At 52.3% G+C, this 57,671-nt stretch carries 45 protein-coding genes and 1 rRNA gene; 22 read left to right on the forward strand and 24 right to left on the reverse strand.

Translation table 11 applies throughout. The annotated features are described in order from the left end of the window. Positions 1–14: 14 nt before the first annotated feature. Positions 15–125, forward strand: a 5S ribosomal RNA gene (gene rrf / locus CLV58_RS13985). A 302-nt stretch (positions 126–427) separates the two neighbouring features. Here rrf and CLV58_RS28755 read toward each other — a convergent pair. Then, positions 428–862, reverse strand: coding sequence for a cytochrome B (locus CLV58_RS28755; protein WP_106138610.1), 435 nt, complete (start codon positions 860–862; stop codon positions 428–430). Between the two features lie 72 nt (positions 863–934). On the opposite strand from CLV58_RS28755, the gene CLV58_RS29155 reads away from it, so the two are divergent. From CLV58_RS29155 to CLV58_RS14010, 4 genes are all read left to right on the forward strand, one after another. Beyond that, complete coding sequence (locus CLV58_RS29155; protein ID WP_106138453.1) at positions 935–1,237, forward strand: DUF4286 family protein; 303 nt, start codon at positions 935–937, stop codon at positions 1,235–1,237. 279 nt (positions 1,238–1,516) lie between these two features. Beyond that, entirely contained in the window at positions 1,517–3,361 is a 1,845-nt protein-coding gene (locus tag CLV58_RS14000) for a sialate O-acetylesterase (protein ID WP_170108707.1), read from the forward strand. A 220-nt stretch (positions 3,362–3,581) separates the two neighbouring features. After that, a complete protein-coding gene (locus CLV58_RS14005) occupies positions 3,582–5,903 on the forward strand; it encodes a glycosyltransferase family 4 protein (RefSeq protein ID WP_106138455.1) in 2,322 nt (773 codons plus the stop codon). Positions 5,904–6,036: 133 nt separating this feature from the next. Further along, the gene (locus CLV58_RS14010; RefSeq protein ID WP_106138456.1) at positions 6,037–7,518 is read left to right on the forward strand and encodes a glycoside hydrolase family 130 protein; all 1,482 of its coding nucleotides are present in this window, start codon (positions 6,037–6,039) and stop codon (positions 7,516–7,518) included. 68 nt (positions 7,519–7,586) lie between these two features. Here CLV58_RS14010 and CLV58_RS14015 read toward each other — a convergent pair whose 3' ends face one another. From CLV58_RS14015 to CLV58_RS14025, 3 genes are all read right to left on the reverse strand, one after another. Further along, the gene (locus tag CLV58_RS14015; protein WP_106138457.1) at positions 7,587–8,450 is read right to left on the reverse strand and encodes a BT_3987 domain-containing protein; all 864 of its coding nucleotides are present in this window, start codon (positions 8,448–8,450) and stop codon (positions 7,587–7,589) included. A gap of 63 nt (positions 8,451–8,513) precedes the next feature. Continuing rightward, on the reverse strand, positions 8,514–10,013 hold the full coding sequence (locus CLV58_RS14020; protein WP_106138458.1) for a SusD/RagB family nutrient-binding outer membrane lipoprotein: 1,500 nt from the start codon (positions 10,011–10,013) through the stop codon (positions 8,514–8,516). 24 nt (positions 10,014–10,037) lie between these two features. After that, positions 10,038–13,289, reverse strand: coding sequence for a SusC/RagA family TonB-linked outer membrane protein (locus CLV58_RS14025; protein ID WP_106138459.1), 3,252 nt, complete (start codon positions 13,287–13,289; stop codon positions 10,038–10,040). A 546-nt stretch (positions 13,290–13,835) separates the two neighbouring features. On the opposite strand from CLV58_RS14025, the gene CLV58_RS14030 reads away from it, so the two are divergent. The 4 genes from CLV58_RS14030 (at position 13,836) to CLV58_RS14045 (ending at position 20,968) form a co-directional block, all read left to right on the forward strand. Continuing rightward, on the forward strand, positions 13,836–15,479 hold the full coding sequence (locus CLV58_RS14030; RefSeq protein WP_106138460.1) for a tetratricopeptide repeat protein: 1,644 nt from the start codon (positions 13,836–13,838) through the stop codon (positions 15,477–15,479). A 226-nt stretch (positions 15,480–15,705) separates the two neighbouring features. Further along, the gene (locus CLV58_RS14035) at positions 15,706–18,474 is read left to right on the forward strand and encodes a TonB-dependent receptor (RefSeq protein WP_106138461.1); all 2,769 of its coding nucleotides are present in this window, start codon (positions 15,706–15,708) and stop codon (positions 18,472–18,474) included. Positions 18,475–18,507: 33 nt separating this feature from the next. Beyond that, entirely contained in the window at positions 18,508–19,776 is a 1,269-nt protein-coding gene (locus tag CLV58_RS14040) for a glycoside hydrolase family protein (protein WP_106138462.1), read from the forward strand. A gap of 82 nt (positions 19,777–19,858) precedes the next feature. Continuing rightward, positions 19,859–20,968 carry a phytase gene (locus CLV58_RS14045; RefSeq protein ID WP_245882325.1) on the forward strand — a complete coding sequence of 370 codons (1,110 nt, stop codon included), beginning with the start codon at positions 19,859–19,861 and terminating at the stop codon, positions 20,966–20,968. Positions 20,969–21,033: 65 nt separating this feature from the next. Here the strand turns inward: CLV58_RS14045 and CLV58_RS14050 are convergent, their stop codons facing one another. Together CLV58_RS14050 and CLV58_RS14055 are read right to left on the reverse strand one after the other, a co-directional pair. Beyond that, positions 21,034–22,482 carry a SusD/RagB family nutrient-binding outer membrane lipoprotein gene (locus tag CLV58_RS14050; RefSeq protein WP_106138464.1) on the reverse strand — a complete coding sequence of 483 codons (1,449 nt, stop codon included), beginning with the start codon at positions 22,480–22,482 and terminating at the stop codon, positions 21,034–21,036. A 40-nt stretch (positions 22,483–22,522) separates the two neighbouring features. Next, the gene (locus tag CLV58_RS14055) at positions 22,523–25,762 is read right to left on the reverse strand and encodes a SusC/RagA family TonB-linked outer membrane protein (protein WP_106138465.1); all 3,240 of its coding nucleotides are present in this window, start codon (positions 25,760–25,762) and stop codon (positions 22,523–22,525) included. A gap of 782 nt (positions 25,763–26,544) precedes the next feature. Between CLV58_RS14055 and CLV58_RS14060 the strand changes: the two genes are divergently transcribed. Next, positions 26,545–27,078 carry a hypothetical protein gene (locus CLV58_RS14060; RefSeq protein ID WP_106138466.1) on the forward strand — a complete coding sequence of 178 codons (534 nt, stop codon included), beginning with the start codon at positions 26,545–26,547 and terminating at the stop codon, positions 27,076–27,078. Positions 27,079–27,118: 40 nt separating this feature from the next. Next, positions 27,119–27,469, forward strand: a complete 351-nt coding sequence (locus tag CLV58_RS14065) for a hypothetical protein (protein WP_106138467.1) — start codon at positions 27,119–27,121, stop codon at positions 27,467–27,469. Between the two features lie 111 nt (positions 27,470–27,580). Here the strand turns inward: CLV58_RS14065 and CLV58_RS14070 are convergent, their stop codons facing one another. The 6 genes from CLV58_RS14070 to CLV58_RS14095 all read right to left on the reverse strand — a co-directional run bounded on the left by CLV58_RS14070 (position 27,581) and on the right by CLV58_RS14095 (position 33,532). Beyond that, the gene (locus tag CLV58_RS14070; RefSeq protein ID WP_106138468.1) at positions 27,581–29,083 is read right to left on the reverse strand and encodes a PQQ-dependent sugar dehydrogenase; all 1,503 of its coding nucleotides are present in this window, start codon (positions 29,081–29,083) and stop codon (positions 27,581–27,583) included. A gap of 3 nt (positions 29,084–29,086) precedes the next feature. Next, entirely contained in the window at positions 29,087–30,160 is a 1,074-nt protein-coding gene (locus CLV58_RS14075) for a plastocyanin/azurin family copper-binding protein (protein WP_106138469.1), read from the reverse strand. Between the two features lie 63 nt (positions 30,161–30,223). Next, on the reverse strand, positions 30,224–31,198 hold the full coding sequence (gene meaB / locus CLV58_RS14080; protein WP_106138470.1) for a methylmalonyl Co-A mutase-associated GTPase MeaB: 975 nt from the start codon (positions 31,196–31,198) through the stop codon (positions 30,224–30,226). Between the two features lie 11 nt (positions 31,199–31,209). After that, a complete protein-coding gene (locus tag CLV58_RS14085) occupies positions 31,210–31,857 on the reverse strand; it encodes a 2-C-methyl-D-erythritol 4-phosphate cytidylyltransferase (protein WP_106138471.1) in 648 nt (215 codons plus the stop codon). A gap of 153 nt (positions 31,858–32,010) precedes the next feature. Then, a complete protein-coding gene (gene queA / locus CLV58_RS14090; protein ID WP_106138472.1) occupies positions 32,011–33,054 on the reverse strand; it encodes a tRNA preQ1(34) S-adenosylmethionine ribosyltransferase-isomerase QueA in 1,044 nt (347 codons plus the stop codon). Between the two features lie 121 nt (positions 33,055–33,175). Continuing rightward, positions 33,176–33,532, reverse strand: coding sequence for a hypothetical protein (locus CLV58_RS14095; RefSeq protein ID WP_106138611.1), 357 nt, complete (start codon positions 33,530–33,532; stop codon positions 33,176–33,178). A gap of 209 nt (positions 33,533–33,741) precedes the next feature. Between CLV58_RS14095 and CLV58_RS14100 the strand changes: the two genes are divergently transcribed. After that, a complete protein-coding gene (locus tag CLV58_RS14100; RefSeq protein ID WP_245882326.1) occupies positions 33,742–34,755 on the forward strand; it encodes a gluconolaconase in 1,014 nt (337 codons plus the stop codon). A 57-nt stretch (positions 34,756–34,812) separates the two neighbouring features. Here the strand turns inward: CLV58_RS14100 and lepA are convergent, their stop codons facing one another. Further along, positions 34,813–36,600 (reverse strand): translation elongation factor 4, encoded by a 1,788-nt coding sequence (gene lepA / locus CLV58_RS14105; protein WP_106138613.1) that lies wholly within the window; start codon positions 36,598–36,600, stop codon positions 34,813–34,815. Positions 36,601–37,101: 501 nt separating this feature from the next. Here lepA and CLV58_RS14110 point away from each other — a divergent pair. The 4 genes from CLV58_RS14110 (at position 37,102) to CLV58_RS14125 (ending at position 40,169) form a co-directional block, all read left to right on the forward strand. Then, the gene (locus CLV58_RS14110; RefSeq protein WP_106138473.1) at positions 37,102–37,578 is read left to right on the forward strand and encodes an Lrp/AsnC ligand binding domain-containing protein; all 477 of its coding nucleotides are present in this window, start codon (positions 37,102–37,104) and stop codon (positions 37,576–37,578) included. 57 nt (positions 37,579–37,635) lie between these two features. Then, complete coding sequence (gene hslV / locus CLV58_RS14115) at positions 37,636–38,175, forward strand: ATP-dependent protease subunit HslV (protein WP_106138474.1); 540 nt, start codon at positions 37,636–37,638, stop codon at positions 38,173–38,175. Between the two features lie 85 nt (positions 38,176–38,260). Continuing rightward, a complete protein-coding gene (locus tag CLV58_RS14120) occupies positions 38,261–39,757 on the forward strand; it encodes a sensor histidine kinase (RefSeq protein ID WP_245882327.1) in 1,497 nt (498 codons plus the stop codon). Further along, a complete protein-coding gene (locus tag CLV58_RS14125; protein WP_106138475.1) occupies positions 39,711–40,169 on the forward strand; it encodes a response regulator in 459 nt (152 codons plus the stop codon). Before CLV58_RS14120 ends, CLV58_RS14125 begins: the two co-directional genes overlap by 47 nt. Before the next feature lie 7 nt (positions 40,170–40,176). Here the strand turns inward: CLV58_RS14125 and dacB are convergent, their stop codons facing one another. Continuing rightward, positions 40,177–41,712, reverse strand: a complete 1,536-nt coding sequence (dacB, locus tag CLV58_RS14130) for a D-alanyl-D-alanine carboxypeptidase/D-alanyl-D-alanine endopeptidase (protein WP_106138476.1) — start codon at positions 41,710–41,712, stop codon at positions 40,177–40,179. 315 nt (positions 41,713–42,027) lie between these two features. Between dacB and CLV58_RS14135 the strand changes: the two genes are divergently transcribed. Together CLV58_RS14135 and CLV58_RS14140 are read left to right on the forward strand one after the other, a co-directional pair. Further along, positions 42,028–43,458, forward strand: a complete 1,431-nt coding sequence (locus CLV58_RS14135) for an MBL fold metallo-hydrolase RNA specificity domain-containing protein (protein ID WP_106138477.1) — start codon at positions 42,028–42,030, stop codon at positions 43,456–43,458. Then, positions 43,455–44,408 carry an acetyl-CoA carboxylase carboxyltransferase subunit alpha gene (locus CLV58_RS14140; protein WP_106138478.1) on the forward strand — a complete coding sequence of 318 codons (954 nt, stop codon included), beginning with the start codon at positions 43,455–43,457 and terminating at the stop codon, positions 44,406–44,408. The genes CLV58_RS14135 and CLV58_RS14140 overlap by 4 nt, the downstream gene beginning before the upstream one ends. A gap of 564 nt (positions 44,409–44,972) precedes the next feature. Here CLV58_RS14140 and CLV58_RS14150 read toward each other — a convergent pair. After that, on the reverse strand, positions 44,973–46,166 hold the full coding sequence (locus tag CLV58_RS14150) for an AAA family ATPase (protein ID WP_106138480.1): 1,194 nt from the start codon (positions 46,164–46,166) through the stop codon (positions 44,973–44,975). A gap of 78 nt (positions 46,167–46,244) precedes the next feature. Between CLV58_RS14150 and CLV58_RS14155 the strand changes: the two genes are divergently transcribed. Continuing rightward, complete coding sequence (locus tag CLV58_RS14155) at positions 46,245–46,889, forward strand: HAD family hydrolase (protein ID WP_106138481.1); 645 nt, start codon at positions 46,245–46,247, stop codon at positions 46,887–46,889. After that, positions 46,886–48,037, forward strand: a complete 1,152-nt coding sequence (locus CLV58_RS14160) for a site-2 protease family protein (protein ID WP_106138482.1) — start codon at positions 46,886–46,888, stop codon at positions 48,035–48,037. The genes CLV58_RS14155 and CLV58_RS14160 overlap by 4 nt, the downstream gene beginning before the upstream one ends. On the opposite strand, the gene CLV58_RS14165 is transcribed toward CLV58_RS14160, so the two are convergent. The 5 genes from CLV58_RS14165 to CLV58_RS14180 all read right to left on the reverse strand — a co-directional run bounded on the left by CLV58_RS14165 (position 48,034) and on the right by CLV58_RS14180 (position 50,539). Next, complete coding sequence (locus CLV58_RS14165) at positions 48,034–48,873, reverse strand: aquaporin (protein ID WP_106138483.1); 840 nt, start codon at positions 48,871–48,873, stop codon at positions 48,034–48,036. The two genes, CLV58_RS14160 and CLV58_RS14165, sit on opposite strands and share 4 nt — an antisense overlap. Beyond that, the gene (locus CLV58_RS28985; RefSeq protein WP_281257912.1) at positions 48,866–48,991 is read right to left on the reverse strand and encodes a hypothetical protein; all 126 of its coding nucleotides are present in this window, start codon (positions 48,989–48,991) and stop codon (positions 48,866–48,868) included. Before CLV58_RS28985 ends, CLV58_RS14165 begins: the two co-directional genes overlap by 8 nt. Then, positions 48,975–49,670, reverse strand: a complete 696-nt coding sequence (gene radC / locus CLV58_RS14170) for a RadC family protein (RefSeq protein WP_106138484.1) — start codon at positions 49,668–49,670, stop codon at positions 48,975–48,977. The genes CLV58_RS28985 and radC overlap by 17 nt, the downstream gene beginning before the upstream one ends. 100 nt (positions 49,671–49,770) lie before the next feature. Further along, positions 49,771–50,037 (reverse strand): 30S ribosomal protein S20, encoded by a 267-nt coding sequence (gene rpsT / locus CLV58_RS14175; RefSeq protein ID WP_106138485.1) that lies wholly within the window; start codon positions 50,035–50,037, stop codon positions 49,771–49,773. A 103-nt stretch (positions 50,038–50,140) separates the two neighbouring features. Continuing rightward, positions 50,141–50,539: a Dabb family protein gene (locus tag CLV58_RS14180; protein ID WP_106138486.1), complete on the reverse strand. Its 399-nt coding sequence runs from the start codon at positions 50,537–50,539 to the stop codon at positions 50,141–50,143. Between the two features lie 91 nt (positions 50,540–50,630). On the opposite strand from CLV58_RS14180, the gene CLV58_RS14185 reads away from it, so the two are divergent. Next, the gene (locus tag CLV58_RS14185; protein WP_106138487.1) at positions 50,631–51,668 is read left to right on the forward strand and encodes a zinc dependent phospholipase C family protein; all 1,038 of its coding nucleotides are present in this window, start codon (positions 50,631–50,633) and stop codon (positions 51,666–51,668) included. Between the two features lie 87 nt (positions 51,669–51,755). On the opposite strand, the gene CLV58_RS14190 is transcribed toward CLV58_RS14185, so the two are convergent. From CLV58_RS14190 to CLV58_RS14205, 4 genes are all read right to left on the reverse strand, one after another. Next, the gene (locus tag CLV58_RS14190; RefSeq protein WP_106138488.1) at positions 51,756–52,964 is read right to left on the reverse strand and encodes a glycosyltransferase family 4 protein; all 1,209 of its coding nucleotides are present in this window, start codon (positions 52,962–52,964) and stop codon (positions 51,756–51,758) included. A gap of 199 nt (positions 52,965–53,163) precedes the next feature. After that, the gene (locus CLV58_RS14195; protein ID WP_106138489.1) at positions 53,164–53,937 is read right to left on the reverse strand and encodes a glycosyltransferase family 2 protein; all 774 of its coding nucleotides are present in this window, start codon (positions 53,935–53,937) and stop codon (positions 53,164–53,166) included. Positions 53,938–54,034: 97 nt separating this feature from the next. After that, positions 54,035–54,625 carry a WcaF family extracellular polysaccharide biosynthesis acetyltransferase gene (locus tag CLV58_RS14200; protein WP_106138490.1) on the reverse strand — a complete coding sequence of 197 codons (591 nt, stop codon included), beginning with the start codon at positions 54,623–54,625 and terminating at the stop codon, positions 54,035–54,037. Continuing rightward, positions 54,591–55,514 carry a glycosyltransferase family 2 protein gene (locus CLV58_RS14205; RefSeq protein WP_106138491.1) on the reverse strand — a complete coding sequence of 308 codons (924 nt, stop codon included), beginning with the start codon at positions 55,512–55,514 and terminating at the stop codon, positions 54,591–54,593. The genes CLV58_RS14200 and CLV58_RS14205 overlap by 35 nt, the downstream gene beginning before the upstream one ends. 308 nt (positions 55,515–55,822) lie before the next feature. Here CLV58_RS14205 and CLV58_RS14210 point away from each other — a divergent pair, with 308 nt between their 5' ends. Further along, entirely contained in the window at positions 55,823–57,634 is a 1,812-nt protein-coding gene (locus CLV58_RS14210) for a sialate O-acetylesterase (RefSeq protein ID WP_245882328.1), read from the forward strand. Positions 57,635–57,671 lie beyond the last annotated feature (37 nt).

Below are 57,671 nucleotides of genomic sequence, written 5' to 3' on the forward strand. Positions count from 1 at the left end.
AAAAGGGTCAACAGGTTGGTGCTGTTAAGGCGGGTGAACACCTCTTCCATTTCGCACAGAGTCGTTAAGCCCCGTACTGCCGATGGTACTGCTGTTACAAGCGGGAGAGTAGGTAGGTGCCACCTGAAGAAACGAAAGTCGAGCCGGTCAGCGTAAGTTGATCGGCTCGCTGCGTTTACAAGCAGATTGGATTTTCACCAATTGTATCCACATTACTTTCTTGCTGAGTTCCCGAGGAGTATCAGGTAGGTCAAAAGTAGTTTCATAACTACTTGCCGATGATTATTCAGGGTAAATCAATCGCTCTGTTTACAGGTTGTATTAGTGCATAAACAAGCAAAGCCCGTCAATTCGACGGGCTTTGCTTGTTTGACGTTATATCTATTCGTGCTATCAATTTTGCCGTCTACAGAATTGAGTTGTTATGCTAGAACAAACCGGCACCTAGATTACGAAAAGGCCATGGAATGAACGCGAGAATAAGTAAGAGACCCAGGCCATAAAAAATGCCGACTAATCGTTGCTTCGTTACGTTGTCTGTTGCCCGTTTTGAACGAGAGTAACCGATCGTAATCAGAACGATGGCGATCAACATACCCGTGATGTGTTCGACAGAGTAGAATCTATATAGCTTCTCGCTCATTAGGCTAAGATCAACTTTTGGGCTGATGAAATACAGGAGAAGGCCAATGACTAACTGTAGGTGAACGCTAATCAAAGTGAACAAGTACAGTTTACGGTTGCGATCCGTGTACCCACTGCGACCCTGCCATTTCGAAATGGCTACTCCAACTGAAGCAAGTAATAAAAGAAGCGCAAGCCAACGAAGTCCTGAATGCGCGTGGACCAATCCAGTGTACATAAAAAAAGGTTTTTTCGTGTAAAGAAACAACAAAACAGCCAACTTCAGCCGTTCGGCGCTGGTTAGAAGAGTATGATTATTTATAACACGACCTATACGCTGGATACTGCCATTCAGCACGAGTGGCTATACTGGGTGCGTACTGACTACGTACCTGCCATACTGGAAACTGGGTTAGTTACCGCAAGCAGAGTATTACGGTTGATTAGTGACGTAGGTCAACAGGGGGTGGTATGTACGGTACAACTGGAATTTAGCGATCTGAGTACATACGAGACATTCAACGCCAACTTTGCCGACCTGTTTTATAGGCGAATGACCTTCCGGTTTAATACTAAACTTGCCTCTTTTTCGACGGTACTAGAAGAAGTATGAGGTACCTGCCGTCGAGTAAATAGCTGTCTAATAACTTGACTAAAAACTGCTAGACACGGACTTTCGCATGACATCCGTACCTAGCATCTTATGAACATTAGTAAGTTATCAGTTCTTGGTAAACTTCTTTTTACCGGCCATATACTCTTCGCTTTAATCTTGCCCACATACGCGCAAATCAACGTTTCATTCCCGACCCAATCCATCGTATTTCAACGAAACAACCAAAATCAAACCCAATTCTCAGTAGCTGGAACGTGCCAGGCAGGCGTCGATCGTTTGGAAACTAGGCTTGTTCCAATTGCGGGAGGACAGGGAAATGATTGGACGAATCTGACCAGTCAGGTTTCGCAAGGCTATTTTTCGGGTAAGGTAACTGCGTCGGGTGGATGGTACCGTCTGGAGTTGCGCGCCTGGCAGGGAAATGCGGTTGTCGCAACCACTCAGGTCGAACCGGTTGGGGTAGGTGAGGTATTCGCCATCGCTGGTCAATCGAATGGGCAGGGTATCGAGAACCGGGATGCCGTTGGTGCCAGTGATCAACGGGTTGTCTGCATTCCTCACCTTAATAAGACGGATACGATCCGGATGCCGCTGCCGATGTATAGTCAGCGCGTAACGGCGACCGGGGTGATCGGACCGCGTGGTCTGACGGGTTGGTGCTGGAGCCGAATGGGCGATCGGTTGGCTGCCCGGCTGAACGTACCCGTTGCCTTCATGAATTCTGCCTGGTCGGGAACGGCAGTGCGGAACTGGCGGGAAAGCATTACCGTCGATAGTACAGCGACCTCATACAACGAGTATTTCCGACCAGGTATGCCGTACGGTAACCTGAAGCGAATCGTACAGGACTATATGCCACTTACTGGTCTACGGGCTGTGCTTTGGCACCAGGGCGAAGCTGAGTTTTACGATACCGATCCATCAGCTGCCAATTACTTCAACGATCTACAGACCGTAATCCGCCAGAGTCGGCAGGATGCCGGCTACAATATGGCGTGGGTGGTGGCCAGAGCCTCCATGGATAATAATTTGTACGCTAACTATGGGTTGACGCACTACGAGCCCGTTGTGTCGGCACAAAATAGGGTAGTGCAGCAGGTACCTAACGTTTTCTACGGACCAGATACGGATATAATTCAGATGCCGCGCACAGACGGCGTTCATTTTTCAGGAAATGGACTCATTCAGCTTGGAGACGCCTGGAATGACTTTTTAAGCGACGACTTTTTTCGAAATGCTACACCATACCCACCGCAGACGGCCGATGTCGCTGATCTGACTATGTCGTTGATCGTCGACCGACCCGCTCTGGAAACAAATCAGCCGGTCACTGTGACGATCAATGTTACGAACGAAAGCCCCCAGACGGCCATGAACGTACGTGTACGGTGCGGACTACCAGCCGGACTAACGTTCCTGTCTGGTAGCGGTCTTTCACATCAGCGCGGGGTGGTATTTGGTGTGATACCGACACTAGCTCCTTCGTCGGCTGGTCAGCTGACGTTCATGGTACAGCCGACGCAGACCGGAACGTATATACTGGTAGGTGAGATTGTCAAAGCCAGTCAGCTTGATACGGATTCCAGACCAAACACGAGTACGGGTGACGGGCAGGACGATATGGCAACGGTTCAGTTTCGCTATGGTAGTGGCCCCGTTTTCGGCGTACCTGTTTCCGTAAATGCTGATCCGCTTCCGGCCGTCGCCAGTAACCAACCAGCACCGGACCCTAATCGCGCGGACCTTAGTCTTGCTATGATGGTCGATAAAGTGGCTCTGCCGGTGGGTACACCGATTTCAGTGAGTTTGATTGTCAACAACGCAGGTGGGTTGCCAGTGGATCGGACAACGGTTGGGTGTCAATTACCCGACGGACTTACGTTCCTGGACAGCCAAACGATGCAACTGGCTGGTAACGTCGTACGGGGAACCACCGGTACCGTTGCGGCCGGTAGTTTCAGTATACTCACTTTCCGGGCGGTGCCAACAAAAGTTGCTACGCTGACGATGCCGGCACAGATTGAATCGTCGTGGGGCGTTGCCGACCCGGATTCGACACCCAACAACGGCTTTGAGAACGGCGAGGATGATTGCGCCAAGTTACAGGTGCGGGCGAACTAGATGGTCTTGAATTGGACCGGTTTTGTTATTGTCCGGGGGCGGAAAAGTACAAAAGGAAAGTAAGATAACGAGGTATTGGCCTGCTTGCTCACGGTAGATTGCAAAAATATGTCAGTCTACCAAACAAAATGATTACTTAAGTACTTTCTATAGAGGAAGAGCCTGACGGTGGCGCTTGAGAATAGGCCACCGGTTTGTTTCGAACTCATGCCTGATTACTATGAATACCTCCGCCAACAACCCGGCTGTCTGGAACCACAATCCTAAAAACGTAGCGTTTATCGGTGACTATCTACCTCGTCAGTGTGGTATTGCCACATTTACGTCTGATTTGTACGCTTCTTACGATTCCTTTATCCGAGACTCGAACGCTATTGTCGTTTCGGTAAACGACACGAAGGAAGGGTACGACTACCCGTCAGAGGTTCGCTACGATTTTTACCAGCACGATCAGGACGCGTACCGGAAAGCCGCTGAGTTTTTAAATTCAAAGGATACGGATGTCGTTTGTCTTCAACATGAGTATGGCATTTATGGTGGCCCGGCAGGGAGTTATATTCTGACTCTGTTGCGTAACCTGACCATGCCGGTCGTTACGACGTTCCACACAATTCTCAAGTCGCCCAATGAGGAGCAGTTGCTGGTACTGAAAAGTATTGCTGATCTGTCATCCCGCGTGATCTGCATGTCGGAGAAAGGACGCGACTTTCTGATTAACATATACGAGGTGCCGGCGGAAAAAATCGATTTGATTCCTCACGGCATCCCTGACATGTCTTTCGTAGATCCACATTTCTACAAGGATAAGTTTGGCATGGAAGGCAAGCAGACCTTGCTGACGTTTGGGCTGCTGTCGCCGAATAAAGGTATTGAAAACGTTATTCGGGCTCTGCCTAAAATCGTTGAGAAATGCCCTAATGCCGTGTACATGGTACTTGGCGCGACGCACCCGCATCTGATCCGGCATGAAGGCGAAGCATACCGCGACAGTCTGAAAAAGTTGGCGGCTGACTGCGGTGTGCGTGATAACGTCCGGTTCTACAATCAGTTCGTTGAGTTGGAGGACCTGATGGAATACTTAGGTGCGGCTGACATCTATATTACCCCTTACCTAAATCCGGCACAAATCACCTCGGGTACGCTTTCCTATGCATTTGGTTGCGGTAAAGCCGTTGTGTCGACGCCGTACTGGCATGCCGAGGAGTTGCTGGCTGATGGGCGTGGTGTGCTGGTACCGTTTGGTGATGAGCAGGCGATTGCCGATGAGGTTGTCAACCTGCTGGTCGATGAACCCGCGCGTCATGCTATGCGTAAGAAAGCCTACATGATGGGCCGCAGCATGATCTGGGAGCAGACGATTCAGGAGTATGCTAGCTCATTTGCCAAAGCACGTCGGGAACGCATGGGTAAAATTAATAGTCAAACGCCGTACACGATGGGTGGCAATGGAAGTGCCGCCTTCAAGCTACCGGTGCTTCGGCTGGATCATTTGTATCGACTAACGGACTCGACGGGTATTGTGCAGCATGCTCGGCACCATTTGCCGTTCTATGAAGAGGGGTACTGCACCGACGATAATGCGCGCGCACTGATCCTGACAATCATGCTGAAGGAAGACGGCATTGTCGAACGGAAGTTGGCACAGGCGTCGGATAACTACTGCGCTTTTATCAACCACGCTTATTCGGAAGAACACCGCCGGTTCCGCAACTTTATGAGCTACAACCGGCAGTGGCTTGAGGAAGTAGGCTCCGATGACAGCACAGGCCGGACGATCTGGGCGCTGGGCGTATGTATCGGGCGGGCCACTGATCTCAACTCGATAACCTGGGCGATGGGCTTGTTTGAGAGCGTACTGCCAAGTATCAGTCAGATGTCGTCGCCGAGAGCTTGGGCTTTTTCATTGCTCGGCATTTATGAATACCAGAAGAAATTCAACGACGACCGACTGGCGAAAAATTTGCAACGGCAGTTGTTGGATAAACTGATGTTCCGCTATACCGAAACGGCAACTGAAGACTGGCCTTGGTTCGAAAATAGCCTGACGTATGATAACGCCGTGCTGGCTCACGCGCTAATCAAATCGGGCGACGAACATTTGTCGGCAATTGGCTTGAGATCGCTGAAATGGCTGATCGATGTTCAAACCGCCGAACGGGGGCACTTCCAGCCGATTGGCTCAAATGGCTTCTACGAGAAAGGTAAGTCGCGTGCTTACTTCGATCAGCAGCCGCTGGAAGCGCAGTCAGCGGTATCCGCCTGCTTGAGTGCCGCGCAGGCGACAGGCGACGAGGAGTGGCACCGCACCGCTATCCGCATCTTCAAATGGTTCACCGGGTTGAACGATCTGGGCTTGCCCTTGTACGATCAGCAAACGGGCGGTTGCCGCGATGGCTTGCACATCGACCGGGTTAATAAGAATCAGGGTGCTGAGTCGACATTGTCGTATTTACTGGCCCTGGCCGACCTGTACGCAGCCCAGAAACAGCGAGCCGCTACAAAGCCTGTCAGCGTAAGTCTACCTGCGTTGTACAACGCATAGCGGGCTGAATCAATTTTTGTCAAATCAGAGGACGCCAAAGCGAGTGGCACAGAATTAGCACCTGTGTACCTTGTTTCAGGCGTCTTCTTCGTTCTACCTACTGTTTACTTTACAAAGACCTGCCAGTTTACCAATGAGCGTTAAAGCCACTCGTACCGGAATCGTGCTGAGTCCTGACCCTACTCGCGTCTTGTTCCGACCTTTCGACTTGGGAAGTACAACCCGAACGTTAAAGATCATTGCGCGGGTCAATGCAATGAGCGATCAGGAAGTCGACCAGAAACTCAATGAAGTGATTCGCGAATTCGGCGGTCGTCACCACAAGCTGGAGCGTTTTTTAACGCAACGGTTCGGGCAGATCAAAGCCCACCTGCTTACCGATGAGCCGCTGTCGACCGAGCGTCAGCTATTACTGGGCGCTTACTTTACGATGGAATATTCGCTGGAGTCGGCGGCTCTGTTCAATCCGTCGATGATCTGGCACCCCGATCAGACGAATGTGCCGCCGGGCTTCAAGCGGTTTATTCTCAGTTTGCGGGCAACCGGTGAAGGCCACGTTTCGTCGATTTCGTTTCGCATGGGTTATATCGATGCCGAGGGCAAGATCGTCCTACGCAAGCCGTCGCGCTACGTTACGTCGCCGGAAACGGTACCGAACCATCGGTTCAACCGCATGCAGTTTGAACGGAAGCTGTACGAATTACGACTTGAAAACAGCATTCAGGAGAAAATGATGATTGGCCTGGGGGATGAATTCAGCCTGGCCGAACTGGAAGCCCAGATCAAGCGCGTGTCGTCGCAATACCGGTACAATGCCGAATACGAAACCATTGCAAGTGGCTTGATCGGGCTGGCCAAGTCGAACTACGAGATTCACTTCGACGAAGATCAGAGCCTGGACGAACGGTGTATTTTTCCCTCGTCACCCAACGAAACAAACGGTATTGAAGATGCCCGTTTCGTACAGTTTACGGATGATGACGGTGAGGTAACGTACTATGCGACGTACACGGCCTATAACGGTCGGGTTACGTTTCCGCAGTTATTGGAGACGAAAGACTTCACCCATTTCAGCGTCAGTACGCTCAACGGGGCCGAAGTGTCGAACAAGGGGATGGCGCTGTTTCCGCGTAAGATCAACGGCAAATACGCCATGATCTCACGACAGGATGGCGAAAACATTTACCTGATGTATTCCGACGATCTGTATTTCTGGCAGACGAAAGAACTGATTCTGAAACCAACGTATCACTGGGAGTACGTACAGCTCGGCAACTGTGGTTCACCGATCGAAACGGAAGAAGGCTGGCTGGTGCTGAGCCACGGCGTCGGCCCGATGCGGAAGTATGCCATTGGTGCATTCCTGCTCGACCTGAACGATCCAAGCAAAGTCATTGGTCGGACAAAGGAGCCGATTCTGAGCCCCGACGAGAACGAACGCGAAGGTTATGTGCCGAACGTGGTGTACAGCTGCGGTGGGCTCATCAACGAGGGTGAACTGATTATTCCCTACGCGATGGCCGACTACGCCAGCAGCTTCGCCACCGTCAATGTAGATGAATTACTGGTTGAACTGACGGGTAAGAAGAAATCCGAACTGGTTGCTGAACAGTAATGAGAATGCCTAAAACAGAAGAGGCCGGAGCAATGTTGCTCCGGCCTCTTCTGTTTTGTACCCGACTACTACTCGCGCGTCAGTGTTTCCGAGATAACCCGGTCTCCGCCTGATCCTGCATACTTGTAATTAAGTGTGTAGGTGTGCGTCGATGGGTCGTACGTGTTCGTGCCAAACTGTACGGTAGCTGTGCTGGCGCTACCTTTTGGCGTCAACGTCACCGTATTGTCGGAATTAACCCGTAGCTGCATCAACCAGCCACTGCCACCGAGGTCGGCGAATTCTGTCTGGACGGTCGTCAGGTTGATGGTCGAAAGCGTTTTCTCTCTATTGATCGATCGTGCACCATTGACCGGGTGCGTAAAGGTACCTTTGGCCAGGTACGTACCATCGTACTGGTTCCGGATCTTCGGGAAAATAATCTTCGATCCATAGTTGCTGCTCACGGCTACGTTATTGGTCGCACTCGTAATCTTCAGTGGCAGCGCATAGGCCGCATCATTGTAAGCGCCTGGATCGGGAACCTTGTCGCTGCCCGAATACAGGGCTACCGTTACCGGGGCCAGTCGGCTACCTGCCTTCACCGTAGGGGTGAGCGAAGAAATCTGATACAGCGATGAAGGCAGCAGCTGATAACTCGTACCATTGGCGGAATTATAGGCGTCCAGCGTCGCCTGATCGACGGCCATCGTTATCGTTACATCCTGCGTGGGCGGAGTAGGCGAGGCAACGTTGACATCGAAGGTATATGATGTTGGCGTGGTGCTGATCGACAGGCCCTGATTGTCTTCGATACCGTAGAAGGCCGACGACGGAATCTCGGCAACGGCTCCGACGTTTTTAAAATCGGTGTAGTGCTCGTCGTCGTTCAAACAGCCTGTCAGACTGGTGGCCAGTCCGGCTAGCAGAACGCTATAGAGAAATGATTTCATAATTGTCAGTAGGATATAACCAGTGAAACAGACGCTTCAGTCCGTTTCACTGGCTGTGATTACTTATTTTACCCAGAAAATTTTCGACGTAAACTGGTTGATATTCCCCTGCGCGGCTACTACGGTACTGTTGTAGTTGTATTCGCTTTGTGGGTAGAACAACCGAATGGGGATCTGCTTCACCGACGTACTGGGGTCCTGCGAGATGGGGACGGCCGGTAAGCCCAGGCGACGGTAATCAGACCAAGCTTCGTACGGAGACCAGCCATTGAGCGATGCCCATTTCTGCGTAATAATGGCTTGAATCTTATTCGACGAAGCATCCCAGCCTACGTTATTCAGCGCCTGCGCGTAATACGTCGATGCGTCGGCTGCCGTCAGTCCCAGGTTGAGGAACGATTCCGTAATGGCCTGCTGATACAGCGTTTGGGCGGTTCCCGAAATCCAGCCCCGCTGAGCCGCTTCAGCCTGTAGGAAGAACGCTTCGTGGGAGGTCAGGATGTACGAAGACTGACTGGCGCTTTGTAACAAGCCTGGCCCAATACCCGACACCAGACTGTTAGCCTGCGGATTAATCGTGCCGAAATACGTAGCGTTATAGGTCGATGACGAACCCGCTACTGGTGCGTAGAAGCGGCTCAGGCGCGGATCGTTTTCTGCCTTGTAAAAATCAACAGCATATTTGTTCGCCCGGTTGATATTGTAGTTTTCAACTGGTTGTCCATTAACACCGTTACCGTACGACCCGTAGAATGGACTTTGCTGACCGCTTGAATTGGCATAGCCCGGATTAACGGCTGCATTCTCTCCACTCTGGGTGAAACCATAGCCCGACGCCTTGATTGTAGCCAGTTGCGTCTGAATGAACGACTGCCGGTCTGACTTCTCTGACTGCCGAAGCAACATGCGAAGTTTCAGCGTGTTGGCAAACCGACGCCATTTGTTGATGTTTCCCTGGAACATGATGTCGTTCGAGCCGGGATTTACTACGGTTCCGCCTTGTGCCGCTACTTTGTCCGCATCGTTGAATAGCGAAAGGGCAGCGTCGATCTGCTTGAACAGGTCTTCGTATACAGCCGTCGCGTCATCGTAAGAAGGCTGTGCGTTCGAAATACCTTTCAGCGCGTTGGTATACGGTATGTTACCATACGTATCGACCAGAATCTGAAAGTGCAGCGCTTTCATAATTTTCGCCATGGCCTGAATCTGTGGCTGGCTAAGCGAAGCGGCCTGCGTGTCGATGTAATCGTAGTTCTTCAGGATGATGTAAGCACTGTCCCAGATACCCGTGTTATAGCCCGTCGTAAACTGGTAGTTCTTATCGGAGGTAGCAATCGAGTAGTTACCGCTCCAGTTCCAGTAGCCCATCCACAGGTTTAGGAACGTGAAGTTGGTCGAGAAGTAAGCGCCCGAAGAGGATAGTGCCGCCGGCAATACCAGCACCGGCGTAGCGGCCGTTACCTGGTTCGGGTTGTTATTTATATCGAGGTATCCTTTCTGGCAACCCGACAGAACCGTCATCGTTGCCACAAGTACCCCTATAGTGATACGTTTGAAATTCATTGTTGTGCTTGATAAAAGTCTGACTTAGAAACCAACGGCGAGCCGGAAACCGTACTGACGGGTAGGGGGCGTTTGGTACTCATCAGTTGTACCTTGTGCGTTACTGTTGTCGAGTGAGAATTCGGGGTCGGTAAAGACGTTTGTCTTCGGCCGTAGCATCAGCAGGTTGCGACCGGTTACACCGATGCTGACCGAACGGATAAACTTCACACCGCTGAGCAGGTTGGCTGGCAGGGTGTAGTTCAGGGCTAGTTCGCGTAGTTTCCAGAAGTCTGCGCTGGTTACGTAACTCGATACCGCGTTGTGATAGCCCGAGTTCGTCCAGAATTCCAGATTACCATCACGGGTTGAAACGCCCGTATTCTGCGCGTACGAGGTCGAACCGTCGCTATTCGTCACAGCAACGACCGAGTTTGGATAGATGAAGTTCTGCCGACCATTATAGGTCGAGCGAATCCCGGCACCGGTAAATTCCAGTGCATTGCCGAGGGCGTTATAGATCACGTTACCTCCCCGGTATTCAACCAGTGCGTTCAACGTGAAGTCGCCGAAGGTGAACGTGTTGTTCAAACCAAAGCGGTACTTCGGCTGCGTGTTGCCGAGGTAACGAATGGTGGGGTCCAGGATGGGGTAGCCTGTAGCCGGGTTGACAACGGGTTGACCAACGTGCGCACTGCTTGCTTCGTAATAAGCCGCATTCGGATCGGTGTTCTGCACCCGCGCAATGTCGGTACCGAATAGCGACGGATAGGTGTAGCCAACAGCGGCATAAACGCTGGTACCGACACCATTAGACAGGGGAAGGTTGATCCGATCCAGCCCAGGATATACCGACGTAACCGTGTTGTTCAGATAGGTGAAGTTGGTATTGATATTCCAGGCAAATGCACCGCTTCTGACAATTGGCTTGATTGTTCTCAGTTCGATTTCGAGACCATTGTTTTTCATCGTACCCGTGTTGATCAGGGCGCTGGAATATCCTGTTGCCCGCGATACCTGAATCGGTACGGTCTGATTGGTCGTTTCGGTCGTGTAGTAAACGACTTCGGCATTCACCCGATCGAACAGACCAAACTCGACGCCTACCTCCCGGTTCGTGGTGAACTCTGGTTTTAAATTAGGATCATTCTGCTGCGTACTCTGCAGGAAACCGGGCTGACTACCAAACGGGAAACCGCCACCCGGATTGAATACGTTCTGTAACTGGTAAGGACCTACGCTGATGTTACCTGCCTTGGCGATACCACCCCGCAGTTTCAGATACGAAATGACCTTGCTGTCCTTGAGTGCCGGCAAAGCGTCGGTCAGTACAATCGATGCGTTAACGCCGGGGTAGAAATACTGCCGATTACCGGCGGCTAGCAATGACGTATTATCATAACGTCCTGTTGTGTTGATGAAAGCCCAGTTGCGGAAGCCCAGCGTAAAGTCGTAGAAGTAGCCCAGCAGGCGGCTCTGCGACGAATATTCACTGGCAACTGCGTTGCCCAACCGGTTGGCAATGTTATACGTGCCCGGCACAACCAGCGACGAAGCAGACGTGTTGATGATACGCCGGTTGTCGACACGGGACTGCTGACCCAGAATCAGTTTAGGGGTAAAATCACCGAACGTCGGTGCCATGGTAATCAGCAGATCACCCGTAATTCGGGTTTTGGTATCACTATAGTCACTGACATTGCCATTCACCTGTTTGAGAGATGATGCAATATTACCAGCCCCCCATGGATCGCTCAGAGCATACGAACTAAACGATACGGCTGCCAAGTGCGACTTAAACTGCTCGTTGGTTATCTGGCCGCTAACCCGGTATAACACGTTCAGCCATTTGGTAAACTGATAGGAGACGTCAGCGTAACCCTGCGCCGAGTACCGGTTGGTAATAGCCCGCGAGTTGTCGCCGGATACCTGCCACCAGGGGTTCGGGTAGTAGGCGTTGTAGAAGCCGTTCACATCACCATAGGGCGAGGTAAGATCGGTGATACGCGGATCATTGAGCGGTGCGTGCGCGGGCTGATTGAGTATGTTCCAGTATACGGGGCGAGCCTGATAATAGCCACCGTTCTCTTTGTTCGTATTCTCATACGTGAACTGCATCTTGGCGTTCGACGAAAACTTGTCGATGGTCCGTCCACCATTCAGCGTAACGTTGGTTCGGTTGTACTTATCGTTCGGAACAATACCTTTCTGATCGACACGCTGTATACTCAATCCGAAATAGTTCTGCCCGTCGCCAATGCGGTAGGCCAGGTCATGCTGCTGCGTAACCCCCGTGCGGAAGAACGCCCGGCGCGGATCGACACCCGTTGACGAATAGGGTACTTTCAATGTGTCAAGCCGGATCGAACCGTCTGGGTTGGTGATCTGTACGCCAAAGCCAATAGGCTTGAGCGAACCGTCGTAGGCAGGGCCAAACTGCTGGTTCTCGAACGGAACATACAGACGCTGTCCATTTGCGTCGAGGTAAGGTGAACCCTCACCACCGTTGGAGCCGTAGATGCGCTGTAGGTCGGGCATGTACGAAACGCGCTCAAACTGCGTGTTATTGGTATACGAAATCTGTGGCTTGTTATTGGTCGTTCCTTTCTTGGTTGTCACGACCAGTACGCCGTTTGAGGCATCCGAGCCGTACAGGGCCGCTGCACTGGGGCCTTTCAGGACGGAGGTGCTTTCGATATCGTTGGGGTTGATCGAGGAGAGGTAGCTGATGTCGGTGATTGCGCCGTCGACAACGAGCAGTGCCTGGTTGTTACCCAGGAACGAGCGGTTGCCCCGGAGCGTCAGGCGGGGGCTGGCCCCAACGCCGTTGTTGGTCAGGTTTACCTGTAAACCCGCCACCTTACCGGTCAGCCCGTTAGCGATGTTGACGGGCGCTGCCTGCGTAATCAGTGCGTTGTTGACTTTCGTAACCGACGTACCAATTTCCCGTTCGTTACGCTTGATGCCAAAACCGGTCACGACAATTTCGTTCAGGGTTGACGCGTCGGCGGCTAACACAACATTGACCGCACTGCGATTCCCCACCGTCACGTCCTGCGGCTTAAAGCCAACAAATGAGAAGGTGAGCGTTGCCGTTGAACCTGCTGCGATACGGTAAGTGCCGTTAGCGTCGGTTGTGGTACCGCGTGATGTTCCTTTTACTACGACACTTACACCGGGTAAGGCCGAGCCGTCGTCTGATGAAGTCACTCGACCCGTCACGGTAGCGTCCTGTGCCAACAAGGGCAGGCAGAACAGCAGCGACAAGAGCCAGCTTCCAAATAAAACTTTTTTCATAAAAGTTAGCTGAAAAAATAAAGAGTATGACGATGAAGAAAACTCGTTAAAGCGCTTTAATATTTTGTAAATACACATTAAAAGCGGATTAAAGAAAATTTCATCTAACGCAAACTACGAAAAAGCAGAATAATAATTGGGTAGAAACTTTTCGGATAAGGCTTATTTTAATTGCACTTTTAGGTGTTATTTGCTTAGTTTACTGGGATAAATACTTAAAACACATAGCGTTAAATCAGTTGAACCTGCTGCGATACGATAGTGATGGGTTACAATATTTTGCTTAGTCCTTGTTAGGCAAAAGAATGATTCGAATGACGTATGCTTTATGCGTAGTCGGTTGCTTGTACTATGGAAATAAGGTCGACCTGAAAAAAAAGATGATTGTATACTGACCATTGCCCGCCTGCCCATCGATTGGTTACTGAGAGGCCGTGCCAGGTACCGGTGTACTACCGGCCTGTATGTCGATACGGTTCACAAATTCTTAACGGGTATGAACCCCGCCGAACTGCTATCTTCGACTGAATAGCCTAGGTCGAATGTATGCGTTGCCGGGAGTTTTTCTATCTACAGTGGAGTTGTACGATTAGGCTCGTCTGCCTGATTGGTGTGTTCGTTAGTGTGTACGCACTGCCGGTAAATGCGCAGTCACGAGATAAAGAATTGAATGCGGAATATCCTGATAAACAGTATGTAAACCTACTGAAACAGGCCAGCCAATCCAGCCTGCGTGGGGATCGCCTAGCGCAGGCCGATCAACAGCAGCGGATCGGTTTATTGCTGTATCATGAGGGTAACTATGCGGCTGGTATCCGCTACCTGCTACTGGCGCAAAGCCTGTTGCGTCAGGCAAAGCAAACCGACCGACTGGCGGCTAATCTGAATGAACTGGGAACGGTTTATTACTACAATCGGCAGGCGGGGCTGGCCCGGCGTCAGTTTAATGAGGCTTTGACGATCTACCGGCGGACGGGGAGTCGGCAGGGCCTGGCGCAGACGTATGGGAACATCGGCCATCTCTACGAGAAGGAAGGTGATTTGCCCACAGCGCTGCATTACCAGCGGCTTGCACTAACACAGTATCGGGGTATCAATCAACCGGCTGGTTTGGCTGCGATCTATGAGAACCTGGGTAGTATCTACGAAGATCAGAATCGCTATGACTCCGCCCGTGCGTATTACAGGGCGGCTTTGGCTGTCGTTCCGAAAGCAGACTGGAACAGCCAGATCGGGCTGATCAACAACCTTGGGGATATTCATCGAAAAACAGGGCATTACCAGCAGGCGCTGGCGTATTACCGGCAGTGCGCCCGGCAGTCGCGACACGTAGCCGACAAGTACCAGCTCAACGGTGCCTATCGCGATCTGGGTAAGACATTCCAGTTGTTGCAGCAGCACGATAGCGCCTACCACTACTTCGAAGCCAGCCACGATCTGACGGATACGATCTACGCGGCCGAGACGAACCGACAGATTGCGCTGATGCAGACCTTGTACGATGTCGAGCGGAAGAACAATCAGATTACGGAATTAAACGCCCGTCAACAACTGAACACGTTGATTACCGGCGGAACCGTCGCCGGTCTGCTGCTGGTTGGCGGACTGGCGGTAGTTATTATCAGCCGGCAGCGGCTGAAAATCCGGGCCGAAGCGGCCCGCTCGCAGCAGGCAGCGCAGATTTATCAGACTCAACGGGAACTGATGCAGGCCGAACTGACAAACAAGCAGCTGTCAGAAGAAAATCTGCGCTACCAATTACAGCTAAACGGGCAACAATTAACCTCGCATACGCTACACCTCATCCAGAAGAATCAGGTACTCGACGAGTTGCGCGCAGACCTGACAACCCTGTTGAACGACGACAAACGCGATCAGCGTCGTCAATTGAAACAGGTCGTTCAGAAGATTGGGCAGAGCTTCAGCCACGACAAAAACTGGGACGATTTTCGCGCGACTTTTGATCAGGTACACCCGCAATTTCTGGCGGATCTGACCAGCCAATACCCAACCCTTACCTCGGCTGAACGTCGGCTGGCGGCTTTGCTGCGCATGAACATGACATCGGGCGATACGGCGACACTGCTCGGTATCTCGGCCGACAGCCTGCGCGTGTCGCGCTACCGCCTGCGCAAGAAGCTGGGCCTTGCCGAGGGCGAGTCGCTAACGGCGTTTATGCAACGTCTGTGACGACGGGACTGATAAGCGAGCATCCTTAACATAATGATAATTGGCAGATTGTAACAAAAATAGGTGCTGACTGTCAGCTGGTTACTAGTCCGTTGTTCACGCTGTTGCCCTTTTGTTTACGCCCCACCCGACGGTTCGTAACGGGTTGGATTTGACCAGACCCACCGGAACCGCCAACCTTTGTACCGGCAGACGATAGCCAATCACCGGGCGTCTGTCGAACCGAATGCAGAAGAATTACTGGCTTGTTATCCTCTTTCTTTTCTCCGCGCAGATCGCGTTGTCGGCGACCCTCCGGGGGCGGGTCACCGATGCGGTGACGGGCGACAATATTATCGGCGCTACCGTGCGGCTGGAAGCTGCGAAGCTATACGCCGTAACGGGTCTCGACGGAACATACGTCATCCGGAACGTGCCGAAAGGCGCGCATACCCTTCAGATCAGCTACGTCAGTTATCAGACGGCTGCGCAGCAAGTCACCGTAGCGCAGGCCGAGCATGTGGTCGATTTCGCGTTGCAGGCCGATGAGAAAGTACTGGGTGAAGTCGTTGTGTCGGGTAAGCGGGACGGGGGGAGCGATCATACCGCCCGTGATCTCGAACGCAATGCGCATCAGATCACGAATATCGTGTCGGGACGGACCATCGAACTCTCACCCGATTTGACGGTCGCCAATGTCGTGCAGCGGGTATCAGGTATCAGTATCGAGCGCAACTCCAACGGCGACGGGCAGTATGCGATTCTGCGCGGGATGGACAAACGCTACAACTACACGCTTGTCAACGGAGTGAAAATCCCCAGTCCTGACAATCGCTATCGCTATGTGCCGCTCGACATTTTTCCGTCGGAATTACTCGACCGGCTGGAGGTGTACAAAGCGTTGATTCCCAGTCAGGAGGGGGATGCCGTAGGCGGGGCTATCAACATGGTAATGCGCGACGCACCTGATCGGCTGACCGTATTAGCCAACATTGCAACCGGTTATAGCGAGCTGTTCGCCAGCCGTCCGTTCGTGCGGTTCGATAACAGGCACGTCAATCCACAGTCGCCTTACGAGCAGTCTGGCAGCACCTATCCGGCCAAATCGGCGGACTTTAACAAATCGTCATCCACTTATACATCGGCGGCTCCGCCACCGAATCTGCTGGGAAGTTTCGCCATCGGGAATCGCTTCCTGAACCGGCAATTGGGCGTGATGCTGGCGGGGAGTCTGCAAAATACGTTTCGGGGCAGTAACAGCCTGTTTTTCACGGGTGACGTGGTCGATACGCTACGGGGCGTTACGCTCGACAAACAGAGCGAACGGCAGTATTCCGAGCAACAGACCCGATACGGCGTTCACGCAAAGATCGATTATCGCTTCGGTTCGGCCGGGAGCCTGAGTCGGCATAAGCTCCAGTGGTTCAACGCGTTCATCGGCCTGAACAACGCGCAGATTCGCGACACGAAAACGACGCAACTGGGCATTGGCGGTTATGACCCGGTGCTGGGCAACGCAACGCTGGGGTACGAGACCCGCTCGCGGCTGACAAAGCAACGCATCTACAACAGTACATTGCAGGGAACCCATCAGCTGACGGATGCGCTGATGCTCAACTGGTCTGCGGTGTATTCCCTGGCGACCAACGCTGTGCCCGATCAGACGTCCGTGCCGCTGCTCGGGATTCGGAAAAACTTCGTAGAAACCCGCACGACAGTGCAGGACGGACAGCGTCGGTGGGAGCATAATACCGATAACGACATGGCTGGCTACCTGAACCTAACGCTGAAAACCAACCTGTTGAATACCGATGTCGAATGGATGGCGGGTGGGCTATACCGCGATAAGCAGCGCACCAATTTTTACAACAACTACACGCTGCGACCCAGTAACCCGTTTGCGCAATACGGGGTCGACTTCACGGACTACAACCAGATTGCCTGGACCATTCAAAACCCGCTGGGCTCCGTTGCGTCGGCCCTGAACTACAACGCGTCGGAGCAAACGGCATCGGGATACCTGCAATTCCGTACCGTTGGGAAGCCACTGGAAGTAATCGGCGGACTGCGCGCAGAACATACCAATCAGGGCTATGCGATGAAATTCCCGATTGGCGAAGACAACCCGACCGGGAGCCAGATCTACACAGACCTGCTGCCAAGCCTGAACGTCCGCTACCGCGCTAATCCGCTGACGAACTGGCGGCTGTCGTATTTCCGCTCCCTGAATCGGCCCGGTTTCTTCGAGATCGTCCCGTACCGTATCGTCAATGAGGAATATCAGGAGCGGGGCAACCCCAACCTGAAACGAGCCCTTGCCGACAACGTGGATCTGCGCTACGAATTTTTCCCCCGTCCGCTGGAGCAGTTCATGGTTGGTCTATTCTACAAGCACATTCAGAACCCAATCGAATACACCTTGCAGAAAGACGCGATTCGCGGGCAGGACCTCTATTACGGACCGGGCAACTTCGGCAACGCAACCAACTTTGGTCTGGAACTCGATGCGATCAAATACGTCCGGCAATGGGGCATCAAAGCTAACTACACCTATACGCATTCGAGTATTACCACGCCGAAGTCGAAGCGCATTCGCAACGAGCAGGGTGATCTGCAAACGATCACGGTCAATCAGACCCGGTCGCTGTACGGTCAGTCGGCGCATATCGCGAATCTGTCGCTGCTCTACCGTGATGCCAATCACGGTTGGGACGGACAACTGGCAGCCAGCTATACCGGTCCGCGCATCAGCACGGTATCGCAATTCGTCGATAACGACCTGTATCAGAAGGGTTTTGTTCAGATGGATGCATCGCTGGAGAAGCGCATCGGACAGACAGGACTTCTGCTCTTTGCCAAAGCAAACAATCTGCTCAATACCCCCGCCGAGATTTTTATCAGGAACGTCAACAAAAACAACAGCGATGCGCCCAGTCAGGATCTACCAGGGCAAACGCTCATCCGGCGCGACGTCTATCAGCGGTCGTATGTGCTGGGTATCCGCTACAAACTGTAATCAGCCAAATAAATGACTAACCAACTGAGTACCATGAAACAACTGCTTATGCTGGCTATTGGCTCGACGCTGCTGCTCACCAGCTGTTCGAAGTCCAGCGACGAATCGACTAATGTATCACCCGTCCCAACGGTTAACAACGCTGTCTCGGGCGACGTGTCGGGTACCTGGACGAAAGGCAACACCTACAATATTACGGGACACATCCAGGTGCCGGCCAGCCAGTCGCTGGTCATTCAGGAGGGCGTAAACATCGTCTTCAGCGACTCAACCGTCAAGCCGGAGTTCATCGTCAGAGGCAATCTGTACGTCGTCGGCACATCGGCGAATCCGGTGAAGTTTACGGTGCCTGATGCCTGGAAAACAAGCACTAACCAGTTTGGGAACCTGTGGGGCGGTATCATTGCGGCACAAACCTGTACCGAATTGCTACTCGATAACGCGATCCTCGAATACGGTGGTGCTGTTACGACGGAAAATTCTCCCTCGGTAAAAGCTGGTCTTTACAAAGCCATGGCTGGTAACCACGTTCCGGCGGTCAACTATGCGAACATCAACGGTAAACTGGTTATCGTCAACAGCCGATTGAACAACCAGAATGAGGACGGTTTTTACATCGAAGGCGGTAAGGTAATCATTGCCAATAACAGAATTTACACCACGGGTGTGTCGGGTGGCGACGCGATCAATATCAAATCGGGTGTGCAGGCTGATGTTGCCAATAACCTTATTTACAGTCCGAATACCAACGCGCTGAAACTGTCGAACAATGGCGATCGTACCCCACAGGCGTATGTCATCGGGTACAACAATACGATCGTGAATGCCGGCTGGCGTCGGCCAACGATTAAAGGTGGGTCGATCTGGGTAGAGATGGCCGTACGGGCCGAACTCTATAACAACCTGCTCGCCAATGATCGCTTCGGTATCAAGCGCGATCCGAAAAATCCGGAAGACAGTCGCTCGAAAGTGAGCAACAACCTGTACTACGGCTATACGCAGGACGGCATTACGGGCTTCACGCCAAGCACGGAAATTCTGGCCGGTACGAGCGATGTGATGAGCAAAACGGTCGGCGATAACGACCCGAAATTCGTGAACTATCCGCTCAATACGGAGTCAAAAAACGCGGCCTTCAATACGGCCTGGGATTTCCGCCTACAGAGTGGATCGCCCGCGATTGGTAAAGGCACGACGAGCTTCACGCCGATGTACGCAACGACCGGTCTGACCTTCGCTAACGGGTCGACGTATAAATCGCCTGCTCCGTCGACAACCATCGGCGCTTACGGAACGAATTAAGGTTTTCAGTTTTCGGGATACAGTTTTCAGGCGCGGTTACGACGCAGTGATACAGTGGCAGAACCGAAAACTTTCCATCGCTATGAGAAAAGTATGCATGAGTCTGCTTTGGCTGGGCGCTGTTGCCTGCCATACGCAGCAAAATACGGTGCGGACAACCCCGGCAGCCGATACTACGGTGGCCAACGCGACAGTCGCGGGCGTTATTCAGCCGGTTGTCGTTACGGATTCGGTGCTGCACGATACCGACGACCCGGCCGTTTGGATCAACCCGGCTGACCCTGCCAAAAGCCTGATCGTTGGGACCGACAAAGACAAGGACGGCGGCCTGTACGTATTCGATCTCAATGGCAAACTACAGGCCGACAAGACCGTTCGTGGGTTGCAACGGCCTAACAATGTCGACATCGAATACGGTCTGCTGCTGAACGGTAAACCAACCGATATCGCCGTGGCTACCGAGCGACTGACGCACAAACTACGCATCTACTCGCTGCCCGATATGAAACCAGTCGATAAGGGCGGGGTCGAGGTATTTGTAGGAGAAACCGGTACCGACTACCGCGACCTGATGGGCATTTCGCTGTACCGAAACAAGGCGGGTGTCATCTACGCGATTGTCGGTCGGAAAACCGGCCCGACAGATGGGAGTTACCTATGGCAATACCGGCTCGATGACGACGGAACCGGTAACGTGAAAGCGACATTTGTCCGGAAGTTCGGTCAGTACAGTGGGCTGAAAGAGATCGAGTCCATCGCTGTCGACGATCAACTGGGCTACGTGTACTATTCCGACGAGGGGAGGGGCGTGCACCAGTACTACGCCGACCCGGAGAAAGGTAACCAGGAACTGGCGTTGTTTGCCACAAAAGGATTTACGGAGGACCACGAAGGTATTTCGATCTACAATCTGACGGATAGTACCGGCTACATTCTGGTATCCGATCAGGGAGCCAACAAGTTTCACATCTTCACCCGGGAGGGAACGGCGCAGAACCCGTTCGATCACCGGCTGGTGAAGGTCGTGACGGTCAAAGCGGTACAAAGCGATGGTTCTGAAACGATTTCAGTGCCGCTAAACCGTCAGTTTCAACATGGTCTGTTCATTACCATGAGCGATGACCGGACGTTTCACCTGTACCGCTGGGAAGACATCATGCCCGTGAAACGCCAGGTCATTACAAACCGGTAATACGGCCTGTGCCAACAAAAAAGGTCCTCCGAGCGGAGGACCTTTTTTGTGCTTCATCGGTAAGCCTACTGCTTATCCCACCAAACGCGGGTGTACTGATCGTCTTTGCCTTGCCGGGCAACGACAGCCGCGTAGTTGGTAGCGTTCAGCGTCGTTTCCGTAACCGGGTACGCCAACCGGCGGGGGATGCCCGTACCGCCGTTCAATGTATTCGTGGCAGGAGTTAGCGTAGGATAGCCCGTCCGGCGCCAGGAGTTCCACGACTCGGTACCCTGGTTGAACTGCGCGATCCAGCGCTGCGTGCCGATCCGCTCAAGCGCGTTCGCCGAGGTGAACGCTACATCCGACTGAGCAATGTATGTCGTGTAGGCAGCGTCGGTATAGTTTGACCCCAGCCATTGCTGCATCGATGCCTTAATGGCGGCTTCGTACAACGACTTGGCGTTACCCGACGTCCAGCCAAGCTGAGCGGCTTCGGCCTGGGCAAACAACACCTGCGCGTAGGTCATGAGGTAGGCCGGAGATGTTTGTGAGCTGATTGCCGAACCCGCCAGTGACCAATCCTGCGCTTTACCCGGAGCCGGGAACACAGCGTAAGGGGCACCGACATATTCGCCTTTCAGGTTAGGAGCTGCGAATACGGGCAGACGGGGATCACTGACCTTTTTGAGGTAGTTGACGAACGTATTGCTCAACGCGAAGTCTTTCCGGTTCGAGCGGGTATAGTTCGTATACAGCGGGTTCTCGTTGTTAGCATCAGCCAGGAACGTGTACGAAACGTTATCGCTGTTCGACGCCAGAACACCGTCCGCCAGGGCTGCGTTGAACTCGGTTTTACCCGTTGTCGGATCAACTTTCGACAGGCGCAGGGCTGCCAGCAAACGCAATGAAGCGGCAAACTTCTTCCAGCGGGTAGCGTTGCTGCCCAGGATAATGTCGCCCGATGCGGCCTTGCCACCGTCGAACTGCGCGGCTGCGGCTTTCCACTCTTTGAACAGATCGGTGTAGATGCTCTGCTGCGTGTCGAAAGCGGGTGAGAAGTTGGCACTTCCCTTCAGTGCCTGACTGTAGGGCACATCGCCCCAGCGGTCGGTAATGAACTGGAAGATGTATGCTTTCAGAATCCGGGCAATGGCAGCCTGATTGCCGTTAGAGCCGTAAGCTGCTGCCAGACCCCGCGATGATTCGTTGGTATTCTGATCGATGATCTGCTGGAGGTTTACCAGTGGACCGGCATACAAACCATTGTAGCTGAAATTGATGGTCTTGTAGCGCGAATCCTCGATGTACGTTACGTCCGAAAACTGCTGGACGTAAAGGGCCGGTGTCATGTTGAAGCTACTGGGGCCAACCTGTGAGTTGATGGCTCCCACGGTGCGTTCAGCACCGGTCAGCAAGCTGGCCGTGTTAGGGCTCAGCGCGCTGTTGGGGTTTACGTTCATGTCCCCGAAGTCGTTACAGGCTGCCGTTCCAAGAAGCAGACCTGCAAACAGACTGATTGTATATCCTTTCATTCGTTAGAATCGTTTAGTGTTGAGGTGTTTACCAGTTGGCTTAGAATCCAAAGCGTACGTTAACACCGAATGAGCGTACAGGCGGCAACTGACCACCTTCATACCACAGCGTTTCCGACTCGGAAATATCGATACCACCACCGATCGCACTGTAAATCAACAGGGGGTTACGGGCGATCAGCGAAACGTTGGCCGACTTCACCTTATTGCCAAGCAGGCGGGTTGGAATGTTGTAGCCAAACGATACCTCACGCAGTTTGATGTATGTTTTGTCGTAGATCCAGCGCTCGTTCAAGGCGAAGAGCCAGTTTTCGTACAGGTTCTGCGCGTCGACTCGGGTTGTGTTGGGACGGCCATCTTCGGTAACGCCGGACAGCAATACACCACCACCGGTTGCCGGGTCGTTCCGCAATGGGTTACCCAGTTCGTTCAGACCAGCGGTTTCGGCACCCAGACCTGAGTAGGCGTTAAACATCTTCGTTGTCGAGAAGAACTTGCCACCGACGACGAAGTCTGTGTTGACGCGCAGCGACAGATTCTTGTACGTAAACGTGTTCAACCAGCCACCTTTAAATTTCGGCAGCACTGAACCCAGATAGACGTTGTCCTGCTTAATGTACAGACCGGCTGTCCCTGCTTTTATATTAGCGTCGGTTGCCGCATAAACCATGTTGTTACCATTTGCATCTTTCATGATGCCCTGACCGTAGAGCGCACCCCAGTCCTGACCGGCGCGCGCGTTTAGCGTCAGTGTACGCCACTGTGGTCCGTCGATCTGGTAATTGTCTAGACCGTTAGCCAGCGTTACGACCTTCGATTGGTTCCGGTCGGCGTTGATGTCGAATTCCCAGGTGAAGCCGTTCGGATTCTTGATCGGGTTGGCGTAGATGTGCAGTTCCAGACCGCTCGTCTGAATCAGACCCGCGTTGACAACGGCATTGCTATAACCGCTTGTCGAGGCTACTGGCAGGGGGATAATCTGGTTTTTGTTGTCGTTGCGGTAAGCCGTAAATTCTACACCAATCCGGTTGCGGAGGAAGCGCAGATCGATACCACCTTCGTACGACGATGACAGGCCCGGCAGCAGGTTGGCGTTAGGCAGTGTGCCCGGCAGAAACGCCGTTGCACTGTTGCCGTATGGAGTGCCGGCTGTGTAAGCCAGTGCCGTCTGATACGGCCCTACGTCTGTACCAGCCTGCGCGTAGCCCGCCCGAACTTTACCGTACGAAAGAATATTGTTCTTGGGCAGCAGGTCGGTGAAGACCAGGCCAGCCGAGACAGATGGGTACAGGTACGAGTTGTTGCCCTTGGGCAGCGTGCTCGACCAGTCGTTACGAATCGACGCTTCAACGAAGATGAAGTCGCGGTAGCCAACGCTTACGTTACCGAATACGCTATTGACCTGCCGCTCGAACAGGAAGTTATTAACGGTTGGCCGGTTGATCGACGCGGCAATGTTATAGAAATTGGGAGCCGACAGACCACCTACCGTCGATTGAAACAAGACGTCTGTACGGTTGTAGCGGATGTTCCCCCCGGCGTTGGCAACGATCGACAGATCTTTGATATTCTGGTTATAGTTAACCAGTAATTCGTAGTTGTTTTCGCGGCTGTTGGTATTCAGCGCCGAGAAACCACCCAGCTTACCTTCGTTCAGCGTACCGATTGCAATACGACCCTGCTGATAGAACGCGTTCTGATCCCGGCGAACCGTTGCGGTTGCGCGCAGACTTGGCAGGATCTGGTAGGTAAGGCCGATGTCGCCGAAAAGCCTGTCAGACCGGTTCGTATTCGTGTTTTCGTACGCCTGTGTGAACGGGCTGTCCCAGTACTTCGGTGATGGATCGAGTGGCCCGCCGATATTCCAGCTCCGGAACGTACCATCCGGGTTTTTGTAATTGCGCAGATCTTCGATGCGAAGCTGCCGCTGGAACCACTGGTTGAACGAACCGATAGTCTGGTTGGTACCATTCAGAATCGTACTGCCGATCGTTACTGGTGCGTTCGTACCGGTCAGACCACTGTTCGACGGAGACGTCCCCCCCGACGAGCCGTACCGGTCAGCAGGCTGGTTTTTCGTATTTGTCGACGTGTAGTTGAAATTCAGGTTTGCCGTCAGGTTCTTGGCAAACGTGATCGAGTTTTTCGCACTCACATAGTCGCGGGATTGCGACGAATTTGGGATAATCCCGTTGTTGATGATGTGCGTGTACGAGATGCGGCTCTGGAAGTTATCCGACCCTTTGGCAAAAGCGATGTTCGTGTTATTGCTAATCGGCTTATTAAAGAAATCACGAACGTTGTTTGGCTGTGGCGAGAAGGGAGTCAGCTGACCAAATTCCGGTCCCTGCTGCCACGAGAAAGCCGAGCGGTGCAACGAACCATCCATGCGGGGACCCCAGCTTTCATCGGCCGAGTAATCCAGAATCTTCTGACCGTTAAACGAAGACCAGGAAGCCGGGTGAATGCTTGGGTCGTACTGGAAAGTCTCCCAGTCCTGCGAATAACCACCACCATATTCGTTCTGGTATTTCGGCAGCAACGCGACCATGTCGAGCGTGGTGCTGTGGTTGATGTCCAGGCGCGTTTCGCCCGCTTTGGCGCGTTTCGTCGTGATAACGATAACACCGGCCGAAGCCCGGTTACCATAGAGCGCCGTTGCCGATGGTCCTTTCAGTACCGTCAGGTTGTCAACGTCATCCATGTTTACCTGGCTGATGTCGGTCGGCGTACCATCGACAACGTACAGCGGATCACTGCCTGTCAGCGAGTTGATACCCCGTATACGAATGCTGGGGTTACCGAACTTGGCACCCGACTGACCCAGTACCTGTACACCCGCCACTTTACCGGCCAGCGCGTTACCTACGTTCTGATCACGGGCGAAGTTCAGTTTGTCGGCTTTCACTTCCTGGGCCGCGTAGTTCAGTGCTTTTTTGTCACGAGCGATACCAAGTGCCGTTACGACGACTTCGTTCAGCTGAGACGCATCAGCTACCAGACGCACGTCGAGCGATGTACGGTTACCGATAGCGATTTCCTGGGTAACAAATCCGATAAAGCTGAAAACAAGCGTTGAGCCTGCGGCTGCGTTGAGCCGATACGTACCGTTGGCATCGGTCGTCGCACCGCGCGACGTGCCTTTTACGGTGATGTTAACACCGGGTAAAGTTGATCCGTCTTCTGATGAAGTGACTTTACCGCTAACAATCCGCTCCTGCGCCAGCAGCGGAATAGCGAATAAACACAGTAAGAACTGTGTGAGTAGAAATTTACGCATAGTTCGTAGTTTACGTTAAGACCTATAGCCTATAGCTACTAGCAGGGGTAAAATTATTAAAAAAACATTAAGCAAATAACATTCGCATAATATAGAATTACGTATCGGTAATGAACTGCCGGCTATCAGCTGCTATAAATAATATTCTGTTGTATCGCGATAAAACGTCTGCGAATAGTGTATTCACAACACTATTCGGTGATTATATGAACGGCGTATTTCTACGGTTTTGTGTACGATTTGCCTAGTCGCGACTCGGTCGTACGCGAGCGAAAAAGCGGACATAACTAAAAACAAAAAAGCGGCCCGACAACGTCAGCCCGCTTTTCACATTACGCTTTATCCAACTATTAAAACTGCTATATAAAAGGCTGTCTCGTGTATATAGACAGCCAGATACTATCGATGACCTGAGGGAACTCTACAGGTGAGTTCCAGATGCTATGTTGCAAAATAACTGGTTCATAATCAGAATCCGACATACCGTCTAATAAATAATAGATGGGTAAATTATCAAGGTAAATTAACAAAAATTATCGAATGGTAGCTTGAAAAATATAAATATGATAAAGAGGTAATGAGTATATATACCGAAAATGCACGGTCAGTTAATTGTAAGCCATCACATATGATAAATAATTCATAAAAAGCTATGTGTTTTTAATCTATTTATAATGTGAAGGTCACCAGCCACTGCAACCTGTGGTATACTAATGCTTTCAAAGATACAACCAAACCTTTGACAATACGCGTAGTTAATGTAAGAGCAAACGAACGGAACGATGAACAACGAACAGGACGACTTCTCCGAACACGGAGCTCAAATAGATGGTAAGCACGAACAGCCACTGGGTACTGATGGTAGCGATCAGGACCGGGCAAACATTGATAACAAGCACCGCGCAAGTGAAGAGAACTCTGCGAACGGACTCGACAGCGAAACTGTACGGGGCGGTCAGGACGGACGTAACGTTCGCGGCATCGGTAGCACCGATATGGATAGCGAGAACGGGTTGCTTCGCTTCAACGATCAGGATAACAGTAAAATGCAGGTGACGGAGGCTGGCGAAGAAAGCGCAACGAGTGGGGCCAGTCGGACCAACACAAGCACGGTTGACGTCACAACGAGCGGTCCTGATGACTATGCGTCAGCTGACGAAGTGGGTACACCAGACGCCCAGAAGGAAGCGAAAGAGCGTGCCGACGCCGATGGACAGGGCGACTCAGATAACAAGCAGCCAACTGGTAACGACGAAGCCGACGAGGAGCAGATCAGTCAAATCGGCACCGACCTCGGTAACCAGCCAACGTACTAAGACAATACAGTAACCAACATAGCCAAAACCGAACAAGACCATGAGCGTTAGCAGCAACAGCCGGAAAGAAAGCACTGAGTCGTATGCGGCTCAACAGATGCACAGCACAATGGGCATCGCGCCAGAATTGGCCCAGTTAAACGACAAGAATCTCGATAACGAATTGCCATCACGTGTGGCAGACAGCCGCGACGTAGACGTACCGGGCGACTACGAGCAGGCCGTAGCGTTGGCCGCTGAAGGCGACGATGCACAGGCGAATGGCGAAGACGTAAGCGTAGTTGATTCGAGCGATTCGATGGGGCATAAAATCAACCAGGTCGATACGGAAAAAGGGGCTATCCCGGCGCAGCAGGCTGACCAGCCCGACCGGACGCTTGGTAATTCGTAGAGGTATCGAGTATACCAACAGAAACGGCAAGCCATCGGCTTGCCGTTTCTGTTGGTAGTCGCTTTAGTTGCGTAAGCCGTATCGTCTGGACAAGTCAAACGGAGGCAGCACTTAGTTCGTCGCCCGGCCTACAGCCTGCGTGCGTAACCGGTTGAGCGTGTAACAGATCACCTGATTCATCAGCTTCTTCTGTCCATTGTTACCCGTCAGCTTACCCAGATGCAGTTCGTAGATACGCCTGGGTTGTAACCGGGCCAACGTTAGGGAGACAGTACGGTGGTCGGGTGACAGCTGAACCGCCGACACAGGTACTACCTGTACATCTTTCTGGGGCGACCCATAAGCACGGTGGTATTCGTAATAATACGAGCGAACCTGGTAATTGGCCAGTTGCTGGGCGGTCGATTCGTCGACGGGTTGGGTAAAGGTCAGATCGAAGCCTGTTGGTGTCAGGGTCATGGCCAGAATGTCGAGTGGGGTGCCGCCGGTGTAACGAATCCGCTGAATACCCCGGTCGCCCAGCCAGCCGTGATCGGTTTGACCCAGCCATAAGCTACCGTCGGGGGCAAAGGCCAGCCGGTTGTTACCGATGCGTAGTGGCGTGCCATTTGAGCCGCCTTTCGCGAAGAACGGGACGCACGAACCCTGCATCTGCCCGTCGACTACGTCTGGCAAAATCCGTAGCAGATGCGGGAAGTCCATTTCGCCAACGAACGTTTGCCCCGCGAACGGACCAAATTTCCCCTTGCTGTTATCGACCACCATCTGCGTTGGCGAGTGCGCCATAACTTCGTGCGGAAACGCAATGCTCTCTATAGTTCGCATGCTGTCGAGTGTCTGTGGGGACAGCGTCAGCGGATCGATCTCGGGAAAGCCGGGTCGCCAGACCAGACTCGTCGGATGCCCGTAAAACTTACCTTCTTCTACCTGGTATAATTTGCTCGTTCCCAGCCAGTCGCCCTGATTATCGGTGACCAGCAAACGCCCCTGTGCGTCGAAGCCAAGGCCATTGGGCGAGCGAAAACCGCTGGCGTACGGCTTTACCTTGCCATCGGGTGTAATCTGCATGACCCAGCCCCGGTACGGCACACAGGCATACATGCGGCCGGGTCGCCCCAGCGAATCATATCGCCCGCGTAATTCATCGCGAATACCCGCGCCGTTGGATGCCGTGTTCAGGCTGATGTACAGATTACCCTTGCTATCCCGAACGGGACCAAACGCAAACTCATGGTAGTTGCCCGACATACCGAACTGATCGGCGACCGTCTCATACGTATCGGCTACACCATCGCCGTTGGTATCAGTCAGCCGGGTTAGCTCGGGCCGTTGCATGACCAGTAGCTCACGGTTGCTGATCGCCATGATGCCCAGCGGATCATGCAGCCCTTCGGCAAAGAGTTTCCAGATCTTCGTTTTCGGGTTATACAGCATAACCTCCCCCCGGTGGAAGCAAACGGCCAATCGACCATCCGGCAGGAAAGTAAGTGCCCCCGTCTCCGCCGTCAGACCGGGGGGCGTGTGGATGGTCTCGATGGTGTAATAATCGGAAATGGTATCGGCAGGGGCGGGACTGGCCCACAACCACAGCGATGTCAACAGTGAGAGTAGCATGCGTTATAGCGTTGAGAGCGTGAGGGAGAACTGACGCGTACCGGCCGGTAGCCGAATCTGATTGTTTTGTAGCCGCCCGGCTGAGGTCTTGTACTGAATGCCGGGTTGTGCTGTTGCCCTGAACGTCAACGGTTGTTTGGTCGGGGCGATGGTAAAGGTGCGTACCAGCCCGCGACCACCCACGCGCGGACGGATCAACTCACGCACTTCGACCCCGTTGACCAGGTAGCGAAACTCCGGATAACGGTCGATCAAGCGGTAACCTTTAAACTGTACAACTGGCGTCTGATTGCCTACCCGCCACGGAAAATCGTCGGTATCGCGGTAGTAGATGTCGCCCACTACCTTGGTGAAGCGTTGCCCTTTACCGTCCCACTGTTCGCTGTTATCGACAAAGCCCCCTGACCAGGCATACCGTAACCGGCACGAACCAGCGTCGAACACGTACGACTGACCACCATCGCTGCCGGGTAAGCCCACGGCAATCGCTGCCGGGCCACAGTCGGGCATAAAGGTGCGGTAGAGGGCAGGTAATGTCAGCGGATAGGGGTGGCCCGATGCGTTGGCATGGTGATGTTGCATGCCCGCTTCGGCTACCCGGTCCGGATTCGGTAGGTTTCGGTCTTCGCTGGGTGGGGGAAGCTTCTCCGGTTCGTTGGTAGCGTACACGACACCGTACATGACGGCCCCATGCCCCGGATACGTGCAGACAAAGGGGTAAGCGCCGTCCGCCACCTTGACGGTCAGCGAATCGGTATTGCCGGGCTCGACGCTGACCGTGTGTGCCAGTACATCACTCATGACGGGTACATGGTGCAGCGCGGGTCCTTTGTCGCCCAGCGCCAGCGCAAACTCAACGACGCGAAGCCGGGCATTCGGCCGCGTCACGACGAGGTTATGGGCCATGTCGTCTTTGTTCTGAAAAATCAGGTGAAGCCGCGTGTTAGGCCGAACGACCAGCCGTTTCTGGTCGAACTGTAACCCGCCCGATGTTGTGATCGTAATGGTTGTGTCGCGCTGTGCCCACGCCGATACGTGAAGCAAGACTGCACTCAGCAACAACAGTAATTTACCCATAGTGGCAAAAGCAAAATCAACCGGTATTTTAACGTGGCTCCAGGTCCAAGCTACATACTCATCTTATTCATCCAACAATACCTGAACGGCGGCAGCGGGAAGAAGCGTTCCCGCGCGAATCTGCACTTCCAGCGCGGCAAGGCGTTCGCTCATACCCGGCTGACTATAAAACCGGGCGTCGAGTCGCTGGCGAAGTAGAGCCCTGAACCAGGTTAGTTGCTGAGCCTGCCGCCGTTGCTGAAACTCGCCATTTTGATGCATTTGCTGCTGATGAGCCAGAATCATCGTCCAGAGGTCAGCAATACCGTCGCCGGTAAGCGCAGAGCAGGTCCGCACCGGGGGAGGCCAGCCCGTACCCGTGGGAGGGAACAGGTGGAGCGCATTGGTATAGTCGAGTTGCGCCCGCCGGGCCGAAGCGGTCGTGTCGCCGTCCGCTTTGGTGATGGCCAGCGCATCGGCCAGTTCCATAATACCCCGTTTCATGCCCTGCAACTCGTCGCCCGCGCCCGCCAGCATCAGCAGCAGAAAAAAATCGACCAGCCCATGCACGACTGTTTCCGACTGTCCCACACCGACTGTCTCGATCAGGATTACGTCGAACCCGGCCGCTTCGCAAAGCAGCATCGTCTCGCGCGTGTGCTGGGCAACGCCACCCAGCGAATCGCCCGCCGGGGAAGGGCGTATGTAAGCCGCCGGGTTCATCGACAGCGTTTCCATCCGGGTTTTGTCGCCCAGCAAACTCCCGCCTGACCGTTGACTGGTCGGGTCGATCGCTAACACTGCCAGTCGGTACCCTTGCTGAATCAGGTAGCTGCCGAACGCTTCGATAAAGGTACTCTTACCGACCCCCGGCACGCCTGTAATACCAACGCGAATCGACCGACCCGTAGCGGGTAGCACCTGCGTCAGTACCGCCTGTGCCAGCGCCTGATCGTCGGGGCGGCTGCTTTCTGCCAGCGTAATTGCCCGGCTGAGCAACAGACGGTCACCCCGGAGAATACCATCGGCATACTGGTGAGGAGCAAGGCGGTGACGCATAGGCAGGCAGCTTAACGCAGGTCGTCGGGCGTGGTAATCTTGATATTTTCGTATGCGCCTTCGATCAGCGTGATCGGGAAACCGGAGAACTCCAGCACACTGGCGCAGTCGGTGAAAAAAGGCTGCTCGTCGACGGCAAACGCCTGCCGGAACCAGTCGAGCCGGAACGTTTGGGGCGTTTGAACAAGATGATACAGCCGCCGATCGACGGCACGACTGCGACCATCTGCATCGATTACGCGCACGGAATCCTTAACCGGCACGGCTGTTACGGCTGAACCGGCCTGCTCCGCTGTCTCGAAACTATGTTGAATGATAGTGGGGGCAATGAACGGACGAACGCCATCGTGTACCGATACCAAACGAGCATCTGCCGGAATCGCGGCTAATCCACAGCGTACTGACTGAAATCGGGAAGCCCCACCGTCGACGGTTCGAATACCGGGAAAAAACTGATGTTGCTCGCACAGGGCTTGCCAGCTTGCCTGTTCGCGGACTGGGAGTACCAGTATGATCTGCGCAGCGGGGAGTACCGCCAGAAAGCGTTCGAGGGTATGTTGCAGAATCGGCTTACCATGCAGCAGTAAAAACTGCTTGGGCACATCGGCTTTCATGCGACTGCCGCTGCCGCCGGCTACAATGATGGCGTAGTTACTCAAAAGTCGTCGGGTACGAATCAGTGGTTGATAGCACAAAACTACAACCCAGACTGATTCGTACCCGACGACTTTATAGTTTGACAGGATTACAGGATGGACAGGATGTTTAAAAAGTTGATAATCCTGTCCATCCTGTAATCCTGTCAACGAAAATTATAAAATCAGCATTGCATCACCGTAGGTGAAGAACCGGTATTTTTCTTTGATGGCCTGCTGATACGCTTCCTTGATCAACTCGTGACCACCGAAAGCACTCGTCATCATTACCAGAATCGACTCCGGCAAGTGCAGGTTAGTCAACAGGGAGTTGGCGATTTTGAAATCGTACGGGGGGAAGATAAACCGATCTGTCCAGCCCTCGACCGGCTTGAGCCGGCTGTTTGCCGATACCGACGATTCGATCGCTTTCAGGGCTGTTGTGCCGATGGCGCAAACCCGCTTGCCCGCATCCAGTCCCGTGTTGACGATCTGGGCAGCCTCGTCGCCAATGCGGTAATTCTCCGAATCGGTCTTGTGCTTGGTCAGATCTTCCACGTCGACCTGCCGGAACGTACCCAGTCCGACATGCAGCGTGACGGGAGCAAAGTGGATGCCTTTAATCTCCATCCGCTTCATCATCGCGCGGGTGAAGTGCAGGCCCGCAGTGGGTGCTGCTACCGCACCGACGTGCTTGGCAAAAACGGTTTGGTAATAGTCGCGGTCGGCTTCTTCCACGTCGCGGTTGATTTCGCGCGGAATCGGCATTTCACCCAGTTCATCGACTGCTTTCATGAACTCGTCATGATTGCCGTCGAACAGAAACCGGATCGTACGGCCGCGCGACGTTGTATTGTCGATAACTTCGGCTACCAGATCGCTGTCGCCGAAATAGAGTTTATTCCCGACGCGGATTTTGCGGGCGGGGTCAACGAGCACGTCCCACAGCTTCATTTCGCGGTTCAGCTCACGGAGCAGGAAGACCTCGATTTTGGCACCGGTTTTTTCTTTGTTGCCGTACAGGCGGGCGGGGAACACTTTCGTATCGTTGATGACCATGACGTCACCATCGTCGAAATAGCTCAGTATGTCTGAAAACTGCTTATGCTCAATGGTTTTGGCCTTACGGTCAACGACCATCAGGCGCGATTCGCCCCGCTCAACCGGGTATTTGGCGATGAGACTGTCGGGCAGATCGAATTTAAATTCGGATAACTTCATAGCAGATCAGCACTGAAAAAGAACGGCTTACTTTTTTTCAAAGGCCGCAAAGATAAAAATTAAACCCGAAACCTTCGTCAGATCCCGGGTTTAATTCTTGGATATATGCGTAAAATGCTTATCAATTTGCCGCAGACGGGTCGATTGGCTGGACAGCTCCGTCTGTGTTGACCGTTGGGCGCTCGCCCACGTTGAATTTGGCCATCAGATCGGGCGATACGTCAGCATAGGTACCCTGGGCCATAACGAACACGCCTTTCGTGCCATTGTTGGTCGTTATGGCGTAGACCGTCATTTCGTCGCCGGGGTCGGACGTCCCCTCGAACCGGTGGAATTCGTCGACCAGGAAATCGTCGCCTTTGAATTGCGTATCGCTGTTCTGCTCTTTCAGGTGGTCTTTTTTTGCTTCGAACTGGTGCGTATAACCGCGTTCGCTAAGCGATTCCATTGCCTGCGTCACCGTGTCGTAATTAGCCATGATCGTGTCGTTTGATAGGTAGATGGGCGTCAGAAACCTGATCTGCCGGGTTTGTGTCTGATTAACCCCCAACCTGCTGGATAGTTTTAGTCCGGTGCGAATCCTGTGGCTATAAGGTGCCGGTCTGTAGGAATATAAGGCTCGCAGCAAACAGACTCGGGTACTTCTCTCGTTAATGAAGAATTAATCTTAACGTTAGCATACTACCCATGAACAAGCAATTGGTTCGCAAACCGGGCTGGATGGCCTTAATTCTGGTGGCTGGATTAGCAGCCTGTAACACGCCAGATCCTGAATTGATAGACACGACCTTCCCCGATCGTATTGCGTTTACCGCCAACCGTCAATATCCGGAAGGCATTGCTTACGCGCCCACACTGGATAAGTTTCTGGTCAGCTCACTCACGCAGGGCAAGATTGGTACCGTCGACCGAAATGGCGTATATACTGATCTGATCAACACAGATACACAGCTTATTGCCGCCGTAGGTATGAAAGTGCGCAATGGCTTGCTTTACGTTTGCAACGGCGATCTGGGTGTGTCGGACAAATCAACAGCGACATCAGCCATGAAAACGGCCGGACTATTTGTGTACGATCTGTCGACGGGGCAGAACGTACGCCGGGTTAATCTGGCGTCGCTGTTGCCAACGGCTAATCACTACGCCAACGATATTGCGTTCGATAGTCAGGGTAATGCCTACGTGACCGATTCATTCGCGCCCGTGATCTATCGCATTCCGGCTGACGCGAACCAATCAGCGTCGATTTTGGTGAGAAAGGACTCACTCTTTTCCGGGCAGAATTTCAACCTGAATGGCATTGTCTACCACCCCGGCAATTTCCTGATCGTGGGGAAAGCGAATGAAGGTAAATTATTCAAAGTCGATTTAACGAACCCCAGCAGTAATACCGCTGTAGTACCGATTACGCTAAGTGCCCCACTAGCAGGCTGCGACGGTATGTTGTTGTATAACAACGAATTGTATGTGGTGCATGAGCGGACGAAAATGGCGCGTGTAACCAGTTCGGATGGCTGGAAAACGGCCACTGTTGTCCGGATCGATGCCAGCGGTTACGAGGATGCAACGACCAATACGGAAGTCAACGGATCAATCTACGCCTTGAACGCCCGGATTAGCGAAGTAAGTGCGGCCGCAACGGCGAAGAATCCGTCGTCGCTGACGGCTAGTGCGTACAGTATCAAGAAGTTTCAACCCTGATTAAACAGAAGCGGGTCGGCAATTTGCCGACCCGCTTCTGTTTATGGCACAACGATGCTAGTTGATTTTCAACACGGCCATGAAGGCTTCCTGTGGAATCTCGACGTTACCAACCTGGCGCATCCGTTTCTTTCCTTTCTTCTGCTTGTCGAGCAGTTTACGCTTCCGCGAAATATCACCGCCGTAACACTTGGCCAGTACGTCTTTGCGCAGGGCACTCAGCGTTTCGCGGGCAATAATTTTCTGACCGATGGCAGCCTGAATAGCGATCTCGAACTGCTGCCGGGGAATCAACTCCCGAAGTTTCTCGCACAGCTTTTTACCCCATTCGTATGACTTCGACCGGTGAACAATGGCCGACAGGGCATCGACCTTATCCCCGTTGAGCATCACGTCCAGTTTTACCATGTCGGACTCGCGGTTGTCCATGAACTCGTAATCGAGCGAGGCATACCCGCGCGAAATGGTTTTGAGCTTGTCGAAGAAGTCGAACACAACCTCAGCCAGGGGCATCTCGAACTGTAGCTCGACCCGGTCGGCGGTGAGGTAGACCTGATTCTTAAGATTCGAGCGTTTGTCCATGCATAGGCCCATGATGCCGCCAACGTACTCGGCCTTCGTAATGATCTGCGCCCGAATAAACGGTTCTTCAATATAGTCGATCAGGTTCGGCTCGGGCATCTCAGCGGGGGCCGATACCTGCATTTCCTCGCCTTTGGTCGTTACAACCTCGAACCGCACCGATGGTACCGTCGTGATAACCGTCATGTTGAACTCGCGCTCAAGCCGCTCCTGCACAATTTCCATGTGCAGCATACCAAGGAAGCCGCAGCGGAATCCAAAACCAAGAGCCGCCGACGTTTCAGGTTCCCAGACCAGAGCCGCATCGTTTAGCTGTAGCTTCTCCATGGCGTCGCGCAGGTCTTCGAACTCGCTGGTCTCGACGGGGTAAATACCGGCAAATACCATCGGCTTAACCTCCGAAAAACCCTGGATAGCTTGCTTTGCCGGGCGGTCGAGTGCGGTAATCGTATCACCGACCTTTACTTCTTTAGCGACTTTAATACCCGAAATCAGGTAACCCACGTCGCCACACTCGATGACCGGCTTGGGTACCTGCTCCAGCCCGAGCGTACCAACCTCATCGGCGATGTATTCTTTCCCCGTGTTCATGAACTTCACGCGGTCGCCTTTGCGAATACGGCCGTTCTTCACCCGGAAAATAACTTCGATACCCCGGTACGAATTGAAATGGGAGTCGAAAATAAGCGCCTGTAGGTCGCCGTCCGGATCGCCTTTGGGAGCCGGAATCCGTTCGACAATGGCAGCCAGAATTTCGGGTACACCGATACCTTCTTTACCACTGGCCGGAATGATGTCGTCACGCTCGCAGCCGAGCAGGTCCACCATCTCGTCTTTCACCTCTTCGGGCATGGCACCCGGCAGGTCGATTTTATTTAGTACCGGAATGATAACCAGGTCGTTATTCAGCGCCAGGTACAGATTCGAGATTGTCTGCGCTTCGGTACCCTGCGCGGCATCGACCAGCAGTAGCGCGCCTTCGCAGGCCGCAATAGACCGGGATACCTCGTAACTAAAGTCAACGTGGCCAGGGGTATCGATCAGGTTGAGCGTGTACGTTTCGCCTTTGTACTGATAATTCATCTGGATGGCGTGGCTCTTGATCGTGATGCCACGTTCGCGCTCCAGGTCCATGTCGTCCAGCAACTGTGCCTGCATGTCGCGGGCACCGACGGTTTGAGTAAATTCCAGCAATCGGTCGGCAAGGGTACTTTTGCCGTGATCGATGTGGGCAATGATGCAAAAATTACGGATATGTTTCACGCTGGAAAACGGAAGTGTCTGCTGAATAAACAGCAAAAATAGGCAAAAAAGTCCGCGAATTGGGTGGGTGGGGAGGGGTGAAAAAACAAACGCCGGTTTCAAAAGAAGCCGGCGTGTCTGAATTACACTTCATCAACAAACTAAAATCTAACTGGCGAACCAGTATAGTGCTGTAGGAGGGGGACTCGAACCACCCACGGTGCAGTTAGCCACAATACAACTCTGGTGGTCAACCCCAGTCGCCCGAAGGCGGCATTATACTGCGTTTATCCCTTATCACCACCCCCGAGACAGGAGGGCACGTCTGCCAATTTCGACATCCTACAGTGTATGGAAAGATGTTGAGGCAGTCAGCCCGTTGACCCTGGCCAACCGCTTCAACAATACAAAGGTAGCTAATCGAACTGATTCGTTGCAAATTTTATAGCAAAAAACCGTAAAATTTATGATACGTTAAAATTGCGTCTATATTTGTTATGAAAAGGGAAAACGAACGGGCAAATGGCCGATAAAAATTTAGAAATTGACAATACTGATCTGAAAATCCTTGGTTTGCTGATGCAGGACGCGAATATGCCGTACACGGAAATCGGCAAACGAATCTTTGTGTCGGGGGGGACCGTTCATGTTCGGATGAAGAAACTAGAGCAGATGGGGGTCGTGAAAGGATCGCAGCTCGTGATCGACAGCACCAAGCTGGGCTGGGATATCAGTGCCTTCCTGGGCATTTATCTCGACAAAAGTTCGCTGTATGCCGAAGTGTCCAAGCAGTTGGAAGCAATTCCTGAGGTCGTCAACATACATTATACGACTGGCATCTACAGCATCTTCGCCAAGATCGTTTGTCGAGACACCCAGCATCTGCGCGAGGTATTGCACGACAAAATCCAGAAGGTAAGCGGCATCCAGCGTACGGAGACGTTTATTTCGCTGGAAGAGAGTGTCAACCGCCCCATACCATTTGGTGAAGCTCTGTAGCGGCAGTGAACCGTTACCGGCTGTGTCCGTGTTATAGCCGACAACCAATACGCACGCATGCAACCTAAAATTCACGCAACGACCGTCGTAGGCATCCGGCACAACGGGCACGTTGCTCTGGGCGCCGATGGGCAGGCCACAATGGGTAATACCGTCGCCAAAAGCAATGTTCGTAAAATTCGCGTGCTTATGGGCGGAAAAATACTGGCCGGTTTCGCCGGATCAACCGCCGACGCGTTCACGCTGATCGAGCGCTTTGAAGACAAACTGAATGCCTACGGTGGTAATCTGAAACGGGCCGCCATCGAACTGGCCAAAGACTGGCGCACCGATCGGTATCTGCGCAAGCTCGAAGCCATGCTGATCGTCGCGTCGAAAGATGATTTGCTGATCGTGTCGGGTACGGGCGATGTCATTGAGCCCGACTATGATGTAGCCGCTATCGGTTCGGGAGGCATGTACGCGCAATCGGCCGCTGTTGCACTGAAAAAGCACGCAACCAGCATGACGGCGGAAGAAATGGTGCGCGAAAGTCTACACATCGCAGCCGACGTTTGTATTTACACCAACCACAACCTGGTGGTTGAATCGCTATAGTCAAGATAACTGACGGAAGTGGTAGTCTGGCGACCCCGGTATATTGCCTATATTTGAGTCTTTGCTCCGTGACCCTGACAAACGCATGAAAGAAGGCTTACCACAGTCGTCCAAGCTGATGCGCCGGCGGATTTCGCTGGGGTTCGTTGCGGCTTTGGTGCTGTTGGCCATTGGCTTTGCGTTGTCGTTGGTAAGTTACCGTCGCCATAACGACGACAACGTCGGAGCTGAACAGGCACAGGCGGTCATCAATGAAACCAACACGCTTCAACTGCTGGTCCAGGAGGTGGAAACCGGGACGCGGGGGTACATGCTGACGCACGAACTGCGTTACCTGAATCCGCGCGAAACGGCACTGCCGCAGATTTCCGGCCACCTCGATAGCATTCGTATGATGACGGCCGGCCATGGCGCGTTTATCCGTCGGCAGGTTGATACGCTCATGCTACAGGTTCGGGCCAAGTTGATGATGGCTAGCAAACAACTTCAGCTAACCAATGCCGGACTGATGGACAACCGGGATACGGTGCGGCTCTATCTGGCTACCGGTCGTGAACGGATGAAGGCAGTTCGGCGGACGGTAGCGGTGATACAGCGTGCCGAAGCCGAGCGACTGGCCCAACAAACCAATCAGGCTGAACGCTCGTACCGCAAAACGCAGCTGCTGATCTTTGCGCTCTCGTCCCTGACGTTCTTCGCGTTGATCGCGCTCTATCGTATGCTTAAGGATGAGCTTCACCGGCGGCAACAGAACGAAGATCAACTGCGGGAGTATGAGGTGCGGCTGCGCGAACAGATCCGGCAACTGGAAACGTCGAACGAAGAGCTTGAGCGGTTTGCGTACGTGGCCAGTCATGATTTACAGGAACCACTGCGTAAGATTCGGTCGTTTGCTACCCTGATCGTAGCCCGGCATGGCAACGCGCTGGAACAGGAAGGAAATACCTACGTGCACAAAATCGCGTCGTCGGCCGACCGCATGTCGAAGCTGATCAAGGATTTGCTGGATTTCTCGCGGATTTCCAATCATCGTGAAGAACCAGAGCTGGTATCGTTGGACGACGTTGTTCGCTATGTACTTGACGATCAGGAGCTACACATTAAAGGACTGGCTGCCAACGTAGTGATAGATAAACTGCCAACCGTACAGGCAGTAGCCGGTCAGATGGATCATCTGTTTGCTAACCTTATCTCGAATGCGCTCAAATTTACCCGTCCCGGTGTCACGCCCAGCCTGCAAATCAGTGCCCGGATAGCCGACTTGACCCAGTATCCAAAACTGGCCGACAATCGAACGTACTACGAAATCTGCGTGACGGATAACGGCATCGGTTTTGACGAAAAATATTTAGACCATATTTTCAAGGTTTTTCAGCGACTGCACGGCAAAAGTGCGTTTGACGGAACCGGAATAGGACTGGCCATTTGCAAACGGATTGTGATGTCGCACGAGGGGCATATCACAGCCCGGAGTCAGCCCGGAGTCGGAACGACATTCATACTTATTCTTCCCGAACGGCAGTCGCGCCAGGATTATGACCGAACAAATCCCATCAAGACCCATTCATATTCTGCTGGTTGACGATGATGAAGACGACCGTTTTCTGACGCGGGAAGCCTTTCAGATGCATTACCCAGGTAGCCAGATATCGTTTGCGGAGGACGGCGAAGACATGCTCGATTTTCTGCAACGGCGGGGGAGTCATGCCAACGACATGCACCCGCTGCCGGATCTGATTCTGCTCGACCTGAACATGCCCCGCAAGGATGGGCGGGAAGCGCTGCGCGAAATCAAAGCCAGCGAGCAACTCCGTCATATTCCGATTGTCGTGTTGACGACGTCTGATGCCCGGGCCGACGTAGAAACGTCGTATTACAACGGGGCCAACAGTTTTATTACGAAACCACCAACCTTTCAACGCCTGAGCGAAGTAACCAAGACAATCGGTCAGTACTGGTTTAACGTGGCCACTGTTTGCGGACAGGAATTATAATGGCTGGTCAGGAAAGCTTGATTAGCCCGACAAACACTTTTTCGATACCCGCCGTGACGCGCCGATTCTGACCGGGGGTGAATCGGTTGACCTGGATACAAAAGCTCATCCGTTCCCCACGGGTGGTGATAAAGTAGCCAGCATAAGCGCGAACCCCTTCGATCGAACCGCTTTTCGCCCGAATTTTTCCGGCAGCTATCGTTCCCTTAGCCAGATTACGAACCGTACCCGCTTGTCCGACAACGGGTATCGTCTCCAGAAAAGCCGGAAACAACGGCTCCCGCCCTACACTGCTCAGAATGCCGGTCATGTTGCTGGCCGTCAGCGCCCCAACTGTGGATAAACCACTCCCGTCTTTTATTCGAAAGCCCTGTAAATCAACTCCTTTATTGCGCCAGTACTCGACTAACTGACTGATGCTGGCATCGGTCGTTCTGGTCGATTTATTCAGCGTCAGGGCAGTCGTACGCAGTAAGGCTTCGGCGTACAGGTTGATGCTTTGAAAGTTGGTTTGCGTAATCAGATCAGTTAGTGGGGGCGACTTATGCTCATAAATCAGCGTTCGCTTGCCCGTCGATGGCAATGCTACCGGTAGTCCACCGCCTGCCGATAGTGGCTCATCGGATACCGTCATGTGATCGTTGAGTAACTGCTGCTGTAGCGCGTAGGCGGCAAAATAAGCGGGGTCGGGGAGGGCACCCTTCACGGAAAACTCATGGCCCAGCGGGACTTTGCCCGTCAGCCACTGCTGCGTCTGGAATGGCGCGCCAAGAATCGTTACCTGATCGCCTGTACCGGCCTCATCGGTTGTTACACTGTTGCGCAGGCTCAGGAAAGGAAGCATTGGATCGGTGCGCAAGTACGTCGCGGAAGCTCCCACCGACTTACCCGGCCTGAAAAAAACGCGATACCGGTTTTCGTTGATGTTCAGCGCGCTCAGACTCGCGCCGTAATAATTACCCAGATCGCCATAAGGCCAAGTATCGGGCGTGGTCAGGTCGGTGTATAACGAGGCATCACCCACGATACGGCCCCGTATTTCCCGAATACCGGCCCCCTTAATCTGGGCTGACCAGTACGTCAGCAAACCCGGTAGGTCGTAATAGCCCGGAAAGCGCCAGCTTCCCAGCGACGGATCGCCTGACCCCCGGATGTATACGTTACCGGTGAGCACACTGTCCTGAATCGTACCGTCGTATTCCAGCGTCGTTTTGTAGCTGTAGTTGGGACCAAGCACCGACAGGGCAGTGGCAGTCGTAATTAACTTCAGGGTGGATGCCGACGGTAAACTTTGCCGGGCGTTGTAATTGACCAGTTCCTGCCCATCACTCACCCGCCGGACAGATAACGCCACAGTTCCGTAACGCACGGCCGGGCCTGCCTGGAATGAATCGACGAGCGACACTAACTGCTGAACGGCCAGCGAATCAACCGACGGGCGCGTGACCCTGACGGGCTGAGACGGCTCCGGTACGACTGGCTCAACAGGCTGTAGTAGTGCTTGCAGTAGAAAGAAGAACAGGCGAATGGAAAAGACAGGCATAGGCTGTAGTGATTGAGCGACCCGGACGAAGAATAGCAAAAATTAGGCTTACCGCTAAGACAATGACAGCGCTACCGGTCAGTTTGTTTGCGAACTAAGGGAGTAGCAGGCAGGTTGTCAGTTTGTTGACAGCCTGTTCAGCTCAAATCCGGGCAAAACCCGTTGACAGGGGCGGTGACAAAGACGGCCGGTACAACGTTATTAACCGGTAATGTTGTAGTTTTGCACCCTTACACTTATCTGAGTGCCCCACCGAAGTAGCTTCAGAACCTGACAGGATCACGAATAAATGACATTGAATAGTAAGCTGTACGCATGAAATTATCGTTTCTGGGGGCTGCCCGTCAGGTAACAGGCAGCATGTACCTGCTGGAACTGGAGGATGATTACCGTATCCTGGTCGACTGCGGGTCGGACCTGGAGAGATCCCGCCAGAACGGTCAGGATGTTCCAACAAGTCCTCAATCGAGTTTCTTTCCGTTTGAGGCTTCGAGTATTAATCTGGTACTGCTCACCCACGCGCACGTTGACCATTCCGGCAATTTGCCCAACCTCTACCGCGAAGGGTACGAAGGACAGATTCTTTGCACCGAACCGACGTTCGCGCTGGCTAATGTACTACTGAAAGATGCAGCTTCGATCAATCAGAAGCGGATCAACGAACTCAACGCCAGTAAAAAACAACGGGTAAAAGATCGGCAGGCGCAGTTACAGAAAGATTTGTATCTGGATCGGCAAGTGCGCGAAACGATGGAAAACGTGGTACCCATCGCGTTTAACCGCCGGTTTCGTGTGGCCGATAACGTTGATGTAACGTTCATTCCGGCGGGACACCTGCTGGGAGCGGCTCACATTGTTGTCAGCGTAGTCGAGAACGGGGAGAAGAAAAGTATCTGCTTCTCCGGCGACATCGGCCGTAAAAACTACCCGCTGCTGGTTGACCCGGCACCGGTACCGCCTGTCGATTACCTGATTTGCGAAAGCACCTACGGGAACCGACTGCACGAAGACAACATCTCGCCCGAAGATGCCCTTGCCGATGTTATTCAGCGGACCTGCATTGACATACCGGGTCGGCTGATTATTCCGTCGTTCAGTGTGGGCCGGACGCAAGCCCTGCTTTACACGTTGAATAAGCTGTATACCGAGCGTGATTTTCCGCCGATCAAGGTATTCTCCGACAGTCCGATGGGCTTTGAAAGTACCAAGATTTACCTGCAGCACGTGAAAATGCTGAACGGCGAAGCCAAGGAGTTCTATAAGGAGAACGAAACCCTGTTCGACTTCGAAAATTTCGAGTTTCTGGAGTCGTCGAAGGCCAGTAAGGCGGTGTCGAACTACGGTGAACCTTGTATTATCATTTCCTCGTCGGGGATGGTGCAGGGCGGACGGGTTGAATACCACGTAGCGGAAAACATCAGCAATCCGTACTCAACGATCCTGATTATCGGCTACTGCGCGGAAGGTACGCTCGGCTGGCGACTGCTCAACGGGCAATCGACGCTGACGATCAAAGGCAAAGAGCATCAGGTATTGGCCAATATTGAGAAGATCGACGTGTTCAGCGGACATGGCGACCGCGACGATCTGATGGAGTTTGTAACGGTGCAATCGCCCGAAACGTTAAAACGCATATTTCTGGTCCACGGCGAATACGAAAGCATGGAAGCCTTCCGGGATACACTGGCCGAAGCGGGTTATCCGCAGGTGGTGATTCCTAAAAAAGGCGAACGATTTGAGCTATGAGAACCTATCTTGATTTCGAAAAACCGATTGCCGACCTTGAAGCCCGGCTCGAAGAAACCCGGCAACTAGCCAAAACCAGCAACATCAACGTAAGTGAGGCTGTTGAGGTACTCGAGCAAAGCATCAACCGGCTGCGGCAGGAGATTTTTCAAAACCTGACCCGCTGGCAGCGCGTACAGCTGTCGCGGCACCCGGACCGCCCCTACACACTCGACTACATCTCGCTGATGTGTGATGAATTTATCGAACTGCACGGCGATCGTACTGTCCGCGATGACCCGGCGATGGTTGGTGGCTTCGGTAAAATCGGGGATCAAACCGTCATGATTATTGGGCAGCAGAAAGGACGGAATACCAAACAGCGGCAGCACCGGAACTTTGGCATGCCTAACCCGGAAGGGTACCGCAAGGCCCTGCGTCTGATGAAGATGGCCGAGAAGTTTGGTAAGCCCATCATCACGCTGATCGACACGCCGGGTGCTTTTCCCGGACTGGAAGCCGAAGAGCGCGGGCAGGGTGAAGCCATTGCCCGTAACCTGAAAGAGATGTTTATGCTGACGGTGCCGGTAATCTGCATCGTCATTGGTGAAGGTGCATCAGGCGGTGCACTCGGCATCGCGATCGGCGACCGCGTACTGATGCTGGAGAACACCTGGTACTCGGTTATTTCACCCGAAAACTGCTCGACCATTCTCTGGCGTAGCTGGAACTTTAAAGAGCAGGCGGCCGAAGCTATGAAGGTGACCGCCAAAGACATGACCTCGTTCAAACTGGTCGATGGTATCGTCGACGAACCGCTGGGTGGCGCGCACAACGATCATCAGGCTATGGCGCAGCACTTGAAAACCGTCATCCTCGACGCGCTAACGGAGTTGAATGCCCTGTCGCCCGACGAACGAATCAATCAGCGCATCGACAAGTTCTGCTCGATGGGCGTTGTTGTCGAATAGATATTGATTTAAGAATAGAGCAAGCCGTCTGGGAAACCGGGCGGCTTTTTTTATTGGAAATGCTTATGATTGAGATGAAAAAGCGAAACGCCCATAGCGTCGAATTCTTCCTCTTCCTCTAATAAACTGGCTCTATTTATTGGACGGGTACCTGACTCGGCCAGTAAACAGACATAAGCCTCAATTACGCTAGTAAGGTTGAGTACTTGCCTCAAGTAAACTATAGTGGCCTTAAGCTGGTCTTTTGCTTCTCGTCGTAGCTTCTTACGCTGCGTCATGGACGACGTAGTTTTTATTTCGATAAGACAGAGAGTCTGTTCGTTAAAAACAGCGCAATCACACCGCTGCGTTTTATCATCATCCATTAGTAAACACTTATCTATTGCTAGAAAGTGAACAAGACTTCCCGATGAATTAGTTACTCGGAAATGCCTTACACCGTATTCATCGTCTTGTAGATAGCAACGTTTCTCTAACTCGTGATCATAGATGTAGAATTCAGTATCAGATAATGAGATTAAACAGTCACTATATTGTAGCTGTGGAAAAGCACCTATAAATAAATCAAGCACGGGATGAGGAACGTCTGAGTGCGAATAGTTTATCTTGTTCGTCTGCTAGATCATCAGAAACATCATCGAGTTCATTTTCTGCTATCATACCAGTCTGCTCGCTCACTATGCTACGAACTGTGCCGTTATCGACATAATAGGCCGCAAAGTCATCCGGGTTAATCCAGCAGCGGGAGGGAATTATCTTTTCTACCTCCGCTCTTAATTCGTCGCTCTGATTTCCAACTTTATACGCTAGCATCAGCGTGTTGAACGAGCTGAGTACGTACGGGCTGTGTGTCGTGAAAACCCATTCAGCATCTTGGTACGATACGTCAGGCTGCAAGCCACCTAGTAATGAATAGATCAAGTCTTTCTGAGCGGTTGGATATAAGTTAAGTTCTGGCTCCTCAATAACAAATCTATTTTTTAAATTAAGGCGCTGGTTTTCAACGACAAGAGTTAATGGAATTATGGATTGATAACCGCTGGCTGTATTACGTAAATTTATTTTTGCGTTATTTTGAAATATGAAATCTGAGCTATCTACATATTCATATTTTATCCCTAGATACGGAATTTTTAAAGATACTATTTGGTGCCTAGCATTTTCATAAAGATTCAAGAATGAAGTTACTATTTCTGGTAGATTAATTTTGGAATTAATAATGCTCCATATTGCATCTGAAAGAATGGAAACAAGTTGCCTTTCAGCAGGAATATACAAAGACGAGTATTCCCCTGATAATTTGTATTGAACAGTATTTCGAAGTGTGGATGTCTGAATGAGTAAATCGTGAAGTAATTCGTTTGCTATATTGTCTTCTAATTTATCTTCTAAGTTCGAGAGGATTTCCGATATGGATTCTATTTTATCGATAGAAATGTCTATTTTTTCCTCATTTTGTTGCTTATTCAATAAACTAAATTTAAAATTATCATTATATTCCAAGTAGTACTGTCTGCCGATAAACTTCATATATGAGTTTTTTGAAATGTATCCGTTTAGGTTGTATTTTTTTTCGAAATAATTTTGATTGTTAGAATTGTTATTGAAGGTGACAATTCCGCTATCACTACCAATTGCAATCAATTTAGCCAACGTGCTTTTGCCAGTACCTTGCGGACCGATGAAGACTGTGTGCTTTTTTACGTCGAGTTCTGCTTCCCGAATTGGGCCGACGTTTTTGACTGTTAACTTTGCCATTCGCTGTATATGCCTAGTCTGCAAATCTAACGGTATCTTTGGCTTTCGGTTCACTGCTTGATGAACCGGCTATTATGCATGGAGAATAAGACCACGCTCAAGAATCTGATCTTCGACCTCGGCGACGTTATCATTCCGATCGACCTGACAGCGCCCCTGCGCAACTTTGCGATGCTGGCGAACCTACCGGAGGAGGAAGTAAAAGCGCTCTGGAAAGAACACGATATCTGGAACCGGTATGAAACGGGGCTGATTGATGACGAAAGCTTCCGCGCGCACGTCCGCAAAGTACTGTACGATCGCACCGACGCTCCTGAAAGCTGGGCTGATGAAGTTATTGATACGGCCTGGAATTCGGTGCTGCTCGATCTGCCTGTGACGCGTGTCGAACGAGTTCGGGAGTTGGGAAGTCGGTATCGGCTGTTCTTGCTGAGTAATACCAATCCGGTACACATTCGGCAGGTTAATCGGATGTTGACCGAACTGCATCAGCCAACGCTGGAGGAGTTGTTCGAGCGGGTGTTTTATTCGTACGACGTGAAGATGATGAAACCGTCGCCCGACATCTATCAGCACGTACTGACCGAAGCTGGTCTGGTGGCCGAAGAAACAGCGTTCTTCGACGACAATGCTGCCAACATACAGGCTGCCGCTGCGTTAGGTATTCAGGCAGTGCACGTACAGCCGCCCAAGACGATTCTGGAGTATACCACGGATTTATGAACCAACAAACGAAAACGTACCTCCTTCATGGAGGTCTTTTTTTACTTACCCTCGTCACTACGACAATGGCTGGGGCCGAGTGGATGTTCGGCCGGTTGTTTATTCCAATCGAAGGTATGCAAACGCTGGGCTGGGATGAGTTTCTGGCCGGCCTGAACTTTTCAATCCCGTTTCTGGCAATCCTGACTGTCCACGAATTTGGGCACTATATCGTTGCGCGACTCAATAAAGTGCGGGTGACGTTGCCGTATTACATTCCGCTTTGGCTGGGTATTGGCGAAAGTATCGGTACGCTGGGAGCATTCATCCGAATTCAGGATTACATCAACAGTCGTCGGAAATATTTCGATATTGGCATTGCCGGGCCGCTGGCCGGGTTTGTACTGGCGCTGGTAGTGTTGTGGTATGGCTTCACGCACCTGCCCCCGGTCGATTATATTTTTACCATCCACCCGGAATACAAAAAATGGGGGCTCGACTACGCTAAGTATGCGTATCAGAAACTGCCTGAAGGTGGCGTAATTGCGCTGGGTGATAACCTGCTGTTCTCCTTTTTTAAACAGTATGTAGCCGATCCGGCACTATTACCACATCCCTATGAAATGGTGCACTATCCATATCTATTGGCGGGATATCTGGCCTTATTCTTCACATCGTTGAATCTGATCCCCATCGGTCAACTCGACGGCGGTCATATTCTTTACGCGTTGATCGGGAAGGAACGGTTTCGCTGGGTAGCACCGGCCCTGTTTATCGTCTTCGCCTTTTACGCTGGACTGGGGGTATACAAACCGGCTGATTTTGCGGTGCCAACCGATGAAGCGTTCCTGAGTGAACTGGCGTCATTTGGGCTATACGCGTTCTTCATGTATCTGGCGTTCACGCGCATCAGCGAGCAGCGCATGACGGCCCTGATGATTGCACTTAGTGTCGTTGCGCTGCAATTGCTGGTGTCGACCATCCAACCTGATTGGAACGGGTATCCCGGCTTTCTGGTATTTGTGTTTGTCTTGGGCCGTATCCTGGGCGTATACCATCCGGACACAGAACTACAGGAACCGCTCGATCTGAAACGAACGGTATTGGGTTGGCTGGCACTGGTTGTGTTTATCATCAGTTTCAGCCCCCGCCCATTTATACTGACCTAGGCGTTAGGGTTTTCGATCGGGAAATCGGGCGGGTTGGCCGTAGTCTCGAAAAGACCCGTTGGTTTGTCGCGTTTCCCTTGATCGGCTTCCTCCAGTTTTGGCTTCCAGTACCGTTTAAAAAGCCACGTCATCAGTAGCATGGCGCTAACCGGAGCCAGAACGTAAATCCAGTAGTCACGAAACGTGGCTGCGGCAGCCGCAGCCCCCAGCGAACGGGCTGGATTGGTGCTCATACCCGAAAAAGGCGCTTCGAAGACGATAAACAGCATAATCAGCACGATGTTGAACCAGCTGTTTTGCTTCCGAATTTTCTCCGTGTGCATTGTAATCAGCGTGATTATCATCAACATCGAGGAAATGATGAACTCGGCAAGCAGGGCAACGGGCCATCCACCGTTCTCGGGCCTGGGGGCGCTTAAGTTGAAGTTAACCTCCTGATGATCGTACCAGGGCTTAAGAATAGTAAACATGATCCAGCCGACAATAACGGCTGCGCCACATTGGAAGACGATGTACCAGAACGCATCGATAGCCGAAATCTTCCCCAGATACCGAAACGATAAAGTCACCGCCGGGTTAATGTGGGAGCCAGACTTTTTGCCCCAGGGATTGAAGTTGACAACAATCAGAACGACACCAACAAGTAGCGCCTGCACCGTTCGACGCCATAGCTTTGAGTCTCCCAGATGTTGGCGGACAGGAGAATCGGGATGATGTATGACAACGGCTGTCAGACAGGATACAATCATGAACAGCGTTACGCCACCTGCTTCAGCCAGATAACTCTTCCAGTTTTTGTTTATCGCGCTTGTCAGTATGGCAACCGAACTATTCATAAGTAGTAATGATGACCATAAACGCCAACGCTTTGTGCGTGTTATGGTTGGCCACTACCTGCGAGAATGCCGGATAAACGGGTGTGATTGGCCGATTTTGCTTACAGGATGCCTTCATCGGCAAAGCTGTAATAGGCCTTGTCGGTGAAAATCAGGTGGTCGAGAACAGGGATGTCGAGCAGTCGGCCCGCGTCTTTCAGGCGTCGTGTCAGGTCTTTGTCGGCTTGGGAAGGTGTGAGATTACCGGATGGGTGATTGTGAAGCAGAATCATTCCCGACGCCAATTGTTCCAGCGCGTGTCTGAAGATGATTTTGGGGTCGGCGACGGTGCCGGATACGCCCCCCGCACTAACCTGCACCGGGCGCATCACTTCGTTGGCGCGGTTGAGCAGCAGAATCCAGAACTCTTCGTGGGGCTTGTCAAGCAGATGGGGGAGCATCTCATTGTAGGCATCCCGTGAGCAGGTGATACGCGCGCGCTGTGGTCGATCCTGCTCCCGTCGGCGACGGCCTAATTCAAGGGCGGCTACGATACTAATCGCTTTTGCTTCGCCGATACCCCGGAATTTCGATAAATCCTTGACGCTCAGCCGAGCCAATTCGTTAAGATTATGTCCGACGCTTTTCAGGATGATTCGTGCCACGTCGACGGCTGTCAGATCAACAGTACCGGAGTTGATCAGGATAGCGATTAGCTCAGCTTCTGACAGAGCGGCTTTTCCTTTTAGCATCAATTTTTCGCGAGGACGATCTTCTTCGGCCCAGCTCTGAATCGTGCCGGAGGTTTCGTAAGTCATGGATAGATAGTAGTTACGGTGGTAACGTACTAGCTAAAGTGCATAAAAAAACCTTACCCGCAATGGGTAAGGTTTTGCAAGAAGGGAATGCAGTTACAAACTAAGCGGCTGCCTGCTTCAGGTTGTTTACCAGACGGGCCAGCTTCGATTTGTTGTTGGCTGCTTTATTGCGGTGAATAATGTTGCGTTTGGCCAGTTTGTCCAGCGCCGACGATACCGATTTGAACAGCTCGACAGCCATTGCATGATCGGTAGTAGCGCGAAGTTTCTTAACCATGTTCCGGGTCGTTACGTGTTGGTAACGATTCAGCAGACGCTTCTTGGCGCTCGACCGGATTGCTTTTTTGGTTGCCTTATGATTTGCCATCGGTATGTACTATAAGTTCGTTGTCGCGATATGAGGGCGCAAAAATAAAAAAAACGACGAGAGAATGCAATTCCTGCGCCGTTTTTTATACAGCTTCCAGCGTTTACGAGCGAATATCCGCGTTGACAGTCAGCTTCTTTGCCCAGTTTGCGCTATTTTCTTTGACGAACTGCTTGAATAGTGGGCTGTTTTCAAATTTTTTAATGTCGGCCTCCGTCTGAAACGTAATGTAATGGACTACGTCATACTCAGCGGCAGCCTGATTGGGCAGAATAGTCTTACCGGACGTGTAACTGACTACCTGTGGAATTTCGGCTTTCAGCGCTGCAAAACCGTTCATATGCTGTTCTACGGCTGCACTTTCGACGCCTTTTTTAAATTTTATGCACACAATCTGCTGTTTCTGGGCTTTGCGAGCCGGAGTGTACGCGCCATAGATTGTGAGGGCAAAGGCGCACATCAGCACAACAACAAGGAGGTAACCACGCGATTTAGAATTCATTATTTTTTGTTCTTTATTAATTTGTCAAAATATTATTCTGATACAGGACAAGTTTTTGGCGAATAGTTTAACTATTTACTTGTAAAGTACCATGTATTGGCAAATGTACTACAGATTTATTTGGTTGGTTATCTTATCGACATTTTTCTCCGTAGTGGTATCGCGGCCGATACAGGCTGCGTCTAACCCTGGGCCAGTATTAAGGAAATATGGCGGGCCAAAATGGGGGTTTTATGCACATCAGCAGATTAACCGGCTGGCTGTTTTTACGTTGCCTGCCGAGATGATACCGTTTTTCAAGAAGCACATTCAGTACCTGACTGATAATGCTGTCAACCCTGATAAACGCCGGTATGCCGTTGTGGGTGAAGCGCCCAGGCATTTCATCGATCTGGATGCTTATCCGGATACACTGGCTACCACATTGCCCCGTTTTTACAAGGATGCGGCTGAACGGTACGGTGCCGATACGCTGGCTCTGCATGGTCTGGTACCGTGGCAGATTCAATTGACGAAATACCAATTGACCGAAGCCTTCCGAAAACAGAACGTCCGGCAAATCCTACGGGTAGCGGCTGATCTGGGACACTACATCGCCGACGCCAATGTGCCGCTGCATACAACCCGAAACTACAATGGGCAGTTGACCGGTCAGCATGGGATACACGGCTTTTGGGAGTCGCGACTACCCGAACTGTTCAGCAAGGAGTACGATTTTCTGACCGGACCGGCTGAGTACATACAGTCGCCCCAGCGGGTGGCTTGGCGGGCGGTCTTTCGAGCAAATGCCGCGCTCGATTCCGTGCTGCGCATAGAACAGGAATTAACCAACGAAACAGGGGATACCCGCAAATTTGGCTTTGACGAGCGTAACGGTACCACGCTCAAAGTATACGCCAGGGATTTCTCACAGCGCTACCATGACCGGCTAAGTGGACAGGTTGAACGGCAAATGCGCGCATCGGTCAAAATGGTAGGTGATTTCTGGTTCACCTGCTGGGTCGATGCGGGACAGCCGGATATGGCTAAACTGGCAAAACGCGAGTTGGCTGCTGAAGACGATCAGGCTGAAGCGGAGGAAAAGAAAAGCTGGCTGAAGCGGCTGTTTTTAGCCAGAGATGAGAATTGACAGTGAAGCGAAAAGAGGATAGACGTAAAAAGAAAGACACGGGCGCAAAACCTTCTTTCTTCTTACGTCTATCCTCTTTTCGCTCTTTTACAAATAATCCACGATTCGACGTCCGAACAGGCCGTGTTGAATTTCGCGACGCAATACCGCCAGTCGGCGACGAGGGTGGGTATTGACGTACATAGCCCGCATCTTAAGTGTAAAGCTGGTTAGCATATACAGGCCGAACATACCGCCCAGAATCAGGAGCGAAGCCGTATTGGAAATATCGCGGTGAAAAAATAGAAACAGCATCGTGTTCAACAGCGACGCAATGCACATGACGGCCGTTGCCTGCATGTGGGTCAGGCCGTTATCGAGCAGGATATGGTGCATGTGGTTACGGTCGGCGGAGAAAGGCGAACGCCCGGCCAGAATCCGCACCAGAAATACCCGAAGCGTATCGAAAATTGGCACGATCAGGATCACGATAGCGATAATGGGCGCGTTGAAGAACGCCGTCGGTTCGTATCGGTATGATGCATTCAGGCTGACGAAGCGAACGGCGAAGAACGCCAGCATAAAGCCGATAATCAGCGACCCGGTGTTGCCCATGAATATCTTGCTGGTCCGCGAAAAATTGAAACGCATGAAACCCAGTAGGGCACCAGCCAATGTAAAGGCCATGCAGGCCATGGCGAAGTGATTTGTCAGCAAAAACCAGCCACCGAACGTACCGCTGGCAATGGTCGCAATGCCCGCAGCCAGTCCGTCGATGCCATCAATCAGATTGATTGCGTTCGTCAGGGCGATAAAGATGAAGCAGGTCAACAGAATACTGACGACGATATTGATGTGATGGAATCCCATGATATCGTAGAGGTAATCGACACGTAGATCTCCGAAAAAAATCAGAATCATGGCTGCCAGTACCTGAAAGACAATTTTCTTGTTTGGGTCAATGCCAACCAGGTCGTCTTTTATACCCGTAAAAAACAGGATTGTCATACCCGCGATCGACAGATTCGTGCGGTACACGTCGGTCTGATCCAGGCTAGGCCATAGAAAGTAAGCGATCAGGATAGCTGCAAAGATGGCGACGCCCCCGAGGGTAGGCGTTGGCACCTTGTGGGCCCGACGCTCGCCGGGTTTCTCCATCAGCGACTTCAGTTCAGCAATCTTGATAACGACCGGAATTGCCAGTATCGAAACGAAACAAGCTACCAGGAAGGACAGAATGCACTGATACATGCCGAGCTTGAATAGATCGTCACTTAGCTTATTCTGTAGATAGGCAATTACCAGGTCAAAGTTCATAGGCGGTTTCGTTCAAGGTAGTCACCCGATTAACTTAACCACTTACTGACCGCATTTGCGGGCTGATCGAGTTAACGAGTAGAGTCCGTTCAGATACTGTATCGTCTGACCATACCGAACGTAATTGATGGACAGACACAAATTTTGTACGATCTCAGCGAATCAGGCCAACAATTCGATTAAACGGTTTATAGTTCGCTTATTTTTTACGATAGGTAATCGGTGGCTTGCTAAAAAACTGCCCGATTTTCCGCAACGGTTTCATCCAGAGTGTCGCTCTATACGGACGAAGTTCGTTCAATTGCCAGGCCAACCGATCTTCCTGATTCGCTCTGAGCCGATTGGCAACGCTGGCATTGCTAACTCCACCGGCCCGCATCACGACGATAACTTCGCTTAGATAAGCCAGTTTGGCCTTGTACTTATGAATAAAACGTAGCATCAGCTCATAATCGGCCGCACTTTTCATGTCCAGCCGAAATAAACCGTGTTGCTCGTATAAGGTACGTTTCACGAAGAACGACGGATGTCCCGGCATCCAGCCCCACAGAAAAGCGTTGGGTCGAAAGTGCCCTGATTTCCAGTAACGCGTAACCTTTTCCGTATTAACCCGATCGACATAGACGATATCACCGTAAACTGCATCGCACTGACTTTGACGAAACAAATTCATTACGTCACGAATGATGTCGGGGTGGGGGTAGAAATCGTCGGCGTTCAGAATGCCGACAATATCGCCAGTGGCCATACCGATGCCTTTATTCATAGCATCGTACAAACCGTTATCGCGCTCGGAAACAAACTGACTGATCCGATCGCCGTACGATTGAACGATTGCTACTGTTCCGTCAGTCGAACCGCCATCCACGACGATGTATTCGATGTCATCGTATGTTTGACCAACGACGGAATCGATACAATCGCGAACGAACGCAGCGCCGTTATAGACAACAGTAATCAGCGAAATTTTCACGCAGTTTTGGATAAAAGCAAGCCAGTTACAGCTTTACTACCGGTACAAAGGTAGCTATGTTGGATAAATACAACAAACTGGTGCGCCTGTGTGTTGGTTAGTCGATCGTACGCTCGCGTACTCGAACCGCCGGGTTACCCTGGTATATACCATATGGGTCCAGTGTTCGTGTCGCAACCGAGCCGACGGCCAGCACGGCATGTGCCCCCACATCGACGCCCGGACAAACGACGGCCCGTGCACCTATCCATGACCCCGCCCGTAGGACAATGGGTCGAACAATCAGGTCGAAGGTTGGGACCCGGTAGTTGTGGTTACCGGTTAGTAACATGGCTCCCTGCGACAGGCAAACGTTATCTTCGATCGTTACCGGGCAGAGGTTATCGATCCAGACTTCTTCGCCAATCCAGACGTGACTACCGATGGTCAGCAGCCAGGGGTATTTGACATTGACTGCCGGCTTGATCATGACGCCGGTGCCCAGTTTGGCCCCGAATGCTTTCAGGACAAACCGTTTGAGCGATACCGGCAGCGGTAAATAAGTATTCAGCGTAACTGAATTGACCAGGAACCAGAGCAGGATTTTCCAGCGCGGGCCAGGATTAAACCAGCTGTTATCGTATCGCGAAAGGTCGGTGCGGCCTGTCATGGCATTAGGCTGATTTTTTTGGGGCAAGCTCTTTTCCATACTGTTCGCGGAAGTAGTCGATGATGGCTTGTTTGTCGCGCCCGGCTCGTAAAAACACTTCCATCAGCTTGGCGTCGACGAGCATGCGGTACCAGAGGGCCTGAAAGAAGCACCACACGAATCCCGGTTTACCGTCCAGAAAGCCGAGCCGCACAAAGTACCGGTACAGGAAATACAGAATCGGCCGGGTAAACAGCGGCAGCGAAGCATACTTGAGCTTGATGTACCGCACACGCTGATCCTGCGTTCCGAACAGTTTGGGCTGCACCGTTTCGGCCTTTTCGGGGTCGAACTGATACCGGTAATTGAGCAGGTTAATCATTTCCAGAATCGTGTAATGATTATGCTTCTGCGTCCACCAGGTCAGGTTGTTCAGGTTATGATCGACCAGGTCGTGAGCAAACTGCATTGTATCGCCCTGCGTCAGTTTGATGTGTTCGTCGTGCCAGACCTGCTCGCACATGCCCTGCCCCCGACGCCAGAGCCGTAACAGCCAGATCGGGTAGAAACCGCCGTGTTTCATCCAGCGATCCATAAAAAATACGCGCCGTTTGACGTAAATCCCGGAGACTGGGTCAGGTACGGTATGCATGCGCCGGTTGATTTCATCGGCCAGTTCAGGCAGTACGTATTCGTCGGCGTCCATCCGCATCAGCCAGGTCGTGGTGAAAGGCGTATTGGTAATGCCATAGTTGAACTGAGTAGCATAGTTGACCCACGGATTCTGCACGACAACAGCACCCATCGACCGAGCAATCTCGACGGTTCGATCCGTCGAAAACGAATCGACAATAAAGATTTTATCGGTAAATGGTAACAGACTTTGCAGACACCGAACGATGTGTTTCTCTTCGTTGTGGGTCAGGATAATGACAGATACGTCGGTCATAAACAAGTGAAAGCCGTTTGCTAAATAGCATACCCGGCCGCTAGAATAGATCAGTAGCAGCCTGTATTTTAGATTGGCTGTACGAACACCGAAAGGGAACGCAATACTATCACTTTTTTAAGATCATAAAAAGCTGCATGAAGTATATCTACCTTGTAGTACTGGTATGTCTGGTAAAGCTGAGTTGGGCGCAGGTGTTGTTTGAGCAAATGCCCCGAGAACTACAACTTTATCCACGCAATAGTCAAAATCAGGCCACTGTACCTGTTAGTGGGACAGTTACTTCCGCCGGCTATCGTCGGGTCAGTGTGCATCTCTGGCGGGAAGGCAAGCTAAGTTCGGTTACGAGTCAGACACTATCGCCGGGCGCAACCAATCAATCGTTTCGGTTATCGACGGTTATCCGGGCCGAACCTGCCGACTATCGCTTTCGCGTTTTTTTGTACAAAAACAATGATTCGACACTCGTCGCCGATTCGCAGCGCATCGTTTGTGGCGATGTATACGTATTGTACGGTCAGTCGAATATCATCCCCGGAACCGCGCTGGCCGAACGATATGGGGCTGATTTTAACGATCGGTATCTGCGCAACTGCACGTATGCCTACGGTGCATCGGATCTGGCGGCTTCAATGCGCTGGTATCCGGCTAAAGAACCATTTGCCTCGGTGGGTTCTGTCGGCCTGACGATTCAGCGGCTGATTCTGGAGCAGTATGGTATTCCGACCGCCATCATCAACGGAGCCGTTGGGGGGGCCACCATCCTGGCTCTGTCGGCACGTGATCCCCTTAATCATGCGAACATGAGTACACCGTATGGGCGTTTGCTGTTCCGGACGCAGTGGGCGGGTGTGCAGAAAAATGTTAAAGCTATTTTGTGGCGACAGGGCGAAGCGGAATCGGGGGGAGATGCAACTGGCTACGGCGAAAAATTTACGACACTATACAAGCAGCTACGGGAAGACTATGGCAATACCCGCATCTATCTGGCACAGGCTAATTTGTTGGGAAGTGGGAGTAATGACGCGGGTACGTTGCGCGACTTTCAGCGACGAGCCCGGCAACAGTTCAGCAATGTAGAGACTATCGCAACGGTAGGCACCCGCGACTACGATGGTACCCACTACGCTGACGACGGCTACCGGCAACTGGCTTTCGAGCAATTTCGGCTATTAGCCCGCGATTTTTACGGGGCTACGGATACGCTGCAAATCGGGTCGCCCGACGTCAAAAAGGTGTTTTATAGTGCCCGCCGTGATTCGATAACGCTGGTATTCGAGCCGTCGATGCAGATGGTGTGGCGTGATACGGTGTACTATAATTTTGCAACGGGCGCAAAAACGGGAAGCCGCTTTCAGAAAGATGCCTTCCTGCTGGCCAATAAAGCCGGGCAGGTAGTCGGTGGTGCTGCCGTTGGTAACCGGGTTGTGTTGCGACTTAGTCAGTCATCGACAGCCAAAACGCTGACGTATCTGCCCCCTTATTTCGCCGACGCACTTTCTCCTTTCTACAACGGACCAACCCTGCGTAACAGCCGGGGGATGCGGGCGTTCACGTTTGCCGATGTAGCTATTGCCGACTGGATTGCTGGCTCGACTCAACTAGTGGCTACGGCCGTTTCGGATCAACAAATTCGCCTGAATTGGACGGCGTCAACGGCTGGTTCACAGCAGCTTATCGAACGGGCCATCGGGCAGTCGGGTACTTTTCAAGTGATAGGAACCGTCAGTGGAACAACTACTTCCTATACCGATACCGGCATTACCGATTCATTTGGGCTGTATCAATACCGGATTCGGGCGATAAGTTCGGTATCGGAATCCGATTACAGCAACGTCGCGACTGCTAAACCGCTCCTGTTAGGAATTGGCGATACGCCGGTTGCCCGGCTGTTTCCCAACCCCGTCGGAACTGATCGGCAACTTCAGGTAGATGCTGGCGTTTTGGCGATTAGCGCGGTCATCATCCGGGATGTGCAGGGCAGGACCGTCAGTGAGTGGCGCGGACGCCCGGTCAGCGCACTGACCGTATCGGTGCAGTCGCTATCAGCCGGCCTGTACATTGCCGACATCACAACGGCCGAAGGACAGACGCAGCAGGAGAAGCTATTGATTCGCTAAGTGGGTGTTGGCGTTAAAGAACGGCAGGGGATAAACC

It is taken from the genome of Spirosoma oryzae (genome assembly GCF_003002825.1).
Classification (GTDB): domain Bacteria; phylum Bacteroidota; class Bacteroidia; order Cytophagales; family Spirosomataceae; genus Spirosoma; species Spirosoma oryzae.

Excerpts from the sequence above, each read along its gene's own strand:
- CLV58_RS14010 (WP_106138456.1), top strand. The coding sequence starts at position 6,037 with ATGAGCGTTAAAGCCACTCGTACCGGAATCGTGCTGAGTCCTGACCCT.
- CLV58_RS14165 (WP_106138483.1), bottom strand. The coding sequence starts at position 48,873 with ATGAATAGTTCGGTTGCCATACTGACAAGCGCGATAAACAAAAACTGG.
- queA (WP_106138472.1), bottom strand. The coding sequence starts at position 33,054 with ATGAAGTTATCCGAATTTAAATTCGATCTGCCCGACAGTCTCATCGCC.
- CLV58_RS14020 (WP_106138458.1), bottom strand. The coding sequence starts at position 10,013 with ATGAATTTCAAACGTATCACTATAGGGGTACTTGTGGCAACGATGACG.
- CLV58_RS14025 (WP_106138459.1), bottom strand. The coding sequence starts at position 13,289 with ATGAAAAAAGTTTTATTTGGAAGCTGGCTCTTGTCGCTGCTGTTCTGC.
- CLV58_RS14125 (WP_106138475.1), top strand. The coding sequence starts at position 39,711 with ATGACCGAACAAATCCCATCAAGACCCATTCATATTCTGCTGGTTGAC.
- CLV58_RS14100 (WP_245882326.1), top strand. The coding sequence starts at position 33,742 with ATGAACAAGCAATTGGTTCGCAAACCGGGCTGGATGGCCTTAATTCTG.
- CLV58_RS14135 (WP_106138477.1), top strand. The coding sequence starts at position 42,028 with ATGAAATTATCGTTTCTGGGGGCTGCCCGTCAGGTAACAGGCAGCATG.
- CLV58_RS14060 (WP_106138466.1), top strand. The coding sequence starts at position 26,545 with ATGAACAACGAACAGGACGACTTCTCCGAACACGGAGCTCAAATAGAT.
- dacB (WP_106138476.1), bottom strand. The coding sequence starts at position 41,712 with ATGCCTGTCTTTTCCATTCGCCTGTTCTTCTTTCTACTGCAAGCACTA.
- CLV58_RS14005 (WP_106138455.1), top strand. The coding sequence starts at position 3,582 with ATGAATACCTCCGCCAACAACCCGGCTGTCTGGAACCACAATCCTAAA.
- CLV58_RS14015 (WP_106138457.1), bottom strand. The coding sequence starts at position 8,450 with ATGAAATCATTTCTCTATAGCGTTCTGCTAGCCGGACTGGCCACCAGT.
- CLV58_RS29155 (WP_106138453.1), top strand. The coding sequence starts at position 935 with ATGATTATTTATAACACGACCTATACGCTGGATACTGCCATTCAGCAC.
- hslV (WP_106138474.1), top strand. The coding sequence starts at position 37,636 with ATGCAACCTAAAATTCACGCAACGACCGTCGTAGGCATCCGGCACAAC.
- CLV58_RS14075 (WP_106138469.1), bottom strand. The coding sequence starts at position 30,160 with ATGGGTAAATTACTGTTGTTGCTGAGTGCAGTCTTGCTTCACGTATCG.
- CLV58_RS14200 (WP_106138490.1), bottom strand. The coding sequence starts at position 54,625 with ATGGAAAAGAGCTTGCCCCAAAAAAATCAGCCTAATGCCATGACAGGC.
- CLV58_RS14185 (WP_106138487.1), top strand. The coding sequence starts at position 50,631 with ATGTATTGGCAAATGTACTACAGATTTATTTGGTTGGTTATCTTATCG.
- CLV58_RS14110 (WP_106138473.1), top strand. The coding sequence starts at position 37,102 with ATGGCCGATAAAAATTTAGAAATTGACAATACTGATCTGAAAATCCTT.
- radC (WP_106138484.1), bottom strand. The coding sequence starts at position 49,670 with ATGACTTACGAAACCTCCGGCACGATTCAGAGCTGGGCCGAAGAAGAT.
- CLV58_RS14065 (WP_106138467.1), top strand. The coding sequence starts at position 27,119 with ATGAGCGTTAGCAGCAACAGCCGGAAAGAAAGCACTGAGTCGTATGCG.
- CLV58_RS28755 (WP_106138610.1), bottom strand. The coding sequence starts at position 862 with ATGTACACTGGATTGGTCCACGCGCATTCAGGACTTCGTTGGCTTGCG.
- CLV58_RS28985 (WP_281257912.1), bottom strand. The coding sequence starts at position 48,991 with ATGAAGGCATCCTGTAAGCAAAATCGGCCAATCACACCCGTTTATCCG.
- CLV58_RS14055 (WP_106138465.1), bottom strand. The coding sequence starts at position 25,762 with ATGCGTAAATTTCTACTCACACAGTTCTTACTGTGTTTATTCGCTATT.
- rpsT (WP_106138485.1), bottom strand. The coding sequence starts at position 50,037 with ATGGCAAATCATAAGGCAACCAAAAAAGCAATCCGGTCGAGCGCCAAG.
- CLV58_RS14030 (WP_106138460.1), top strand. The coding sequence starts at position 13,836 with ATGCGTTGCCGGGAGTTTTTCTATCTACAGTGGAGTTGTACGATTAGG.
- CLV58_RS14035 (WP_106138461.1), top strand. The coding sequence starts at position 15,706 with ATGCAGAAGAATTACTGGCTTGTTATCCTCTTTCTTTTCTCCGCGCAG.
- meaB (WP_106138470.1), bottom strand. The coding sequence starts at position 31,198 with ATGCGTCACCGCCTTGCTCCTCACCAGTATGCCGATGGTATTCTCCGG.
- CLV58_RS14045 (WP_245882325.1), top strand. The coding sequence starts at position 19,859 with ATGAGAAAAGTATGCATGAGTCTGCTTTGGCTGGGCGCTGTTGCCTGC.
- CLV58_RS14155 (WP_106138481.1), top strand. The coding sequence starts at position 46,245 with ATGGAGAATAAGACCACGCTCAAGAATCTGATCTTCGACCTCGGCGAC.
- CLV58_RS14040 (WP_106138462.1), top strand. The coding sequence starts at position 18,508 with ATGAAACAACTGCTTATGCTGGCTATTGGCTCGACGCTGCTGCTCACC.
- CLV58_RS14205 (WP_106138491.1), bottom strand. The coding sequence starts at position 55,514 with ATGACCGACGTATCTGTCATTATCCTGACCCACAACGAAGAGAAACAC.
- CLV58_RS14190 (WP_106138488.1), bottom strand. The coding sequence starts at position 52,964 with ATGAACTTTGACCTGGTAATTGCCTATCTACAGAATAAGCTAAGTGAC.
- CLV58_RS14120 (WP_245882327.1), top strand. The coding sequence starts at position 38,261 with ATGAAAGAAGGCTTACCACAGTCGTCCAAGCTGATGCGCCGGCGGATT.
- CLV58_RS14070 (WP_106138468.1), bottom strand. The coding sequence starts at position 29,083 with ATGCTACTCTCACTGTTGACATCGCTGTGGTTGTGGGCCAGTCCCGCC.
- CLV58_RS14140 (WP_106138478.1), top strand. The coding sequence starts at position 43,455 with ATGAGAACCTATCTTGATTTCGAAAAACCGATTGCCGACCTTGAAGCC.
- CLV58_RS14160 (WP_106138482.1), top strand. The coding sequence starts at position 46,886 with ATGAACCAACAAACGAAAACGTACCTCCTTCATGGAGGTCTTTTTTTA.
- CLV58_RS14150 (WP_106138480.1), bottom strand. The coding sequence starts at position 46,166 with ATGGCAAAGTTAACAGTCAAAAACGTCGGCCCAATTCGGGAAGCAGAA.
- CLV58_RS14095 (WP_106138611.1), bottom strand. The coding sequence starts at position 33,532 with ATGGCTAATTACGACACGGTGACGCAGGCAATGGAATCGCTTAGCGAA.
- CLV58_RS14180 (WP_106138486.1), bottom strand. The coding sequence starts at position 50,539 with ATGAATTCTAAATCGCGTGGTTACCTCCTTGTTGTTGTGCTGATGTGC.
- CLV58_RS14050 (WP_106138464.1), bottom strand. The coding sequence starts at position 22,482 with ATGAAAGGATATACAATCAGTCTGTTTGCAGGTCTGCTTCTTGGAACG.